We start from the raw sequence: 43,317 nt of genomic DNA on the forward strand, positions 1-43,317 counted from the left end.
CATCGGCAGCGGTCAACGGGCCAAAACCGATTCGGCCTTGCGGGGTGTCCACCTCCAGCAGCGGTTCCAGCCAGTACAGGCCGCGAGAACTGGTGCGTTGCAGATCCACATTTTGGAGGGCCAAGGCCACTTCATCAGCACCCACGGCACGAGCCAGCGAATCAGCGGACAGATAGAGACGCGGCATCATGCGTCCTCCCGGCAAGCGTCGAGCAAGGCATCAAGACGCTCGGCACTCAGCCGCGCATGCACCCGGCCATCCAGCTCCAGAGCGGGCGAGCAAGCGCAAGCGCCGAGGCAATACACCGGACGCAAACTGATGTTGCCGTCGGCGCTGCTGCCGTGATCGTCCAGTTGCAGACGTTCGCGCAACTGCGCGGCCAACTGCTCGGCACCGCGGCTCTTGCAGGATTCGGCTCGGCACAGACGCAGGATATGCCGAGCCGGCGGCGCGGTACGGAAGTCATGGTAAAAGCTGATCACCCCGCGAACCTCGGCCTGACTCAGGTTTAGCGCGTGGGCAATCTCGGGGATGGCGGCATCGGGGATATAACCGATGCCCTCCTGAATCTCATGAAGAATGGGCAACAGTGCGCCGGGGGAGCCCTTGTGGCGCTCCAGCAGACTGTTGACCATCGGCAGGTGCAACATCTCATCAGGCATTCAGCATTCCTCACGGTCACGGACAAACCAGAGGGTTGTCGGTCGTCCGAAAGTGTCGGCTGCGGCACTCACACCACGTCACGGTATCGTGGCAATTTCAGGCCGTTGGCCAGGGCACCCTGAGCGGGCATCTTGTTGTGCCCGGCGCGGTCTTTGCCGCACCTCTACTGGGCATAAAGGGCAGCTTGCCACGCTGCTATTGATTGAACTGCACCAAAGCGACGTGTTCGGTTCTGCCTACGACTATCCATTAAGTCTAGATGAGCACTGCCAGAGGCGTTGTCCCCTCCGTTGGTTGACGTCATGGGCGGGTTGGAAAACAAAGATGTGATCAAGGCGGGAGTGAAATGGATCAGTTGACCAACAGTTTCCAGCGCCTGTGCCGAGCTGATGGCATGTAATACACCTGCCGCTCAGGCAAACCTCAGGAAGCCCATGACATGAAGCCCTCTCATGCATCGCACGTCCGTCGAGAATTCTTCAAAGCAATCGGGTTCTATTTGCGCGTTGTCTGGCCGATCTTCTCCGTAACTGTTTCTGCTGATCGTGCTGTTCGGCCTCATCATCAGCTATCTAGAGGGCTGGGATCTTTTTGACGGCATCTATTTCGGCTTCGTGACCGGTTTGACCATCGGCTATGGAGAACTCGTGCCGAAACTGGCCGTCTCGCGGGTTCTGGCGATTTTGCTGGGGTTCAACGGGGTGTTGATGACGGCGATATTTGCGGCAATCAGCGTTCGGGCGATAGAGGTTGCAGTGCGGGCGACGAGACGGGAAGAGTCGGGTAAGCCGACGGCGTGAAGTCATGCTTGGTTGCGACTGGAAGGGGAGGAAGTCATCGACTCCTGAAAATCCATGCGCGAGGGCGTGGTGTTTACCGCGGTCAACGTGGGAAAAAAACGGGAACAGTTCATGATTTCTCCTCCCCGTAGTGGGTGTCCCCTTTGTTGTGGTCAGACTTTTTCACCAGCAGACTTTCTTTCCCCTGCGTGGACGGTTGGCGTGGTGACGGCAAAACAGTGGCCTTTTTCGCAGTCCTCCCCTAATGTTTTTACAACACGTCTCAGGTCTCGGCTTTTTATGTCCGTTAAAAAAGACGTGATGAATCCGGCCTGCTCAGACCCGTTCACCTCACTTCCGATCCTGTCAGCCACATTTCAAGGATGATCCATGGTCAGTAAGTCCACGCACTCTAACCAGCAAAAACACCTCGCGGTGCTTATCGACGCTGACAACGCTCAGGCCTCGATCGTCGAAGGGTTGTTTGAGGAGATTGCCAAATACGGCATTGCCAGCGTGAAACGAATGTACGGCGACTGGACCGGACCTCAATTGGGCAGTTGGAAAAAGCTCATGCTTGAGCACTCGATTCAGCCCATCCAACAATTCGCCTACACCAAGGGCAAGAACGCCACCGACAGTTCGTTGATCATCGATGCGATGGATTTACTCTACACCCGCCGTTTTGACGGCTTTTGTCTGGTTTCCAGTGACAGCGACTTCACCCGGCTGGCGGCGCGCCTGCGGGAGGAGGGTATGACGGTCTATGGATTTGGTGAACAAAAGACACCCAAGCCTTTTGTCTCTGCTTGTGACAAGTTCATTTACACCGAGATTCTTCGTGCCGAAGAAGTCGTCGAGCCAGCCAGCCAAGGCGAAAAAGCTCCCAAAACAACTGATTCAGTTACGGAGATGGATAAACAGTCGACGCCGCCACAATCGGCCAAACACGCGAAAGTACCTGTGGAGTTCATCGCCAAGATTCTCGACGACATCGCAGAAGAGGATGGTTGGGCGCTGCTGGCCACATTGGGAACAAACATCAGCAAGCTTCGTCCTGCCTTCGACTCACGTCTGTATGGCCATACCAAACTCAGCGGCCTGATTCGTAGCCAATCCAAATGGTTTGAACTGGAAACTCGAGGGAATTTGCCGACGGGCGGGGCCGTGTTGTACGCACGCAATAAAAACAGAACCCTCGATAATAAAGCCCGCTGATGCGGCGACCAACACAGGTCGGCCAAGCGCAGTCCATGGATGAGATGTACCACTCTTTGGGCAAAGCCTGATTACTCACTGAATATCTTTCAAGTAATCCCTAAGCGCAATGAGCGGCGCATCAAGCTGCTCCATCGTCCGCGCATTGCTGAAATTAGCTGACAACCGATACAGCTCGCGCCCTAGCGGCGTATCAGCCCCGCCTATAGCGTCCAGCGCCAAACCTACACAGTGCGCCACTCTAAACTGAATCCCCTCAACATCCCCCCGCCGCACCAGCAACCCAAACACCTCCCGCTCATAGTCACTCATGATCGGATCATCCCGCAGAATCGGACTTTCCCCCTCCCTCTCATAAGCCAGCTTGAGGGCGAAAAGGGCAACGGTTTCCAGTGGCAATTCCATTGTGTGAATCCTTGATTCGTTAGCGAACGGTTTGGGGCTGTAGCACCGAAAAGACAAAATCAAAAGATCGCAGCCTTCAGCAGCTCCTACGCAGTGGCGGGGTGGGGCTCACTTTTCTATAGGCGAAAAAAAAGGCCTTGCAAAGCAAGACCTTTCTTAATTTTGGTGCCCCGAGGGAGACCCTAATTTTCCAACAAACACTGGCGGAATAAGAGTGTTTCGATGGTGGCCATACAAACGGCCATACAGGAAGGCTTGCACTGTGGCGGATCTTAGCAGAAATATTGCCCCGCTCTGATGGCGGGGCGAGAGGATTGTAGTTACGCGGCAGCCCTGCTGTCTCCCTTTGATTTGATCCAGGCTTCCACCTCGGATTTCACAAAGTAGGCGTGTGCCTGGCGGTGTGGTCCGTCTTTGATTGGCTTGGGAAAGTTCGAGTCCTTACTACGGACACGATGAAGTGTGGTGCTGCTGATACCGAGCATATGCATCACATCATTCCGACTGATAAGGATGCGCTCAGTGGAGTCTTGATTTCTGGGCTATTCGGATAACTGTGTGTAAACAGCTGCCCAGTCGATGGTGTCTTCCCACTCCATTGACTGTGTAATTGATCTTTCACTGCACTCAGGACAGATGCAGTGTTTTCGATCATCACCTTCCTCGGTGGGCATCCAGGAAGCTCGCTCATCCTCGAAGAACAGCCCGCCGCATGAAGCGCAGAACCAGTCCGGTGATTGTCCCGCCCTTGCGCTTCTGGAGAAGAGGACGCGGGCCCGGATGATGTCGAAGGTGTATCCGCGACCATTCCGGTTGATGACCTTGGTCATGCCGTTCAGGGCCTCGGTGTAGCCGTTGGTGATGGGGTTGTCGAAGTAGTTGACGATCTGCTGCCGCCAGTTCTTCAGGGCTGACAGCAGGTCTTTGTAATCCACCGCTACGTCGCTTGCCTTCACCTGGGTGACCCATGCCTCAATGGCTGGGATGGCCTCGGCCTTTGGGAGGTTGTACAGGGCGTAGAAGTCCTCCTTGAACTGATACGACTGACCAATCTCAGCGTCGTTATCGACCCACATATCGAGGTTGAAAGCCTGCTTGTCAGTGAGGTTCGCGCCGCTCTTGTTGAGCAGCACCTTACTGCGCTTCCACTCCTTGTTGACCTTGACGCCCTGGGCCTTGCCGCGACGGATGCGGGTCTTGTCCACGGCGTAGTTAGCCATCCGGACAACGTGGAACTTGTCGATAACTACTGGCACGCCAGGCGCCATCATGTTCACCACGTTCAGGTATGGCCGCCACATATCTGTGGCCACGCCCAGCAAGGTCGAGCGATCAGAGAAGCCGTGAAGCCAGCGAGCCAAGGTGTCCTGATCGCGATGGGGAAGGATGTCGATGGGTACGTTTCGGCCTACGTCTGTCAGGACGCAGCGCATGTCTCCGGCGATCTTGGTCTCGTCGATGCCTAGCCAATTTGGCAGGTACGGCTTGAACTGGGTGCTCATGTAGTGGACGTAGTCGTTAGCGATGTTGCGGATCGTCTTCTCGTCGCAGCCAATGTGCTCGGCCAGCCTGGTGAAGGTGTCACGCAGGCATTGAGTCTTGATGTACTCGACGCACCGCTTAGTCATGCGCCGATCAACCTCGATGCCCTCCAGAGGCTGGAGAGAAGTTCCTCCACATTCCCGGCACTTGTATCGCTGAACCTTGGCCTCAAGCTGGACGTGAGCGCCCCTGATAGGGCTATCGCGGTAGGCCACTACCTTGGGGCCATGCCGGTACAACTTGCCGATCAGGCCGCATTTGGTGCATGCCTGAAGAGCAACTTTGTATTCGGCACTGATCTTGTAGGTGCCATCGCTCAGGGTTGAGCTGATCACCGTCCAGTCAGCGAGATCAAGGATGTCCGTCAAAGTGATTCCTTACTACGGCGGCCAAAGGCGATGACTTTAGACAAAACACATGCCTGAGTCACATCTACCAGTAAAGAGATCGTCCCCAGAGGAGAAATCAGCCTCATCAAGCGGCTGAGCGGTGTCAACCAGCCAGAGGTCTTCGTCAATCAGGCGAATGTCTTTGTCGAACTGGACGGCCTTTGCGAAGTCAGCAGGGGCATTCTCTTTCTGCCACCGACGATCATGCTTATTCATGTTGGGGCACATCCAGCAGGCCGAACGAGGTGGCCCAGGCCAGCCCATGCGCTTAACAAGGGCTATGCAGTCGCCGCGTGTCATGCGCCGTTCAATCAGCGGGTAGCGGTTCTGCCACTTACCCATTGGCTGGGTGACACGACGCATCTCATCAATCGTGAAGCCAATCCATACATCGGCCTGGAGAACACCTTGTTCTGATGCCCAGCGCCGCATGACCCGCTGCTTCCACTCATTACTGCAATAGGTCGGGAGCTTACCTATCGACCCACTTTCAGTAGTGAATGCAGGGATCAGCAGGTCGTCATTGCGCATCAGGTCAACCGTTGCGTAGCGGCTTTTGGCAACCCTGTGCAGCTTAACCCCTGCCGCCTCCAAGGCTGGCAACACCCAGCGATCCATGTAATCCCAGGTGGTGCTCATCTCGCGCTCAGTATCGACGATGATCGAAAGGTCTGGGCTTAGCTCTCCTTGGCAAATGAGCGCGGCAATCGCGCTGCTTTGGGTTCCACCACCGCTACTCCAAATCTGGGTTCGCTCAGTCATTTTCGATTACCAGTTACACACGATATTCCGGATTTGGATTATAGCTGACCCTCATGAATTACACACGATTATCCGAATAGCCGATTTCTGGCGGTCATGGGGATACCTCGCCATGCAGTTCAGTCGGGTGGAAACCTTACGAAGCAAGGTGTTTCGTTGGAGCCTGGGACGGGCCGTTTGACTTTCCGGATCGGATATCTGGAAGTGATCTAGTCCACAGTTTCCAGAATAAGGGGGCCTGGTCCTAGGGCGTCTATCGAACGATCGAGAAGAATTTCAAATTCGGGTTTCCGGCAAAAGTCGTTATCTTTCATCCCTACAAATTGCTGAAGAAGCACTTCTGAGAGACCTGCATCGGCCATTGGCAATGATCCGAGCAAAAGGATAATAATGTCGTTAGATGCTTTAAGTCGGCGATCTAGATCTTCAACTTTCCAAGAAAGCTCACTTTTTTCCTGCTTTGACATTTGAAGATCCCTATTTCAGTTGGAAGGCTATTCGTTTTCGTAGCCAGTCGCAGCTATCCTATAAAGCCGATTTTATCGCACAGCTTTTCGAGTCTTGCGTCGTCCTGACCTGATTCAAGTCCGGCGTTGGCGCGGTCCAATAGGGTATCGAGCATCCCATTTGGCGCTTCAAGGTTTTCTCCAAACTGTTGCACCGAAGCTTTGAGCCATTCCTGTATCACGCCACTGAAGCCAACTACTTGTCCTTTGAGGGTGTCGGTTTCTTCCATCGTTCCAGGTATACGGGCAATCATTTCGCAGTAAATATTTGAAAGGCTGATTGCTTGTCGATCGCCCCCGCTCCCCTGGCGGCGCAGGTGGACGAGAAACATGCTGGCTATAGCCGATCCCGTCTCAATTCCTCCTAAGTACCCGCCAGTCAGCGGCACATCCCAAAAGCTGATACCTCCGCTCTTGGGGGCTACATGATCGCGCCCCACAAACGGCAACCTATGAATTTCAAGTTTAGCTCGTGGCTTTTCTCTGAGTTTTGCCATGACTTTTCCTGGCTTCAGGATGCTGCTGACGAGGCTGAGTTTGCGAGCGGTGTTCATATGGTCTCTCCGAATTCCAAGGTTGTTGTGCCGGCCGGATTCAAATTTTTTTCCTCGCTCAGAGTCCATAGGCGCTAATGAGAAAGGTAAAGTGGCCATCACATTCAATGATCTGCCGTCTTGCTTGGCCGTGGTTAATGCAGGACATGCGGCGAGCTGCATCAGGTCGGGTCATTGGCTAGGTATGGTTAATATTGCCGCAGGAAATTATTATCGTCAATGCCTGCGGGAATAATAATTTTCCTGGGCATAAAAAAACCCGCAGATTGCGGGTTTGGCCGAGGTGGTTACCTCGTAAGCCAGTGCATGCCTGACCATATTGCGCCGATCACTGAACCGAAAAAGAAGCTGGACCATACCCACACGACGAGCGTCATTGGAAGTCGACCAAGGAGAAATTCTGTAGCTTTGCGCGTGTCCGTGCCTACCCAAATCAAGCGGCGCGTCATCCTTATAAGCTTCCAAAAAAGAAATACAAACATCAGCAACGCCGCGCCCAGATAGCTGCACAGAAAGACTTCCTTGTAACCCATGTCCGTTCTCCAGGTGTAATTTTATCTTGTGGTTATTCTTGTCAGTCTGGAATTAAATTCTCTTGTCGGTCGTATTTGGCATCAAGCGCCACAACTAAGTAGCTGAGTATTCCAACTTCTTCATCGGTTAACTGTCCATCAAGTTCTGCTGCTGCGATTGAATAGAACAAGCTATAAAGTCGCTCTACTTTTCCTTCACGATCCTTTAGGGAATGAACAACACAATCCCTGGTTCGCTTCACGAAATCTCGTCGACGTCCAAAGCCGTCCTCCTTGCAGGCGTCGAAGAAGTTAGCGAGGGTCCAAAAAGCAACGTTCCCCCCACCACCAACCTTATTAAGTGCTTCGTGCGTTCTTTCAGTCTCCAGCTGCTGTATGCCATCTATAAGCGCATATTTTTCGCGAATCTCCGCAGCTAATCTTGGGCTGAAATCTTCTACAGGGATTCCGAATAAAACTTTCACCTTGAAAGCGAAGTCGAGGTTTAGTGCGGTTCTGCCATTTAGATAGTTGCTGAACGATCCTTGATTCATCCCAAGAGCTTCTCCTGCTTGCTCCTGGGTTATGCGCTCGCTTTTGGGGCGGGCTCGGTTCCATTCCGCGATAGCCTCTTTCAAGGCTGCGCACTCATCTTTTTCCCACTGATCGAGTTCACGTTTTTTCTGGCTCATAGACGCAGATTATTCCCGCAGGGCATGCCCGGCAAATTCCGCAGGCATTGACTTTAATAATTCCGCAGGAAATACTCACATGGTCATTCACACGAGGTGTCACCATGGAACGTATCCCGTTGGCCGATTTTTGCGAGGCTCATGGCCAAACCGCCGCGGCCAAAAAGCTTTGCATTACTCAGGGGGCGTTAAGCAAAGCTCTCCGGATTGGCCGCAAGGTTGATGTAATCACCCATCGCGATGGCTCCTTTTCGGCTGAAGAAATCAAACCATTCCCTTCGCAGTCTCAGGCTAGTCGCGACTCAGAGGTCGTCTGACCATGTCGACGAACTCATTAAGCCAAGAAGGCGCCGAAAGCTCACGGGAAACGGAAACCCTAATCTTGCAGCGGGTTTTGTCCGTGGGTCAGAAAGAGATAGCTCGTGAAACCGGGTTGAGTGAGTCGACTGTCTCGCGCTGGAACGAGGGAGAGTACGCAAGATGGGCCAAGGTGCTTTCGTTCCTAGGGCTGCGCGTGGTTCCCCAGTCAGCCATTGTCGTAACGGCTGCATACCTGCATTCGCTGGAAACCCTGGCTGAGATCGGGCTGAAGGCTGAGAAGAAGCGGCCTGGTCCGCTGGGATGGGACTGACCATGGCTTCCCCAAAACCATTCACTGCCGACGATTACGCCGCAATGGCTTCCGCCCTTTTGCTGGTGCCTGCATCAACACCACTTCGCCAGTCGTTACAACGCCACATGATTCGCTATTACGTGCGCTTGTCCTTAAGGCCAAAAGGGAGCCAGTCTCATGAAGCCTGAGCCGCCAATTCCTGCTGATGTTGACCTTCGTGGAATGGCTTTTATGCCGCTCGACGTCAACAGATTGCGCGACAGTGATCTGGCCATCGAGGCAACTGGCGAAGAATTTCGCGCCGCCGTGATGCTTTGGTGTGCATCTTGGAATCAAATTCCTGCCGGTTCTCTCCCAAACGCTGACGCTGCACTAGCGGCTTACGCTGGTTTTGGTCGAGATGTTAAGGGTTGGAAGAAGGTTCGTGCCGGCGCGCTTCGTGGTTTTGTCGAGTGTTCCGATGGACGTTTATACCATTCGGTTGTCACTGAAAAAGCAATGGAGGCGTGGGCCGAACGTGTTGAGTATCGCGAGATAAAAGAGAACGAAAAGTCCCGCAAACAAAGGGAGAGAGAGGATCGTAAGCGCATGTTCGAAGCTCTTCGAAATACTGGAATCGTCCTTCCCTATAACGTGACAACCTCCGAACTCAGATCGCAATACGACCTCATACAGTCCGATGATGATGGCGTGATAGGTCACGGACTTGTCACTGTGACAGGTCACGAACAGGACACGGCTAAGACAGGGACAGGGACAGGGACAGGGACAGGGACAGGGATTAAAGATCAAAAGACTCTCGTCGACGCCGAGCGTCTACCCGATGCCGCCCAGTCGCAACAAGAATCAGGAAACACCCCCCCACCGTGTCCCGCTCAAGCCATCGTCGATCTGTACCACAAGGGGCTACCCGAACTTCCCGCAGTCGTACTGCTCAACAACACCCGGCGCAAACACCTGCAAGCGCGTTGGCGTGAAAACCCAGTGCACCAGGACCTCCAGTTCTGGGCTGATTATTTTTTCCAAGTCAAAAAATCCCCATTCCTGTTGGGCAACACCGCTGGCCGCAACGGCGGAGCCCCATTCCGCGCCACGTTCGATTGGCTGATCAACGCCAGCAACTTCGTTAAAGTCATTGAGGGTAATTACCATGCGTGACCCCTACAGCCTCGAGGCCGAGCACGCAGTGCTGGGCGCAATGCTGATCAAGCCCGAGTTGATCGAAATCCTGTCAGCAGACCTCAAAACGTCCGATTTCTTCTTCGCTGACAACCGTGCCGTGTTCGACGCGATACTTGCACTTAAGACCCAAAACGCCGGAATCGACTTCCTCACGGTAGCCAACCACATCGGACTTTTGCCAGGCGGCGAAAATGCGCTGGGCTACACAGGCGCCCTGTACCGCGACACACCTAGCGTTGCTAACGCAAGGTCCTATGCCAACACCGTATTGGAGCGCAGCACCATCCGCGCCCTCATGACCGCAGCCCAGGCCATACACGAAATTGCGCAGGGCGATTCCGGCACCGAGGACAAAATCACCCAGTCCCAAGCTGAGATCAACGCCATCGGCGGCAGCTCCACAGGTTCCGAAACCATTACGGCTGGCGAAGCTGTCCGCAAGCACATTGAAGAGATCGAGCGTCGTGAAGCACTGGGCGGCCAGATGGACGGACTCAGCACAGGCATCCCATCGCTTGACGCCAAGATCATGGGTTTGAAGGGCGGCCAGCTAATCATCATCGCTGGCCGCCCGAAGATGGGCAAAACCACCTTGGCGATGAACATCGTCGACAACGTCGCCGTGCACAGCGGCAAGCGCGTGTTGGTGTTTAGCCAAGAAATGTCCCACGGCGAGCTGATGGATAAATCCCTGTCATCCCTGGGCAGCATCCCGTTGAAAGCGCTCAAGGACGGTTCAGCACTCACAACGCATCCAACGCAAATTCTTGAGGCTTCTGCGCTAATCGATGGCGCTGCTATCGAGCTGTACGACCGCAGCGGCGTCACTGTAAACCGCATCCGTTCCGTGGCTCGCCGGCAGAAGCTGAATTGCGGACTCGATCTGATCGTGGTCGACCACATCGGTTTGGTGGACGTCGACGACGCACGGGCAAACTCTGTGCAGCGCATCAGTGAAATCACCCGTCAGCTCAAGCTTCTGGCAAAGGAACTGGACGTCCCCGTCATCGCACTTTCGCAGCTCAACCGCCAGCTCGAGCAACGCCCGAACAAACGCCCAATCCCGTCTGACCTTCGTGACTCCGGATCGATCGAGCAAGACGCCGACATGATCGTTTTCGTGTATCGGGATGAGGTCTACGAACCAAACACCCAATTCCGCGGCATTGCCGAAATCATCATCGGCGCCGCCCGTGGGATTCAGCCTTGCACTGTGCGCGTCCAATACCAGGGCGGATACAGCCGGTTCACTGAGCTTGTAGCCGATACCGATAACGCGCGGCCGGATTTGTTCGACGAGGACTCGGACTACTCGTCCAACTCAGGAATTCCACTCGCCAAAGTCACCAGCATGGCAGATCGATACAAGAACTACGGGGGGCACCGTTCTTGACTGCCCACATAGCTAAAAAGACCGTGGGGCACGGACCGTTCACCACTGATGCTGAAGGTTTAGATGCTCGGCCTGCCAAGCGATTGCCCTGAAACACCGAACTACGCAGAACTACGCAATAAGGGGAAAATCATGAAACTGATCAGTGCGCGGCAGGCATGGCGGGAAGCGTTGCACGAGAGCCGTGACTCGGTTCTGGCTGCTGCTCAGGAACGTTCGAGGCTGGGGAAGAAGGGCAGGGTGGTCGGGGAGACCATGCCGTCCATGCGTGACAGCAACGGCCGCTGCGCTCACATGTTGGCTGCTGGTCTGGTGCAATCGGCGATAGGGACGCTGCCGAAGCCGCTGCAGCACTTCGGGAACGCGCTGTACTCACCAATCGCCAACGGCCAGGACATCAACGTGGCGCATGCTCTGGTGTGGCTGACGGTCGAGCTAGGCGAGTGCACGCCCAAGCGCAAGGAAGTGGCCTATTGGATGGCCCTTGCCGCGATCAAGAGCCACCAAGCGGCGGTGAATGGTCGAGAGGCTTGGGGGCCTGGCCGGGTGAGTGAATTCGTTTTGGGCTGGTACGGCGCCAAGGTCGACACCAGCCATTGGGCGCGTGATTGGGCTGTGATCTGGTCCAGCATCGCCAACGTGGTCGACACGCTGGACGCCAAGGCACTCAAGCCTGTTGCAGCGGTCGTCGTGCGCATGTCTGAGCGTGTCGATATCGGTTCGTGTCGCTGGGATCGCCACAACCGCGAGCACGTTGCCGAGGATCGATCGACAGCCTACGCCACGCGCCGCGAGCAATCGGTGATGGCGCTGCGTGAGAGGCTGAACACCATGGATACCGAGCAGCTGCGCCGCTGGCTGAGTCGCGTTCGGTCGTATGCAGCAGCGTACCGGGCAGAGTGGGGCAGCGATGTGGTTGAGAATCCAGGCCGTCACCTGATCTACCTGGACCGCATCGCAGAGTATTGGAATCAGCGCCAGCGGGTTGGTGAAGTGACAAGGCAGGTGGCGTAAGCTTTTGCAGAATCAACCGGAGGAATTGAAGTGACTGATAGCGAATTGCTTGAACTGGCGGCAAAAGCGGCAAACCTAACCATTCTCGGAAGCGCCCCTGGTCGTCCGGGATTGGACGTTTACGACGAGTCTCGGGGTGACGCACGTCGCTGGTGGTCGCCTCTCACCGATGACGGTGATGCGCTGCGGCTTATGGTTCACCTGGGCATGCGAGTCTACGTGTACCCCGATGCGGGCGATGATGTGACCGTTGTTGCGAACGACGAGCTTCGGATGAAGAACGCGCCCCACATCAGCGAACCGCATAGCAGCGACAAGCTTGCAGCTACTCGCCGGGCCATTGTTCGTGCCGCTGCCGAGATCGGTAAAAACACCACCGCTTGACCATTTGGCGAGCATTCAGGTACATTTTCCCCAAGTTGCAAAGTTACGCCCAGATCCCAGAAACCCGCCAAGTGCGGGTTTTTTGTTGCCTGAATTCTTTCCCGAGCCTCGCCATTCGTGCGGGGCTTTTTCGTATCTGGAGCTTACCCAATGGACCCTACCGACCTGGGCCCCGGCACTTTCGCGTGGCTGGGCGGTACCGGCACAGTTTTGCTCGGCGGCCTGCTCTGGCTTCGTAAGTTCCTGTCGAGGGACGCCACTGAACGCGCCATGGATAGCGCCGATATCGGCACGTTCAAGCGACTGAATGAGCTGCTCGACTCCGAACGCGCTGCCCGCAAGGAATCGGACGCACGCGCCGATCAATTCGCCAAAGAGCGGAACGAACTCGCTGCAGCTGTTGGCCGGATGGAAGGGCGCATTGAGTCGCTGACCAACCAGGTCGCACAGCTCACCGAGAAAGTCATGTCGCAGAGCGGTGAGATTGCTCGCCTGCGCCAACAGCTTGGAGGTGGCAACTGATGGACAGATGCGCAATGGAATTCATCGCTCGCCGCTGGTGGCGTCGGGCCGAGATCTGGCTTATCGCGATCATCCTGGTGCTGGGTGGCGGTGTGATCGGCTTCCAGATCAGTCAATGGGCGCTGGCCTCGGCTTACAACCAGCAAGTGGCCGACGTCCGTGCCGGTTACGACGAAGCCCTCAAGCAGCGCGACTGGCGCCTGAACAGCTTGGCGGACAAGACGCAGGACGCCGCAAGCAAGGTTGAGGCCGCTGCCAGCACTGCAACGCAGGCCGCTGACACCGCGAGCAAGGCCGCCGACAAGGTCAACGAAGCCGTAGAGCGGGCGAACCCATGAAGATCACGCCTTCCCACCTGGTCGCAATCATGCGCTGCCAGGATGCGACTGCACGCCTGTGGGCTGACCCGCTCAACGCTGCGTGCGAGCGCTTCCAAATCGACACACGCTTGCGCCTGGCTGCATTCCTCGCCCAGATCGGACACGAAAGCGGCCGGTTGGCTCGTGTGGTCGAGAACCTGAGCTATAGCGCCGCCGCACTGCAACGCACCTGGCCCGATCTGTTCGACGCCGAACTGGCAGCCGAATACGCGCACAAGCCCGAGCGCATCGCGAACGTCGCCTACAACGCCCGCATGGGCAACACCGCCGCCGGCGATGGCTGGAAGTATCGCGGTCGGGGCCTGATCCAGATCACCGGCAAGAACAACTACGCCGCCTGCGGTGAAGGCCTCGGGCTGGACTTGGTGACCACTCCAAGCCTGCTGGAGACCACGAAGGGCGCCGCGCTGTCGGCCGCCTGGTACTGGGACAGCCGGAACCTGAACGCTCTTGCCGATATCAGCGACATCCAGAACATCGGCAGCTTGATCAACACCGGACGGCGCGGACGTGTGCCGCACGGTGCTGCTGAGCGGCTGGCGCTGTACCAGGTCGCGCTGAAAGCGCTGGCTTGATCCTTTCCCAAACCCGAGGCAATCCACGTGAACGATAAAACGATTGAGCAAGAAATTCAGGCGAAGGGCCTGACAGCTCCCCGCATCACCCCCGGCGACGTCGAACGCAAGATCCGCAGCGAGTTTTACTTCACCGCCGGCGAAGGCGTTCTGGGCCAGAGCGAAATGGGCACCAAGCCTGCCGGTAACGCCGACAGCCTCAATCGCCTGACCTTCTGTGTCCTGGTGCTTGGCAACGGTTTCACTGTGACCGGCGAGAGCGCTTGTGTGAGTCGTGAAAACTTCAATGCGGAGATCGGTCGCAAGGTGGCTCGCACCAATGCTGTTGCGAAGATCTGGCCATTGATGGGCTACGAGCTGACCGAGCGCCTGCACCAACAAACTCAGCCGTCGCAAGCCCCGTCCGAATAAGGCCACCACCATGAATCGCTACCTGCTCATTGCCCTCGCCGCGAGTGCGGTAGCGATTCTGTTTGGCTGGCAGCACATCGAGCGCCAGGCCGATCAACTGGCCACGGCCACCGAGAAGGTCACCACTCTGACCAATGCCGCAGAGTCCCGGCGTAACACCCAGCGCCTGCTGGCCACCCTCGACACCGAACACACAAAGGCCCTGACCGATGCTCAAGCCGCTAACAACAAGCTTCGTGCTGATGTCGCTACTGGCGCTCGCCGGCTGTCAGTCGACGCCAACTGTCCCGCAGTGCGAGACGCCACCACCGCCACCGGCGTGGGTCATGCAAAAACGCGAGTCGAACTTGACCCAGCGGCTGGTGAACGAATTGTCGCCATCACCGACGACGGCGACCAAGGACTGATAGCGCTGCGCGCAGCCCAGGACTACATCAACCGCGTCTGCCTGAAAGGAAACTGAGCCATGTCCAAGTTCAAAGTCCGCACCTACGAAGAGAATCTGGTTGTCACCGCTGACCGGGTGGTGTTCGACCCAGATGGCGTGCGTCTCATGTTCTACACCGGCGACAAGATCACCGGCGCGTTCTCGCGCTACCTGTGGGTGCAAGAGGAACCGGCCGCCGAGACCAAGCCTGATCCTGCAGTTGAACCAGCCCCAGAACCAACCCCTGAGCCTGCGCCAGACACGCAGCCCGAGTAAGTGAGGCAGTTATGTCGAATCAATTCGTGCTCAGCAACAAGATCAATGTTGATCGGTTTTGGAGTTACGTACGCATTGGTGCCGACAATCAATGCTGGGAATGGCAGGGCGCTGTCGATGACCAAGGGTACGGACGGTTTCACATCGGGCGAAGCCGAAGCGCGACCATGCTTTCACATCGTGTCGCCGTTGGAATCAGTTCGGGGTTGGAGCCTGAAGCGGTGTGTCATTCCTGTGACAACCCCTCCTGCTGCAATCCATCGCATCTGATTGCAGGCTCAAGGTTGCTGAACAACCAAGACATGACCGCTAAAGGCCGACACTGGAGCGTGGCTTGCCCAGAGAAGTCGGTGAAAGGAGAGGCGCATGGGTCGGCAAAGCTATCTGAGAGTTCGGTTGCTGAGATACGCCGTCTTTATGCGCAAGGTGGGGTTTCACAACGAGAGGTAGCTAGGACCTACTCGGTATCCCAGCGGACGATAGCCAAAGTGATCAACCGCATTGGGTGGCCTCATGTCAAAGATGACGGCTAAGCAAACCCAGTTTGTTTCGGAATATCTTCAGGATCTGAACGCTACTCAGGCGGCCATTCGGGCGGGGTACAGCAAGCGCGGGGCCAAGGATCAGGCATGGCAGCTCATGCAGCGGCCGGAGATCGAAGCCGCGATCAAAGCGGCCATGGAGGCGCGCAATCAGCGGGCTCAGGTCGATTCTGATTACGTGCTGCAAAGGCTCACAGCCATCGATCAGATGGACTTGGCCGAGATCCACGGCGAAGACGGCAAGCTGTTGCCCATCCGGCAATGGCCAATCATCTGGCGCCAGATGGTGAAAGAGGTCGACATGAAGTCGGGCAAGGTCAAGTTCCACGACAAGCTCAGGGCGTTGGAGCTGATCGGCAAACACGTCAACGTCAATGCGTTCCGTGACCATGTGGAGCACAGCGGAAGCATCAATCTCACGAATATGACGGATGACGAACTTGATGCTCACATTGCCCGACTTGCCAACGGACAGGGCGGATAAGCTCGCCCTGGCTGGACTGCTTGCGGAGCGTGCGAGAAGGCTGAAACAGCGGCAGTTCAAGCTTCAGTTTGAATCCCTGTACGAGTGGCAACACAAATTCATCGCAGCCACCGCCGAGTATTCGGCCTGCATGCTGATGGCGGCCAACCGAGTCGGCAAGACACGCACGGGCTTGACGATCGATGCGGCGCACTTGCTTGGCGACTACCCGGACGACTGGGAAGGACACCGGTTTGATTTCCCGCCGCTGTGCTGGTTGCTCGGGTATTCCATGGAGAAAACCCGCGACCTGCTGCAGAAGCCGCTGTTCGGCACTTATGAAGATGGTGCATGGACTGGCGGGCTGATCCCAGCTGACAGGATCCTTGGTCACCTTTCAGCATCCGGCACACCGGGTGCGATGCGGGAAATCCGTGTCAGGCATAGATCTGGCAACGTGGCCACGGTGCAGTTCTGGTCTTACAGCCAGGGCCAGCACGCAATCATGGGTGACAGCGTCGACTGGTACCACATCGACGAAGAACCACAGGACAAAGAGATTTATCCGCAGGTTCTGACGCGTACCGCGACCGGTGACAAAGGTCGTGGGGGTCGCGGCATCCTGACGTTTACCCCGGAGAACGGGCGCACTGAGCTGGTGGTTAAGTTCATGGATGACCCGGCTGAGGGTCAGTACATGCAGCGCGCCACTTGGGATGACGCGCCTCACTTGAGTGACCGTATCCGCCGCGAGTTGCTTGCGGCCTATCCATCTTGGCAACGAGCAATGAGGACACAAGGGATGCCATTGCTCGGTACCGGTTTGATATTCGATTTCGGCGACGACGAAATCAAGTGCGCGCCTTTCCCATGCCCGCCGCACTTCTTTGTCATCAACGGCATGGACTTCGGCTGGGATCACCCGCAGGCACACGTCCAACTGTGGATCGACATCGAGGCGGACGTGATCTATGTCGCTCAAGCCTGGAAGAAAAAGAACGTAACGCCCGTCACCGCATGGGGATCCGTCAAGGCATGGGCTAAAGGCGTGCCAACCGCCTGGCCATCTGACGGCCTGCAGTCCGAGAAGTCCTCGGGCGAGCAGCAGAAGTCGGCCTATGTAGATGCCGGCTGGCAGATGTTGGATATCCACGCCACCTGGCCCGCTGGTGGCGTTGGCGTTGAGATCGGGATTGTTGAGCTCTACGAGCGCATGACAACCGGCCGCTTCAAGGTCTTCTCGCACCTGTCGGACTTCTTCGACGAGAAGATGAGTTACCACCGCGACGAGAACGGAAAGATCGTCAAGCTAAACGACGACATCCTTTCTGCTGCCCGTTACGCCTACATGATGCGCCGCTTCGCTATGCAGCGTTGGCAGTTGGAGTCGAAGGACGCGGGCCAATACCAATCGGATTACGACCCCTATTCGGAGTGATGAACATGTGCGGCAAGAGCGTTAAGAAACTGATGAACAAGGTCATCGACCTGGACCCGCTGCGCGGCGGTGACGTGATCCTTGAAGGCATGGGCCTGCCCAACCTGACTGGCGAGAACACTGGCTTTCTGGGCAAGGCTGACCGTGAGAAAGAGGCCGCCAAGGCAGCAGCAGGGTCTGGCACCACCGCCAACCCGGCCGCACCCACCACGAGCAGCGACTCGGTTCAGGCTGCTGTCGACGCAGAGCGCCGCCGGCGACTGGCTCAGTCCGGACAGAACGGCACCATCCTGACTGGGTCGTCGGGCCTGTTGGGTGGCGCCAACACCAGCAATAAAACGCTGTTGGGGGTGTAAGTTGGCCGACTCCCTGCGCGAGCGCCTTGAACAGCGGTATACCCGCCTGAAGCAAGAGCGCGACAGTAACTGGCTGCCCGAGTGGAAAGAGCTGGGCGACTTCATCAGTCCGCGTTCAGGGCGTTGGAACACCACCGACACCAATGACGGCAAGCGCCGCGACCAGAAGATTATCAACCCCCGGGCGTCGTTTGCATCGCGCACGCTGGGCGCCGGCATGCACACCGGCATGACAAACCCAGCCTCACCCTGGGTGAAGTTCGGCACGCCGGATCCAGACATGATGGAGTTCGCACCGGTCAAGGCTTGGCTTTACGCGGTCGAGAAGGCCATGCGCGAAGTCATGGCCAGGTCGAACCTGTACAGCGTCCTGCCGAACCGTTACGCCGAGGAAGGCGTGTTCGGGACGGCGCCGATGGTTGTGCTGCCTGACGACGATGACCTGTTGCGCGCCTATCCGCTGGCGGTCGGCAGTTACATGCTGGCCAACAACAGCCGCAACCAGGTGGACACGCTCTTTCGCGACTTCCGCATGACTGCCCGCCAGATGGAGCAGCAGTTCGGTCGGGAGAAGATGAGTTCCACCGCTCGAAACTTCCTGGATAAGAGCCCTGAAACTTGGGTCGATATCTGTCACGCGATCGAGCCGAACGACAAGCGCGAGAAGGGTAAGCAGGACAACGAGAACATGCCGTTCCGCTCCGTTTACTGGGAGAAGGCGAGCGACAAGGACACCATCCTGCGCAACTCCGGGTTCAAGACGTTCCCGGTCATGGCGCCTCGCTGGGACGTGCTGGGTGAAGACGTCTACGGCACGGGCCCGGGCTCTATGTGCATTGGCTCCACCAAGGCCGTTCAGCTGATGGAGCGTCGCAAGGCCGAGTTGCTGGAGAAAGGTGTGCGTCCGCCAATGGGTGCACCGGCCAGCCTCAAGAATCAGCGCGCATCGATCCTGCCTGGCAGCATCACTTACCTGAACGATATGCAGGTCGGTGCCAAGTTCGCTCCGCTGTATGAAGTCAATCCTGCCTGGCTGGGACAGCTCCGTGGCGAGATCGAAGCCGACAGCGAAATCATCGACACCGCGTTCTTCGTCGACCTGTTCCTGATGGTCAGCCAGATGGACTCAGTCCGGACGGCCTACGAGATCGCCACTCGCAAGGAAGAAAAGCTGCTGATGCTGGGCCCAACCTTGGAGCGTCAGACCGACGACCTGCTGGACCCACTGGTTGATATGTACTTCAACCAGATGCTCGAGCAATCGATTCCACGCTGGTCCGGCATGTTGCCAGGCGCGCCACTGATCCCGCCGCCACCGAAGGAACTGGCCGGCTTGGATCTTCGTGTCGAGTTCACCAGCATTCTGGCCCAGGCACAGAAGGCGATCGGCGTTTCCAGCATCGAACGCGCCATTGGCTTCGCCGGACAGGTGGCGACCACCACGCAGAGTCTTGCAGCGCTTGACCTGCTCGACTCTGACGAAGCCCTGCGCCAGTACTTCGAACTGATCGGCACGCCGCCAACGCTGGTCCGTGCAGAGGATGCCGTTGCAGCAATCCGCGAGCAGCGCGCCCAGGCACAGCAAGCCCAGCAGATGCAGCAGGAGTTGGGCAGCGTGATTCAAGGCGCGCAGATGCTAAGCCAGACCGACACCGGCGGCGACAACGCTCTCACTTCACTTGCCGGGGCTCTGTAATGACCGACTTCGACGCACTGGACGACCTGCAGGCAGAGGCCGACAAGGCCAAGAAGGATGCCAGAAAGCAGGAGATAGCCGACTTCCGCTGGATCATGGACGACCCACGCGGCCGTCGCTTTATGTGGCGCCTGATGGGCCAATGCAAAGTGTTCGAACCCTCATTCAACCCCCACGGTGGTGTGATGAACTTCAACGAAGGCCAACGAAATGTTGGCCTTTTTCTATTGGGCGAAACAAACGACCTGTGTCCATCGATGTTCCCGGTCATGGCCGCCGAAAACGCCCCCAAGCCTGTAGAGGATGAATCCAATTGAATCGCCTGATGATGAAACTGATGGGCCACGTCCTGATGAACGAAGCCCCGGCCGACGGCGCCCCATCGGGCGTTGCCGCACAAGCACCAGTAACGCCAGCGGCTGCAACAGCAGCGGCACCGGCACCCGATAACACCCTGTTGACCCCACCCGCAGCGCCAGCAACCACCGACCCTAAACCCGAAGGTGGCGACCCAGCGAAGCCAGGTGACCCCGCAAAACCAGAAGACGGCAAGCCCAAGGACGAGGGCAAGAAAGATGAGCCACAGGGCGCGCCTGAGGCCTACACCGACTTCACCCTGCCGGAAGGTATGGAAATGGATTCCGAGGTACTTGGCGAATTCAAGGACTTTGCCAAGGAACTGAACATTTCGCAGGAAAAGGCCCAGCAGTTGATCGACTTCCAAACGAAGTTGGCCACCAAGCAGGCCGAGGAATACCAAGCCGCCGTCGTGAAACAGGGAGAGCAGTGGGCGGCTGCCGTGAAGAACGACCCCGAACTGGGTGGCGAGAACTACGACAAGAGCGTAGCGAGCGCCGTGAAGGTAATTCAGGCATTCGGCGACGACGGCCTGAAGGAACTGCTCAACACCTCCGGCCTGGGTAATCACCCGGCGCTGTTCAAGTTCTGCCACCGCGTCAGTCAGGCGATCTCGGAAGACAAGTTTGTTCTCCCGGGCAGCCAAACCGACGCCCCCAAAGAAATGACAATTGTCGACGCCTTCAGCTGAGACATCCATCTAGCACGCAGGAGAAACAACGATGGGCATCCTTACATCCACCATGCCGACCCTGATCGATAAGTTCAGCAGGGAAGACAGCAACAAAAAGATCATGAAGATCGTCGAGCTGATGGCTAAGCGAAACGACATCTTGATGGACGCCGAATATCAGGAGTGCAACGACGGCTCCAAGCACAAAACCACCATGCGTTCGGGTATCCCTGAGCCAACGTGGCGCATGTTTAACCAGGGCATTCAGCCTTCCAAGTCGACCACCGTGCCTGTGCTGGACACCACCGGCATGATGGAGGACTACGGCCTGGTCGATAAGGCACTGGCCGACTTGAGCGGCAACGCCGACGCCTTCCGCACCTCGGAAAACATGGCCAAGCTGCAAGGCTTCAACAGCAAGGCCGCCCGCTACATGATCTACGGTAACACCCAGGCTGAGCCGCAGGCCTTCTTGGGCTTGGCTCCGCGCTACAACGACAAGTCGGCCGAGTCCGGCGCCAACATTGTCGACGCAGGCGGTACCGGTTCGACCAACACCTCGATCTGGTTTGTGACCTGGGGTGAAATGACCACCCACCTGCTGTATCCGAAAGGCAGCGTGGCGGGTTTCCACCACAAGTTCCTCGGCCAGCAAACTGCCCGCGCTGAAAACGGCGGCGACTTCGAGGCCTACCGGGACCACTTCAAGTGGGACATCGGTATGTCCGTCCGTGACTGGCGTGCAAACGCTCGTATCGCGAACATCGACGTAACCACGTTGACCGCCGATGGCGCGACCGGCTCCAAGCTGATCGACCTGATGATTGATGCTTTGTACCGCATCGACAACCCGGAGCAGGGCGAAGGCCGGACCATCATCTACGCCAACCGCACCATCCAGTCGTGGCTGCACAAGCAGGCCATGAACTCGAAGAACGTGAACCTCACTCTGGGTGAATACGCAGGGAAGAAGATTCCAGAGTTCTTGGGCATCCCAATCAAGCGTAACGACGCGATCCTCAACACCGAAGCCCGCGTAGTCTAACGACTGCGTGGTTTTCCCCTATTACGGAGAGACCATCATGCTTTTCGACGCAAAGCTGCTCATGTCGAACGCCCAGGTAATCACTGCCACGGCGGCTTCGACCGACATCATCGACCTCGGCGTCAACAAGGACGTTGGCCGGGCCGGTGACATCCCACTGGTGATGCAGGTAGTCGAGGCGTTCAACACCCTCACCAGCCTCACTTTCGACCTGCAGACCGATGACAACTCGGCGTTCAGTTCCCCTCGATCGCTGTATCAGGTCGTCGTGCCGTTGGCCGATCTGAAGCTGGGCTACCAGACGCCAGTCATCACCCTGCCGCAGAAGGTCGAACGCTTCCTGCGCCTCAACTACACCGTGACCGGCATCGCCCCAACACTGGGCAAGGTAACTGCTGGCGTGGTTGCTGGAGTACAGACCAATGTCTAAGCAATATGTGGTGCTTGAGCGGTCGTTCATTAACGGTCGTTTGTATGAGCCCGGTGAAAGCGTCGTTCTGGAGATCGACAGCCCGGGCTCCAACCTCAAATTGGCGAGCAACAAGAACGTGGCTGCGCCAGCAACCGGTGATGGCGACGACACCAACCCGGACGATGTGTACGTCGCTGCTCGCGGCGCCGCTGGCAAGTTCGTCGTTAAGAACGCTGGCGGCGTGGCTGGTACCTTCACCGGCAACAAGGCAGAAGCGGAAGCGGAAGCCGCTCGCCTGAACGCTGGCGGCCTGCCTCAAGACGACACCAATCCGGACGGTGTGACCGCCCCCGGCGGGACGATCCTGCCTGACGCCTGATTCACCCGCACCACTTTAAGGGCCCTTCGGGGCCCTTTCTCATTTCTGAGGTTCCCGAATGGCTAGCGATATCGAGATCTGCAACGTCGCGCTTTCGCGTGTTGCACACTCTCAGTCCATTGTTTCGTTCACCGAAAAGAGCAAGGCCGCCGAGCTGTGCGCCGTGTTCTATGCGCAGCTGCGCGACCTGGTGCTGGCTGAGTTCCCTTGGCCGTTCGCGGAATCTACCGTGGTGCTTGCCGATATCGGCGGCGCCGCCCCTGGTTGGGCTTACCGGTACCGGTACCCGGCCGACTGCCTGAAGGTTCGGGAAATCATCCAGCCAGGTCAGCGCTGGTCGCTCGGCGTGGATTTGCAGATCCCTTTCAAAGTCGGCTACGACGTCGGTGGTCGCGTGATTCATACCGATCAGCCAGAGGCCGGGGTACGTTTCACGTACCGCGTTGCCGACTCCACGTTCTTTGATCCACTGTTTGCTGATGCCCTGTCTTGGCGCCTGGCCATGGATTTGGCTCTGCCTCTTAGTTCCAAGACTGATCTGCAGCAGTTCGCTACGCAGCAATACGGGCTGGCGCTGACCAAGGCCCAAGGCTCAGCCTTCGAAGAGTCCCAGGACGATCCAGAGCCGGAATCTGAATTCGTGTCGGTGCGCTCATGAGTAGCGTTCTGCAACCGACGTTCGCTGCCGGCGAGCTGTCACCATCCACCAGCGCGCGTACGGATATCGCACGCTATTACACCGGCCTGAAGCTGTGCCGAAACTTCATGGTCATGCCTTACGGTGGCGTGCGTAACCGACCGGGCACCAAGTTTGTTTGCGAGGTCGCCGATTCCGCAAAGATGAACCGGTTGATCCCGTTCCAGTTCAACGACGAGCAAACCTACATCCTGCAGTTTGGTGATCTGAACATGCGGGTCATCAAGGACGGTGGTCAGGTGATCGCCGGCGGTGTGCCGTATCAGCTGGCCATGCCTTACACCCAGTTCGATCTGCCGCAGCTGAACTTCACACAATCGGCCGACCTGATGACGTTTGCCCATCCGACCTACAAGCCGCGAGAGCTGGGTCGTCTGGCCCATGACAACTGGACCACGTCCGAAATCAGCCTGGCGCCGCGCATTGCAGCGCCTGCATCCGCAACTGCTACACCAACTGCTGGTACCGGCGTGCAACAGTCTTGGCGCTACCAGATCACCGCTGTGCTCGACGATGGCAACAGTCTGGACGAATCCCTGCCGGTCACGTCGAACGCCGTCACAGTCTTCGCTGACACAGCCTCGGCAACCATCGTGTGGCCGGCGGTGCCCGGCGCCACGTATTACATCGTTTACAAGGACAACGCTGGCGCCGGCATCTATGGCTTCATCGGTCGCGCCACGGCCCTGACCTTCACCGACCGCAACATCACTGCCGTGAAGACCGACACGCCCCCGAACGGCGCCGATCCGTTCGTGGGTGCGGGCAATTACCCCGGAGCAGTCGGTTATTACCAACAACGTCTGGTCTTCGCTGGCAGCAACTTGAGCCCGCAAACGGTGTGGATGAGCAAGACCGGCCTGTTCAAGAACTTCGGTTTCTCGATCCCCAACAAGGACGACGACGCGATCACCTTCACCATTGCCAGCAAGGAAGTGAACCGCATGCGGCACCTGCTGGGCCTGCGCAAACTGCTGGGGCTGACCTCTGGCGGTGAGTGGACGTTCTCCGGCGGTGACAGCGGTTTGACCGCCAAGACCATTCAGGCCGCGCAAGAGGGTTACAACGGCTCGGCCATCGTACCGCCGGTGGTTGTGGGTAACAGCGCGGTTTACGTGCAGGCTCGCGGCAACCGGGTGTCGTCGTTTGGGTACTCGCTTGATGCTGACGGCTTTGCATCCGATGACCTGACGATCTTCAGTGCGCACCTATTCCGTGGCTTCGAACTGACGGACGTTGCCTATCAGAAAATCCCGGACTCGATCGTCTGGTATGTGCGCCACGACGGGAAGTTGCTGGGCCTGACCTACCTGCCCGAGCAGCAGCTCGTTGGTTGGCACTGGCACGACACTGACGGATTTGTCGAATCCATTGCCTGCATTCCGGAGGGCCAGGAAGACGCGCTTTATATGGTCGTCCGTCGCACCGTCGGCGGTGTTCAGAAGCGCTACGTTGAACGCATGGCCAGCCGTGAGGTGCTGTCGATCAAAAACGCCTTCTTCGTGGATTGCGGCCTGACTTATGACGGCGACAACCACGACGGTGCCAAAAACATGATGCTCTCTGGTGGGACCACTTGGCAGTATCCGGAGGTGGTGACGCTCACGGCACAGGGTCACACGCCATTTACCGTGGGCAGCGTTGGCGTGAATTACTCGCTGTCGCGCCGGGTCGTGGATGAGAACGAGGATTCGTTTCTTGAGTCTGTCCGCGTCGAGGTGGTCGGCTACACGAGCCCCACGGTCGTTACCGTAAAGCTATTGATCGTATGTCCCGAGTCACTGCGCAACTTCAACGGTTCCGCTTGGGCCCGTCAGGCACAGACCATATCGGGATTGGCGCATCTTGAAGGGAAAACAGTTTCAATCCTGGCCGACGGCAGTGTTCATCCCCAGCGGGTTGTCACAAACGGAACAGTCGTTCTTCAGGAATATGCTGGCGTTGCACACGTCGGGTTGCCATACAACTCGGATATGGAAACGCTCGACCTTGAGCTCAAGAACGCCAACGAAACCGTCCTCGACAAGAAAATTGCCGTCACGTCACTAACCGTGGTCGTGGAAGAGTCACGCGGAATCTTTGCCGGCAAGGATAAACGCTCGCTCTACGAGCAGAAAACCAGCCGCGACACCTACGAGCAGCCGCTTGACCCGCTGACAGGCCAGACGGAAATCATCATTTCCAACGACTGGCAGGGCAAAGGCCGGGTGTTTATCCGCCAATCCGACCCGCTGCCGCTGACCGTGCTCGCCGTCATTCCAGAGGTGACCATCGGTGGCCGCTGAAGTGTTGCCGGTAACGGCTGAAGACGTGGCGACCATTCTGCCCATCGTGCGCCAGGCCGATATCGACGAGATCACCGAAGCCCTGGGCATACCCATGCAGGACGCTTTGCACGAAGCGATTACGGGCAGCCTCAACGCCAAGAAGATTGTTGTAGACGGTCTGATCGTGGCCGTCTTTGGTGACGCGGTGTACAGCATCCTCGGCTCGGTGGGCGTGCCTTGGCTGATCTCCACTACTCATGTGGAAAAGCACTCAAGGGCCTTCCTCAAGGTCTGCAAGCCCGAGGTTCAAGGGATGCTGACCCGCCACCATCACCTGATGAATTACGTCGACGCGCGCAACACCTCGGCCATCCGCTGGCTGAAGTGGCTGGGCTTCACCTTCGGCCCGGCCATTCCCTATGGCGCGCGGCGCTTCCCGTTTCACCCCTTCACACTGAATAGAGAGGCTTGATTATGTGCTGGATGGCATTGATACCAGTCGCCATTGCCATGGTTGGCGGAATGATGGGCGCGCAGAACGCCAAGCAGGAAGGCGCGTTCAACTCGGCCATGCTTACCGGTAACGCGGCGCTGAAGGACCAAGCCGCGCAAGAGACGATCAACGCCGGTGACACGTCGGCAGATTGGCAGCGCGTGCAGACCGGGCAGGCCGTCGGCACTCAGCGCAGCGTGCAAGCCGCCAACGGTATCGACGTGAGCAGCGGCAGCGCGGCACAGCTGCAGGACGACACGGCCATGCTCGGTGAGCTGGACGCCCTGACGATCCAGAACAACGCGGCGCGCGAGGCGTATGGCTACCGAGTCCAGGCTAAGCAGGATCGGCAGAACGCCGCCCAGGTCACCACCAACGCGGGCAACAAGGCCACCGGATCCATTCTCGGCGGCTTCGGTAGCGCGTTCGGTTCGTTCGCAGGGGGTCGCTGATGCCTCGGGTACCGACATACGACATGCCGCAGGTTGGACAGCAGCCCGGGCGAGCGATCGAGCTCCGTGGTGTTGCGCCCGACAGCTCGGCCATCGCCGAGGGATTGCAGAGCTTCCAGCGTGGCGCCCAGATTCTGGCAGCCAAAGAGCGCGAGAAGGCCGACACCGCTCTGCTGCTTGACGCTGACACCCAGCTAACCCAGTGGCAGCAGAAGGCGATGTATGACGAGAATGGTGGGGTGTTTACACGTAAAGGGAAGAACGCACTCGACGTCACCAACCAGACGCTTGAGCAGTTCGAGCAGGCCCAGGCAGAGATCGCGAAGACTCTAACCAATGATCAGCAGCAGGCACGGTACGCCCAGATCGTGGCCAGCCGCCGCAACTCGCTGTCGAATGACCTGAACCGTTACGAATACAGCGAGCGCCAGAATTATTACGGCGAGGTCGAAAAGGGTCAGCTTGAGACGTCGATGCAGGGCGCCGCGCTCGACTATCAGGACCCATCCAAGGTGCAGGGATATCGGCAAAAGATCGACGCGGTTCTGGCCAGCCGTGCCGAGCGTCTTGGGCTTTCGCCTGAAGCGGCGCAGTCCGAACGTCTGAGTACCAACAGCGGGATGTCGACGGCGGTGATCCAGCGGATGCTGGTCGACTCACCGCAGAAGGCCAAAGGCTATTTCGATTCGTTCAAGGACACGATGACGGCCGAAGACCAGATCAGGGCGAGCAATGGTATCGACCAGGGCTTTCGCCGGCTGGAAGCCGAGGCCCGTCAGCGTCAAGTTGAAGCGCGCCAGATGCAGGCCATCAGCAGAATGGAGCTTAGCAGTCGCGTGCAGGACGCCAGCGCCGCGTATTCGCAGGGCCTCGACTATGCCAACCCGCCAAGTCAGGCTGAATTCAAAGCGGCCTACGGTGATAAGGCAGACGCTCAATACGAGTCGTTCTCCAAGGTTCAGGCCATCGCCCCGGCAATCCGCGAGTTCGCGACGGCTTCACCGGAAGAGCGCCAAGAGATACTGAGCAAGTTCCAGCCGGCAAAAGATGGCGTAGCGGGCGAGGGCTTCAAGGAAGACTCCCAGCTGTATCAGCACCTAACCAGCGTGGGCGTGGGCTTGCTCAAGCAGCAACAAGCCGACCCGGCCGCCTACGTGGCCAAGTACAGCCCTGTCGTTCAGCAGGCGTTCGCTGTCGCGCAGGAAGAGAACACGCCGGAAGCCTATCGGGCATATGCGACCGCCACCGTCGCCGAACAGCAGCGCTTGGGTGTTGCTCAACCGAAGCTGTTGCCGGACGCGGCCGCCAACCAGTTCGCCGCACAATTCAACCAGCAGGTCGAAGGTGGCGAGAACGCTGCCACGTTGATCGAGCAGCAGGCGCAGTTGTGGGGCAAGGACTTCCCGACCGTCCTGCAGCAGGTCGGCAACAAGTTGCCAGCCGAAGCCCAGGTCATCGCCACCGGCCTGCCAAAGGACATCGCCGAGCGGATGGCATCCGTTGCCACGCTCAAAGACAAGGACCTCACCGCTGGCTTACAGAAAGGCCAGCAGGACGAAATCGGACAAGCCGTCCAACAGGCCATGGAGCCGTTCGCCCAGTCATTGCAGGGCCAAGCGGGCGGCATCAGCACGTTCAGCACCATGTACAAGGCAGCAGCTCGAACTGCCACGTCTTACGTGCTCCAAGGTGAAAGCCCAAAGGACGCCGCGCAAAAGGTTGTCGACGGCATGCTCAACGACAAATACGAGTTCTTCGGCACCTACCGCGTGCCAAAAATCTTGGACACCAACGCCGTCAGTCGTGGCGCTGAAGAAGCACTGAAGCGGATCACTCCCGAAGAGCTGATGCCGTTGCCTGGTACCAGCGGCGTACTGGAGTCCGAGAACGCCCGCCAGCTGCACGAAGCGTTGCAGTCCGGTGGCCAGTGGGTGCCGACCAATGATGAAAGCGGCCTGGCGCTAACCCTGAACGGGTACCGGGTTCGCGGAAAGGACGGTAAGCCACTGGTGAAAAGCTGGGCTGAACTGCAACAGGAAGGCATCACAGCCCCGACCAAATCCCGTGGGCCAGCAATGGGGATCTACAATTGACCATCTTTGCAGGTGATGCACCGGTTCTCGATCGGCGCACGATGCTCGACATCCCAGCCGAGTCTGGCGAGGTGTTCGACGCCGCGTTCGACAGCGCGTTTTCCACCAACCCCACCACATCGCTGGTCCGTTCCGAGCAGCTCGCCGAGCAGGCAGAAGGCCGGGCCGTGGTCATGGGCCCTGAGTCCTACCTAGCGCCGAACGCTGGCCGTCTTGAGCCAGACTCGCCAATGGTCGATGCGCAAGCCGCGCGCGATCGCGTTGCCGGCATGGGTCTGGATATCAAAATCCCTGAGCAGGGCATACGGCAAGGCGCCCTCGACGTCCTGGTTGATCGGCACCGCGAGCAGGCTGCGCGCCAGCAGGTTCTGGCCCGGGCAAACGGCGGCGCGATGGGAACGCAGATCGCCGCAGGCCTTGCCGCTTCGCTGCTGGACCCGCTCAACATTGCTTCTGCATTCGTTCCGGTGGTGGGCGAAGCGCGCTACGCCGCAATGCTGGGTCGTGCTGCGTCTCCGCTGGGGCGTGCAGGCGTTCGTGTCGGGGTCGGCTCCGTAGAGGGCGCAGTCGGTGCTGCAATCCTTGAGCCTCTGCCATTGCTCGCCGCCAACCAGGACCAGACCGAATACGGGCTTTCCGATTCGCTGGCCAACATCGCATTGGGTGGGCTTCTCGGTGGTGGTCTGCACTCAATTGGTGGCGCGGCCTCGGATGCGCTGCGCCGGCGGATCGCGACGGAAACACCAGCGGCCGACGTGGCGCCGAACATTGTCGATCGACAATCAGCGTCAGCAACTCCGACACAATCCCTGCGCGCCGCCGACTTCGACCGCCTGTTTGATCAGGATCCGGACATGGCGCTGCGCGCTTCGCTGGCCCGCAGCCTTGAGGAAGATGGCGCGACCCTGTACCGCAGCGCCCAGCGCCAAGCGGTGGACGAGATCCGTCCGACGTTGACTGGCGAGCGCGTGGGCAATGTGGCCGATTTGCACAACGAACGGCTTTCACTGACCCAGCGTGCGATGAAGCTGGACGACACATTCAGAGACGTTGCAACGCAGTTTCAGGGGCAGGGCTTGAGTCGTAAGCAAGCCGAGCGCGCTGCGCGGGACAGCATTGCCGCACAGCGCGAGCAGATCGGCGCGCGCCAGGCTGAAATCAACACCACGCTGGAGCGCAACCGGGCCGGTGAGTTTGATCGCCGCGATCTCGGCTTGATTGATCGAGGCGAGGTCCCGGAGCGCCTGCGCCCGCAGATCGAAGCTCGCGCCAAGCAGATCATGGCGGGATATGAGCAACGGCCACTGGGCCCTGCCGTGCGCACTGCCAGGGAAACCGCACAGTCTGCAGACTGGACCGTGCGCGACAGTGCATTGCGCAGCGCCGTGGCGCAGGCAGTCAGCGGCCGCGACATCGATGTCAACGCGCTGTTCGACCTGGAAGCCCCCGGAAAATCGGGTGCAGCGCTGGAATACGCCAAACGCCCGACCGGCCGCAGCGTTGATCCTCAAGGCCAGGCCGAAAGCCTGCGCGCCGATGGTGATGCAAAGGCGCAAGGCCAGGACGATCTGGCGTCGGCACAGCAGGCATTCGACGAGGACGAAGCACTGGTCAAGGAAATGCTTGAGCAGTTGCCAGAGAACGAGCGTGCGGCCGTGGTCAATGCCGGCCGCGATGAAACAGATTTGGCCATCGCCCAGGCTGAACGGGCCGAACGTTATACGAAGGCATACCGCGCCGCCGCCGTGTGCGACATAAGGAACGGACAATGACCCCTTGCATCGACGCTGTACGGGCCGCCGCCGGCGACCTTGAAGACCAGGAAATTGCGGAGATTTTCGAACTGTTGCGCGGACGCGCGAAAGAGATCATGGCCAGGGAAGGCGCCTTGGGCATGGAGCAGGCGACGTTGCGTGCTGCCGATGAACTGGGCAAGCAAGCCCAGCAGGCGGCATTGATCGAACGCCGTAACGCGCTGATCAACCTGCGTCGTCGTGGAGAGATTGTTGCGTTCGTGCGTGGCAGCTTTGCCGACCGTCCAGACCTCGGCATTGAATCGCTGCTGGTCGGTACCAACCTTGCGCGTCAAGGATCGCGGCTCTCTGTGGCCGCCGAACAGAAGTCGCTGGGAGACGCCTACATCGGCGGGCTGATCCACGATCTGGAACGCAAGGACCTGACCGCCGTGCTGGCCAAGGGCAGTGCAGACGTCGATATCGCCGACGCTCTGTGGAAGATCGGCAACGACCTGGACACCTCGAAGCTGAACGACCAGGTGGTCGATATCGCCCGCATTATTCAGAAGTATCAGGAAACGGCGCGCATCGATGCGAACCGCGCCGGCGCCAACATCGGCAACCTGCCCGGGTACATCGCCCGCCAGAGCCACGATAGCGAGAAGATCGGTTCCGCCGGCTATGAAAAGTGGGTTGCCGACATCCTGCCGCGCCTCGATCCCAAGACATTCGACGGCGTGGTCAATGAGGCCAGCTTCCTGCGTGGCGTGTTTGATGGTTTGGTTACGGGCGACCACCTGAAAGCTGCCGGCGACACCAAGCCAAACGGTTTCCGTGGTCCGGCCAACATCGCCAAAAAAATCAGCCAGGAACGCGTTCTGCACTTTAAGGATGGCGTGGCCTGGCACGAATACAACCAGCAGTACGGGACCGGCAACCTGCGCGAGGCTGTATTGCGAGGCCTCGACTTGTCTGGGCAAAACACCGCGCTGATGCGCCGGCTCGGTACCAACCCGGAAGCGAACCTGAACATGGCGATGGATATCATTGCCGATGACGTCCGCAAGTCGGAAGATCCAGCCGCGCTGGCGAACTTCAACACAGCCCGTCAGACGATGCTGGCCAACCGTTTTGCCGAGGTCAGCGGCGCGACCAGAATTCCCGGCAACGCCTGGGCCGCACGGGTTGCCGCAAACGTCCGCGCATGGCAGTCGCTGTCCAAGCTGGGCGGAGCGCTGCTTTCCAGCTTCACAGACTTGCCGGTGGCCGCCAGTGAAATGCGGTACCAGGGCAAGAACTTCCTCGGCTCGTTGGGCGAAATGACCGCGGGGCTCGCGAAGGGCCGTGGCAGTCTGGAGCAGCGAGAAATCCTGTCGAGCTTTGGCGTTTATGCCGATTCGATGCGCGGGGAGATCATGCGCCGCTTCTCTGCCGATGACTCAATGGGCGGCAAGATGAGCCGGGGAATGTCGCTGTTCTTCAAGCTGAACGGCCTGTCCTGGTGGACTGACGCCAACAAGGCCAGCGCAGGGCTGATGATGGCTCACAACTTGGCACAGAACAAAGGCCGGGCGTGGGGCACGATGGACGCAAGTTTTCGCCGTACGCTGAGTCTGTACGACCTCGATGCTGGCAAGTGGGACCTGTTGCGCAGCATGGACACTCGCATGGCCGACGGCCGGGATTACCTGACGCCCGAGGGTATTGCCGACATTCCCGCCGAGAAGATCGGCGCCTATCTGACCGGCCAAGGCCGCAAGGTTTCTGACTCGGCAATCCGTGAAACCCGTGATGGCCTGGACCGCAGCCTGCGTGCCTATGTGAACGACCGGGTCAGCTATGCAGTACTTGAGCCCGACGCGCGCACCCGCTCAATCATGAATCAAGGCACCAGACCGGGAACGGTGATGGGCGACATGAACCGGTTCCTGACCCAGTTCAAGAGCTTCCCCGCCGCTTATATGCAGAAGACGCTAGGGCGGGAGCTGTACGGCCGTGGCTACGCGCCGACCCCGCTGGGTGAAGGCTACCGTGGCGGCAGGGATCTGGGTGGCGTGATGCTTAAGGGATTGCTAGGTAATGGTAACGGCGAGATCGCAGGAATAGCTCAGCTATTGCTGTGGACTACTGCCTTTGGCTATCTGTCGATGTCCTCCAAGGACCTGGTTAAAGGCCGTGAGCCTCGATCGACTGATGACCCGAAAACATGGATAGCCGCGATGGTGCAGGGCGGTGGCTTCGGCATCTTCGGCGACTTCATGTTCGGTGAGGTCAGTCGCTTCGGCAACAAACCGCTCGAAACGCTTGCTGGTCCCACCCTCGGTACCGCTGCCAGCGCGGTCGACCTCTGGAGCAAGGTTCGATCCGGCGATGACGCTGCAGCCTCAGCAATGCGCCTGGCGCAGAACAACACGCCGTTCCTGAACCTCTTCTACACCCGCATCGCCATGGACCACCTCTTCCTTTATTCGGTACAGGAGGCCATGAACCCCGGGTCGCTACGCCGCACAGAGCAACGCATCCAGAAAGAGAATGGCCAGCAGTTTCTGATTCGACCATCGCAGAGTTATTCCGACCCGCTGGGCATAGCCCGTTAGCCGACCGATTCCCATCGAAGCCCGCCTCGTGCGGGCTTTTTTTCGTCCGAAGAAAAGGAGTCACACCAGTGACCGTACCAACACTTAATAGCATCGCCGAGTTTGTGACCAATGGAGTCACGACCAACTTCCCGTTCTTTTTCAAGTTTCTGGCGAATGAGGATCTGGTTGTCACGTATGTGAATTCACTGGGGGCGGTGACAGTTCTGACTCTCGGAACCCACTACACGGTCAACGGTGCCGGCGATGAAGACGGCGGCAGCATTGTCACCACAACAGCAATGGCTGGACCTGGGCAACTAGTCGTGTCGCGGGAAATGGACGCCTATCAACAAACGTCGCTACGCAACCAGGGCAAGTTCCTTGCTGAAACACATGAGGACGTATTCGACCGGCTGACGATGTTGATCCAGCAGGGGTTTTCAATCTTCAAGCGAGCGCTCGTTCGGCCTTTTGGCAAGCCTTATTACGACGCCGAAAACCGGAACATCTCGAACCTTGCCGATCCTGTCGAAATGCAGGACGCAACAACTAAAAACTGGGTGAGCAACCACTTCGCTGGCTTGATCGACCAGGTTACGGGTCTGATTAACACCGCGACCGGAATTCTCTACGACGCCGGCACGCTGTTCGATCACCTGCGCTTCGGGGTAAATCGCACTGTCGATACCATTGCGGCGCTGAGGCTACTGTCAGGCAGCAGAAATCAAAGGGCATTTGTTCTCGGATATTACGCCAAGGGTGACGGGGGTGGCGGTCACTATTATATGGATGCAGCCGACATCACTTCTGCCGACAATAAGGGATCGATCATCGTTGCGGCCGACGGAGGCCGCTGGAAGCTGGTGCACAGCGGCACGTTTCGTGGCGAACAGTTCGGCATGCGTGGCAGCGGCAACGCAGCGTACGCCACATCCAACACCGACGGCCTCCTGGCAGCAATCAGAGCTCTACGCACGAACCTCAAGGTCGTCGATAAGGGCGACGCCGCACACACGATGGTCAACTGCTACACCAGCGGAAAGATAACGCTCGGTAATGGGGTTTTTTGCATCAATAGTGGGGCGCTCAACTTTACGGAGGATCACGGCCTAATTATTGAGGGTAACGGTTCGCGAGGCGCCAGCGGCTCGAACCAGGGCAACACCGTGCTGCTATACAAAGGGACAAATAGCCCTTATATCCTGCGAGTTGAAGGAAATGGCGCGCGGGGCTTTCAGATGCGCGGCCTTGATCTGTGCTATGACAACGGCGGATTTGTTGGAGGCGTTGTCGATCTGCTAACGACTGTCGGCTATAAATTCGAAGATGTTTTCTTCGGAAGCCTACTTCTTACTGGCGGCGGCACAGTGACTTCAGCCGCTTGGCTCATTAGAGTAAATGAGTATGAAGCTGGCCAATTCAATAAGTGCGTTTTCCACGGCGCTGCCATTGGCGTTTATTTTGATGACATCGCTGGGGGCAGTACTTGGCTTGGCGCTGGATTGCTGTTCGATAACTGCTGGTTCTACGACTTCACAGATGCGCATATGCGCGGAAACGGCGCCAAGGTGGCTCGATCTGTTGCCCTTAAAAACGTTGGGTTCAATCCTATCAACGTCAGCCCTACAAGATGCTTGAACCTGACCAACATGGACGGCTTCACAATGGAGACTTGTTTGCTTGAGTCTTCTTCAGGCGTTGCGCCAAGCGTTGAATGGCTTCGAGTTCTTGGCTCGCAAGGATCGATTCGCGACACCACCATAGGCGATCACATTAAAGCGGGTACGTTGTCGGGGCACTTATGCCTTACAAGCAACAACATTGGGTCGCCGGATGGTTTGACCTTCCTGCAGGGCAGCATTAGCACCGATGCCAACCGCTTCGACAATTGCGCAATCGCGGTAAACCTTGTGAGTTTGGTGGATACGCTTCACATCGATTGTCGGAATGATCGGTTTGGGGTTGGCGTCGGGATTTCTTACCGGTCTGCCGACCCTAGCACCTTAATTTCGGGGAAAATCAGTTACGCCAAATCCCGCGATTTTTCGGTCAACCGTTTCTCAAACGTCAACCCGCAGGTTGAGTTTGTCGGGGAGGGCACTGAGGTGGTGAGCGGCGGTAGGTCTTTGACCAGAGCTGATACGGGTAAAACCTTTTTTCTCAATTCCGGTGCCGTGGTAACTCTGCCAAACCCACCACTCCCAGGCGTGACGTTCAACTTCATCAAGACAGGGAGCGGAACAGCAAGGGTTGATGCCGCGGTGGCAAACCAGCTTTACACCGGAGATGGCGCAGCCAAGACGTCCCTCGTCGCCACAAATACAACCGATTTCGGCGTGAGCTTTTCGGTGCGGTCCTTCAATGCAACGTCGTGGACGTGCTGCGCTCGGAGCGCCGGATGGACATCTACTTGAAATTTATCACCAGTCAAACCGGGACATGGTCGTTCACTTAAAGGCCTCGCAACGTGGGGCGAATTTGCAAGCGCAGACCGCGTAATCGAACCGTCCCAGCAAAGCTGGAAACGCACACCACAAGCGAACGCCGTGTATGCAAGCCGGGTTATCCGGCGTTCACCTTTGATTTGAATTCGATACGCAAAGCCTCTGTCATCCCTGCCGCGAGCGCATCCAGGTAGTCGGCATACCACTGCATCATGTGACGCCGCTGCGACAAGTACTTCGCCTTGTTGTAAAGCCCGCTTATCCCCCCTTCCTTGTGGGCCAGCTGCATTTCGATGTGGTCCTTGGTCCATTCATGTTCCCGTAGGAGCGTGCTCGCCGTGTGCCGAGTGCCGTGCCCTACAAGCTTCCCTTTATAGCCAACACCTGCGAACACCTTGTTGATGGTGTTCTCGCTGATGACTGCCGTCTTCTGTCCGATACCTGGGAACAGGTAGCGTCCACGCCCGGTCAACTCGTGCAACTCTCGCAGGGCGGCTATTGCTTGGTCTGGCAGCGGGATCAGGATGTCTCGATCCATTTTCATCTTCGCCGCCGATACGCTCCAGACGCCTTCGTCCAGATCGATGTCGGTCCATTCTGCCCATCGCACCATGCCCGGGCGGGATGCCGTCCAGATCGTGAGCCAAGCCGCGGTGCGTGCGATCAACCTGCTGGTGGTGGTTTGCATGGCCCGCAGGAAGTCGGGCAGCTCAGGCTCTAGCAGGTGAGGGTATTGCTTTGTCTTCGGTGCTTCGGCGGCGATCGCGAGCAGTTCAGATGCCGGGTTGTATTCCATCATCCCTTTCGCAATGGCCTGGCTGAAAATCTCTTTGAGCCATCCTCGCGTTTTCTTGGCAACGTTGAACGCGCTGCGCGCTTCGATGCTGGCCAGCAGGTAGGCACAGTGCCGTCGAGTGATGTCGTGCACCTGCATATCACCCAGCGCGGGGAGAATGTCCTTTTGCAAGTAGGTGTGGATCTTGTCGAGCGTCGATTCCGCGCGGCCGCCCTTTTCTTTTTTCTCAAGCCAGGCAGCGGCCACTGAGCGGAAGAGGGTTTCAGTAGCGGCTTCCTGCGCTTTCTTCACTGCCTGTTTCTGGTTGGCAGGCTCGACGCCGCGTTCAATCAGCTCGATAGCCTCGGCCGCTTTCTCCCTGGCACGCTTTGCCGATATCTCGGGATAGCCACCAAGGCCAAGCCAGGACCACTTGCCGTCGGCGATGCGCTTGTACCGGAATTCCCAGCGCTTGCGGCCATTGGCGGCCACGACAAAATAGATGCGATCGATACCGTAGGTTTCCCGGTATTCCTTCGCTTCAGGTTCGAGTGAGGATAAGACGGTGTCCGCGAGGGGGCGGCGCTTGATGTCGGAGCGCTTCAATTCTTGTATGGCCCAGTTCGAGATTTTGGCGAACATACATGACGCCATACACGGCAACAAGGAACATGGTGGAAAATGATGGATTAAGCTGAAACAAAAAAGCCGGCGCAGTGGCCGGCTTTACTGTGTATCTGGTCCATGTTGGATCAACATGAAACCTTTGGTTGGTGCCCCGAGGGAGACTCGAACTCCCACTTCTTGCGAAAACGGATTTTGAATCCGCCGCGTCTACCAATTCCGCCATCAGGGCTCAATGGCGGCGAAGTATAGAGATGAGATAACCGTCGGTCAATCAGGTACATGGAGAATTTTTGATATTTCCGCTAGACTTCCCGGCCCTGCTAGACGAACCCCATCATGCGCGTTGCTGACTTTACCTTCGAACTCCCTGATTCGCTGATTGCTCGCCATCCTTTGGCTGAGCGTCGCAACAGTCGCCTGTTGACCCTTGATGGGGTCAGCGGCGCCCTGGCACACCGTCAATTCACTGATTTGCTTGAGCATTTGCGCCCGGGCGATTTGATGGTGTTCAACAATACCCGGGTGATTCCGGCGCGGCTGTTTGGCCAGAAGGCTTCCGGCGGCAAGCTGGAAATCCTGGTGGAGCGGGTGCTCGACAGTCATCGCGTGCTGGCCCATGTGCGGTCGAGCAAGTCGCCGAAGCCGGGTTCCAAGATCCTGATTGATGGCGGTGGCGAAGCCGAAATGCTGGCGCGTCACGATGCGTTGTTTGAGCTGGGGTTCGCCGAAGAGGTGTTGCCGCTGCTCGACCGCGTCGGGCACATGCCGTTGCCTCCTTATATAGACCGCCCGGATGAGGGCGCGGACCGCGAGCGTTATCAGACGGTCTACGCCGAGCGTTTGGGCGCGGTAGCGGCGCCGACGGCGGGGCTGCATTTCGATCAGCCGCTGATGGAGGCGATTGCCGCCAAGGGTGTCGAGACGGCGTTCGTGACCTTGCACGTTGGCGCTGGCACCTTCCAGCCGGTGCGCGTCGAGAAGATCGAAGACCACCACATGCACAGTGAGTGGCTGGAAGTCGGTCAGGACGTGGTCGATGCGGTTGCCGCCTGCCGCGCTCGCGGTGGTCGCGTGGTGGCCGTGGGGACCACCAGCGTGCGTTCTCTGGAAAGTGCCGCGCGCGATGGCGTGCTCAAGCCGTTCAGTGGCGACACCGACATCTTTATCTACCCGGGCCGGCCGTTTCATGTGGTCGATGCCCTGGTCACCAATTTCCATTTGCCCGAATCCACGCTGTTGATGCTGGTTTCGGCGTTCGCCGGTTATCCCGAAGCCATGGCCGCTTACAAAGCCGCCGTGGAGCATGAATACCGCTTTTTCAGCTACGGTGATGCGATGTTTATCACCCGTAACCCCGCGCCTACTGCCCCTAAAGAATCAGGCCCTGAGGAAACAGAATGAGTCGCACCAGTCGTATGTCTTTCGAGCTACTTGCCACCGACGGCAAGGCTCGTCGCGGTCGTTTGACCTTCCCGCGCGGTACCGTCGAGACCCCGGCGTTCATGCCGGTCGGTACTTACGGCACCGTGAAGGGCATGCTGCCGCGGGACATCACCGCGACCGGCGCGGAAATCATTCTGGGCAACACCTTCCACTTGTGGCTGCGTCCTGGCACTGAAGTGATCAAGAAGCACGGCGATCTGCACGATTTCATGCAGTGGAAAGGCCCGATTCTGACTGACTCCGGCGGTTTCCAGGTGTTCAGCCTGGGCGCCATGCGCAAGATCAAGGAGGAGGGCGTGACCTTCGCCTCTCCTGTCGACGGCGCCAAAGTGTTCATGGGCCCGGAAGAGTCGATGCAGGTCCAGCGCGATCTGGGCTCGGACATCGTGATGATCTTTGACGAATGCACCCCGTACCCGGCTGACGAAGACGTCGCGCGGGTATCGATGGAGCTGTCGTTGCGTTGGGCCAAGCGTTCGAAAGAAGCCCATGGCGACAACACGGCGGCACTGTTCGGCATCGTTCAGGGCGGTATGCACCAGGATTTGCGCATGCGCTCCCTGGAAGGTCTCGACAATATCGGCTTCGATGGTCTGGCCATTGGCGGTCTGTCGGTGGGCGAGCCGAAACACGAGATGATCAAGGTGCTCGACTACCTGCCTGGTCAGATGCCGGCTGACAAACCTCGTTACCTTATGGGCGTTGGCAAACCGGAAGATCTGGTTGAGGGTGTGCGCCGCGGTGTGGACATGTTCGATTGCGTGATGCCAACCCGTAATGCCCGCAATGGGCATCTGTTCATTGATACAGGCGTGCTGAAGATCCGTAACGCGTTCCATCGCCATGATGATTCGCCGCTGGATCCGACCTGCGATTGCTACACCTGCCAGAACTTCTCCCGTGCTTATCTGCACCATCTGGACAAGTGCGGCGAAATGCTGGGTAGCATGTTGAATACCATCCACAATTTGCGCCATTACCAGGTGCTTATGGCTGGTTTGCGCGAGGCTATTCAACAGGGTACATTGGCCGCCTTTGTCGATGCCTTCTACGCCAAACGCGGGCTTCCTGTTCCGCCTTTGGACTGAGTTTTCTGACCCCAAGATTCAACATTTGCAACTGGAGTGCTAAATGAGCTTTTTTATCTCTAATGCCATGGCTGACGCTGCTGCACCTGCTGCAGGCCCGATGGGTGGCGGCTTTGAGTGGATTTTCCTGGTCGGTTTCCTGGTTATCTTCTACCTGATGATCTGGCGTCCACAGGCCAAGCGCGCCAAAGAGCAGAAGAACCTGCTGAGCAGCCTGCAGAAAGGCGACGAAGTTGTGACCACCGGTGGTATCGCCGGCAAGATCACTAAAGTGGCAGACGACTTCGTTGTTCTGGAAGTTTCCGACACCATCGAAATGAAGTTCCAGAAAGGCGCCATCGCCGCCACGCTGCCAAAAGGCACGCTGAAAGCGATCTAAGTTTCAACTTCTACTCAATCGACGGGGCGCGCAAGGCGCCCCGCGTCATAAGCGGGCGGCGTGATGCTGAACAAATACCCTCTGTGGAAATACATTCTGATCCTGGCGGTGCTAGCGGTCGGTCTGATTTATTCCGCTCCCAATCTATATCCTGATGACCCGGCCATTCAGGTCAGCGGTGCAAGCACTTCGCTGCAGGTCACTCAGGCTGATCTGGATCGTGTGGGCGCAGCGCTCAAGGAATCCGGGATCAACGTCAAGGCTGCCACCCTGGCAGCAAACGGCAAGGGCGGTTTGATTCGTCTGACCAAGGCTGAAGATCAGCTACCTGCCAAAGACGTCGTGCGCAAGGCATTGGGTGATGACTACGTCGTTGCACTGAACCTGGCACAAACCACCCCACAATGGCTGCGCAGCCTGGCCGCGCACCCGATGAAGCTGGGTCTGGACTTGTCCGGTGGTGTGCACTTCCTGCTGGAAGTGGACATGGACAAAGCGCTCGATGCGCGCCTGAAAGTCTACGAAGGCGATGTGAAAAGCCTGTTGCGTAAAGAGAAACTGCGCTATCGCAGCCTGCCGCAACTCAACGGTGCCATTCAGCTGGGCTTCACTGATGAAGCAGCCCGCGAACAAGCCCGTACGCTGATCCGCAAGAGCTTCAACGATTTCGACATTGTTCCGGCCGACCTCAATGGCCAACCGGTGCTGCGTCTGGCGATGACCCCGGCCAAGCTGGCGGAAATCCGGGAATACTCCATCAAGCAGAACTTGACCACGGTACGTAACCGCGTCAACGAGCTGGGTGTTGCCGAGCCAATCGTTCAGCGTCAGGGCGCCAACCGCATCGTGGTTGAGCTGCCGGGCGTGCAGGACACCGCCGAAGCCAAGCGTATCCTCGGCAAGACGGCCAACCTTGAGTTCCGTCTGGCCGCTGAGCCAGGCGCTTCGAAAGCCACTTCCGAAACCTTCGAGTTCCGTGAAGGCAATCGTCCGTCAGCACAGATCGAGCGTGGCTTGATCATCACTGGCGACCAGGTGACTGACGCCAAGGCTGGCTTCGGCGAGCAGGGCACGCCAGAAGTGAACATCCGTCTGGATGGCCACGGTGGCGAGCTGATGAGTCGTGCGACTCGCAGCAACGTCGGTCGCAGCATGGCAGTGATCTTTATCGAGCAACGTCCGGTTACCACTTACGTCAAGCAAGTGGTCAATGGCGTCGAGAAAGACGTGCCGGTCCAGACGTTCAAGGAAGAGAAAAAGATCATCAGCCTGGCGACGATTCAGTCGCCGCTGGGTGCTCAGTTCCGCATCACTGGCCTGAACGGCCAGGGCGAGTCGTCCGAACTGGCGCTGCTGCTGCGTGCCGGTGGTCTGGCTGCACCGATGTACTTCGCTGAAGAACGTACCATTGGCCCAAGCCTGGGTGCCGACAACATCATCAAAGGTGTCGATGCATCGCTGTGGGGCATGTTGTTTGTCTCGCTGTTCATCATCGCCATCTACCGCTTCTTCGGCATCATCGCCACCGTCGCTCTGTCGGTGAACATGGTGCTGCTGCTGGCCCTGATGTCGCTGCTGGGTGCAACGCTGACCCTGCCGGGTATCGCCGGTATCGTGTTGACCATGGGTATGGCCGTCGACGCCAACGTTCTGATCTTCTCGCGGATACGTGAAGAGATTGCGGCGGGCATGACCGTGCAGCGGGCAATCAACGAAGGCTTCGGCCGGGCATTCACCGCGATTCTCGACGCCAACCTGACCACTCTGTTGGTCGGCGGGATTCTCTTTGCGATGGGCACCGGTCCAGTCAAAGGTTTCGCAGTGACCATGTCCCTCGGGATCTTTACCTCGATGTTCACGGCCATCATGGTGACCCGCGCGATGGTCAACCTGATCTTCGGCGGTCGTGACTTCAAGAAGTTGTGGATTTAAGGGGCTGCCATGTTACGTACAATCAACTTCATGGGCGTTCGCAACTTTGCGTTCGGCGTCACATTGTTCCTTACCGTGCTGGCATTGTTCAGCGTCGCCACCAAGGGCATGAACTGGGGCCTGGACTTCACCGGCGGTACGCTCATCGAGCTGACCTACGAGCGTCCGGCCGACGTCACTAAAGTGCGTGAGCAGCTGGCTACAGCGGGTTATCAAGAGGCGATCGTACAGAGCTTCGGTGCGACTACTGATTTGCTGGTGCGTATGCCAGGTGAGGACCCGCAGCTGGGTCACCAGGTGGCCGAGGCCTTGCAGAAGGTCGGTGGCGACAACCCGGCGGTGGTCAAGCGCGTCGAATTCGTCGGCCCTCAGGTCGGTGAAGAGCTGCGCGACCAAGGCGGCCTCGGCATGCTGATGGCGTTGGGCGGCATCCTGATCTACCTGGCTTTCCGCTTTCAGTGGAAGTTCGCGGTCGGTGCCATCGTTTCGTTGATTCACGACGTGATCGTGACCATCGGTATCCTGTCGTTCTTCCAGATCACCTTCGACCTAACGGTGCTGGCGGCGGTGCTGGCGATCATCGGTTACTCGCTCAACGACACCATCGTGGTATTCGATCGGGTTCGTGAGAACTTCCGTGTTCTGCGCAAGGCGTCCTTGATCGAGAACATCAACATCTCGACTACCCAGACCCTGCTGCGGACCATGGCGACGTCGATCTCCACCTTGCTGGCGATCGCGGCCCTGTTGTTCTTCGGTGGCGACAACCTGTTCGGCTTCTCCATCGCGCTGTTTATCGGTGTGTTGGCGGGTACTTACTCGTCGATCTACATCGCCAACGTCGTGCTGATCTGGCTGAACCTGAGTACCGAGGATCTGATTCCTGCAGTGGCTACCGATAAGGAAGTCGACGACCGCCCATAACGGCTATCGTTTTCCAGCTGTCGGCCGAAAAGGCGCGAGTATTGAACTCGCGCCTTTTTTTATGCTCCAAGGCTGGGAGAAGCGCGGGCTTGTCCCGCATGTGATGGTCAGGAGGTTCATGTGAACAAGTCGTTGCTGGTTGGTGCGGTATTGGGTGCTGTCGGTGTAACTGCCGGGGGTGCTGTGGCCACCTACAAGCTGGTTAATAGCGGCCCTGAATATGCGCAAGTTCTAGCCGTTGAACCGGTCAAGACACAAATCAAAACGCCACGTGAAGTGTGCAAGGACGTTGCAGTAACCCGGCAAGCGCCGGTGAAAGATCAACACCAGATCGCCGGTTCCGTATTGGGTGCCGTGGCGGGTGGTTTGCTCGGTAATCAGATCGGTGGTGGCACCGGCAAGAAGATTGCCACCGTAGCAGGTGCAGTTGGCGGTGGTTACGCGGGCAACAAGGTTCAGGAAGGCATGCAGGAGCGCGACACCTACACCACGACTCAGACGCGGTGTAATACCGTGAATGACATCAGTGACAAGGTCGTAGGTTACGACGTCCGTTATTCACTGGATGGCAAGGAAGGCAAAGTGCGGATGGATCGCGATCCGGGCAACCAGATTCCGGTCGACAAGGAAGGCAAGCTGATCCTGGGGCAGAACGAGCCGGCTCAGTAAATAGCTGAAATTCAGATTCAAAAGAAGCACCCTGCGGGGTAATGCCGATCAGTTAAGCCTTCTCGCTTGACCTTTGGCCGCAAGAAATCAAAATCCGATGCCTGTACTGGCATCGGATTTTTTTATGCGTCTCGCTCGGGCACTGGAACTGACCCACA

General features: G+C 58.1%; 48 protein-coding genes, 1 tRNA gene and 1 pseudogene. 38 read left to right on the forward strand and 12 right to left on the reverse strand.

Going from position 1 to position 43,317, the window contains the following annotated elements:
- The coding region (locus WLY71_RS13930) for a thioredoxin domain-containing protein (protein WP_489685669.1) at positions 1-190 on the reverse strand (190 nt) is incomplete at its 3' end.
- Complete coding sequence (locus WLY71_RS13935; protein WP_347803998.1) at positions 187-663, reverse strand: formate dehydrogenase subunit gamma; 477 nt, start codon at positions 661-663, stop codon at positions 187-189. The genes WLY71_RS13935 and WLY71_RS13930, both read right to left, overlap by 4 nt.
- Positions 664-1,103: 440 nt before the next feature.
- On the opposite strand from WLY71_RS13935, the pseudogene WLY71_RS13940 reads away from it, so the two are divergent.
- A pseudogene (locus WLY71_RS13940) lies at positions 1,104-1,464 on the forward strand (potassium channel family protein).
- 369 nt (positions 1,465-1,833) lie between these two features.
- Positions 1,834-2,661: an NYN domain-containing protein gene (locus tag WLY71_RS13945; protein WP_347803999.1), complete on the forward strand. Its 828-nt coding sequence runs from the start codon at positions 1,834-1,836 to the stop codon at positions 2,659-2,661.
- Positions 2,662-2,736: 75 nt separating this feature from the next.
- Here WLY71_RS13945 and WLY71_RS13950 read toward each other — a convergent pair whose 3' ends face one another.
- The 8 genes from WLY71_RS13950 to WLY71_RS13985 all read right to left on the reverse strand — a co-directional run bounded on the left by WLY71_RS13950 (position 2,737) and on the right by WLY71_RS13985 (position 8,023).
- Positions 2,737-3,066, reverse strand: coding sequence for a hypothetical protein (locus WLY71_RS13950; RefSeq protein WP_347804000.1), 330 nt, complete (start codon positions 3,064-3,066; stop codon positions 2,737-2,739).
- A gap of 320 nt (positions 3,067-3,386) precedes the next feature.
- Complete coding sequence (locus WLY71_RS13955; protein ID WP_347804041.1) at positions 3,387-3,581, reverse strand: helix-turn-helix transcriptional regulator; 195 nt, start codon at positions 3,579-3,581, stop codon at positions 3,387-3,389.
- Between the two features lie 27 nt (positions 3,582-3,608).
- Complete coding sequence (locus WLY71_RS13960; protein WP_347804001.1) at positions 3,609-4,976, reverse strand: ISL3 family transposase; 1,368 nt, start codon at positions 4,974-4,976, stop codon at positions 3,609-3,611.
- Positions 4,977-5,012: 36 nt separating this feature from the next.
- On the reverse strand, positions 5,013-5,759 hold the full coding sequence (locus tag WLY71_RS13965; RefSeq protein ID WP_347804002.1) for a hypothetical protein: 747 nt from the start codon (positions 5,757-5,759) through the stop codon (positions 5,013-5,015).
- Positions 5,760-5,968: 209 nt separating this feature from the next.
- Positions 5,969-6,226, reverse strand: a complete 258-nt coding sequence (locus tag WLY71_RS13970; RefSeq protein ID WP_347804003.1) for a hypothetical protein — start codon at positions 6,224-6,226, stop codon at positions 5,969-5,971.
- Positions 6,227-6,279: 53 nt separating this feature from the next.
- Complete coding sequence (locus tag WLY71_RS13975; protein WP_347804004.1) at positions 6,280-6,981, reverse strand: hypothetical protein; 702 nt, start codon at positions 6,979-6,981, stop codon at positions 6,280-6,282.
- Between the two features lie 125 nt (positions 6,982-7,106).
- The gene (locus WLY71_RS13980; protein ID WP_347804005.1) at positions 7,107-7,352 is read right to left on the reverse strand and encodes a hypothetical protein; all 246 of its coding nucleotides are present in this window, start codon (positions 7,350-7,352) and stop codon (positions 7,107-7,109) included.
- A 41-nt stretch (positions 7,353-7,393) separates the two neighbouring features.
- The gene (locus tag WLY71_RS13985) at positions 7,394-8,023 is read right to left on the reverse strand and encodes a helix-turn-helix transcriptional regulator (RefSeq protein WP_347804006.1); all 630 of its coding nucleotides are present in this window, start codon (positions 8,021-8,023) and stop codon (positions 7,394-7,396) included.
- A 104-nt stretch (positions 8,024-8,127) separates the two neighbouring features.
- Here WLY71_RS13985 and WLY71_RS13990 point away from each other — a divergent pair, with 104 nt between their 5' ends.
- The 30 genes from WLY71_RS13990 (at position 8,128) to WLY71_RS14130 (ending at position 35,292) form a co-directional block, all read left to right on the forward strand.
- On the forward strand, positions 8,128-8,340 hold the full coding sequence (locus tag WLY71_RS13990) for a Cro/CI family transcriptional regulator (protein ID WP_347804007.1): 213 nt from the start codon (positions 8,128-8,130) through the stop codon (positions 8,338-8,340).
- A gap of 2 nt (positions 8,341-8,342) precedes the next feature.
- On the forward strand, positions 8,343-8,654 hold the full coding sequence (locus WLY71_RS13995; protein ID WP_347804008.1) for a transposase family protein: 312 nt from the start codon (positions 8,343-8,345) through the stop codon (positions 8,652-8,654).
- A 159-nt stretch (positions 8,655-8,813) separates the two neighbouring features.
- Positions 8,814-9,794: a DUF1376 domain-containing protein gene (locus WLY71_RS14000; RefSeq protein WP_347804009.1), complete on the forward strand. Its 981-nt coding sequence runs from the start codon at positions 8,814-8,816 to the stop codon at positions 9,792-9,794.
- A complete protein-coding gene (locus tag WLY71_RS14005; protein WP_347804010.1) occupies positions 9,787-11,211 on the forward strand; it encodes a replicative DNA helicase in 1,425 nt (474 codons plus the stop codon). The genes WLY71_RS14000 and WLY71_RS14005 overlap by 8 nt, the downstream gene beginning before the upstream one ends.
- Positions 11,212-11,343: 132 nt before the next feature.
- Positions 11,344-12,225 (forward strand): hypothetical protein, encoded by an 882-nt coding sequence (locus WLY71_RS14010; protein WP_347804011.1) that lies wholly within the window; start codon positions 11,344-11,346, stop codon positions 12,223-12,225.
- A gap of 30 nt (positions 12,226-12,255) precedes the next feature.
- Positions 12,256-12,609 carry a hypothetical protein gene (locus WLY71_RS14015; protein ID WP_347804012.1) on the forward strand — a complete coding sequence of 118 codons (354 nt, stop codon included), beginning with the start codon at positions 12,256-12,258 and terminating at the stop codon, positions 12,607-12,609.
- 150 nt (positions 12,610-12,759) lie between these two features.
- Positions 12,760-13,131 carry a DUF3450 domain-containing protein gene (locus WLY71_RS14020; RefSeq protein ID WP_347804013.1) on the forward strand — a complete coding sequence of 124 codons (372 nt, stop codon included), beginning with the start codon at positions 12,760-12,762 and terminating at the stop codon, positions 13,129-13,131.
- A complete protein-coding gene (locus tag WLY71_RS14025) occupies positions 13,131-13,469 on the forward strand; it encodes a hypothetical protein (RefSeq protein ID WP_347804014.1) in 339 nt (112 codons plus the stop codon). Before WLY71_RS14020 ends, WLY71_RS14025 begins: the two co-directional genes overlap by 1 nt.
- On the forward strand, positions 13,466-14,086 hold the full coding sequence (locus WLY71_RS14030) for a glycoside hydrolase family 19 protein (protein ID WP_347804015.1): 621 nt from the start codon (positions 13,466-13,468) through the stop codon (positions 14,084-14,086). The genes WLY71_RS14025 and WLY71_RS14030 overlap by 4 nt, the downstream gene beginning before the upstream one ends.
- Before the next feature lie 27 nt (positions 14,087-14,113).
- Positions 14,114-14,497, forward strand: coding sequence for a Gp49 family protein (locus WLY71_RS14035; protein ID WP_347804016.1), 384 nt, complete (start codon positions 14,114-14,116; stop codon positions 14,495-14,497).
- A gap of 10 nt (positions 14,498-14,507) precedes the next feature.
- Complete coding sequence (locus WLY71_RS14040) at positions 14,508-14,960, forward strand: lysis system i-spanin subunit Rz (RefSeq protein WP_347804017.1); 453 nt, start codon at positions 14,508-14,510, stop codon at positions 14,958-14,960.
- 3 nt (positions 14,961-14,963) lie between these two features.
- Positions 14,964-15,200 carry a hypothetical protein gene (locus WLY71_RS14045; protein ID WP_347804018.1) on the forward strand — a complete coding sequence of 79 codons (237 nt, stop codon included), beginning with the start codon at positions 14,964-14,966 and terminating at the stop codon, positions 15,198-15,200.
- A gap of 167 nt (positions 15,201-15,367) precedes the next feature.
- A complete protein-coding gene (locus tag WLY71_RS31340) occupies positions 15,368-15,733 on the forward strand; it encodes a hypothetical protein (RefSeq protein ID WP_425589925.1) in 366 nt (121 codons plus the stop codon).
- The gene (locus WLY71_RS14050; protein ID WP_347804019.1) at positions 15,714-16,226 is read left to right on the forward strand and encodes a terminase small subunit; all 513 of its coding nucleotides are present in this window, start codon (positions 15,714-15,716) and stop codon (positions 16,224-16,226) included. Before WLY71_RS31340 ends, WLY71_RS14050 begins: the two co-directional genes overlap by 20 nt.
- Entirely contained in the window at positions 16,174-17,643 is a 1,470-nt protein-coding gene (locus tag WLY71_RS14055; RefSeq protein WP_347804020.1) for a phage terminase large subunit family protein, read from the forward strand. Before WLY71_RS14050 ends, WLY71_RS14055 begins: the two co-directional genes overlap by 53 nt.
- 5 nt (positions 17,644-17,648) lie before the next feature.
- Positions 17,649-17,999 carry a hypothetical protein gene (locus tag WLY71_RS14060; protein ID WP_347804021.1) on the forward strand — a complete coding sequence of 117 codons (351 nt, stop codon included), beginning with the start codon at positions 17,649-17,651 and terminating at the stop codon, positions 17,997-17,999.
- Position 18,000: 1 nt separating this feature from the next.
- Positions 18,001-19,695, forward strand: a complete 1,695-nt coding sequence (locus tag WLY71_RS14065) for a portal protein (protein WP_347804022.1) — start codon at positions 18,001-18,003, stop codon at positions 19,693-19,695.
- A complete protein-coding gene (locus tag WLY71_RS14070; protein WP_347804023.1) occupies positions 19,695-20,012 on the forward strand; it encodes a Bbp19 family protein in 318 nt (105 codons plus the stop codon). The genes WLY71_RS14065 and WLY71_RS14070 overlap by 1 nt, the downstream gene beginning before the upstream one ends.
- Positions 20,009-20,743 carry a hypothetical protein gene (locus tag WLY71_RS14075; RefSeq protein WP_347804024.1) on the forward strand — a complete coding sequence of 245 codons (735 nt, stop codon included), beginning with the start codon at positions 20,009-20,011 and terminating at the stop codon, positions 20,741-20,743. Before WLY71_RS14070 ends, WLY71_RS14075 begins: the two co-directional genes overlap by 4 nt.
- A 31-nt stretch (positions 20,744-20,774) precedes the next feature.
- Positions 20,775-21,770 (forward strand): major capsid protein, encoded by a 996-nt coding sequence (locus WLY71_RS14080; protein ID WP_347804025.1) that lies wholly within the window; start codon positions 20,775-20,777, stop codon positions 21,768-21,770.
- A gap of 37 nt (positions 21,771-21,807) precedes the next feature.
- Positions 21,808-22,200, forward strand: a complete 393-nt coding sequence (locus tag WLY71_RS14085; protein WP_347804026.1) for a Bbp16 family capsid cement protein — start codon at positions 21,808-21,810, stop codon at positions 22,198-22,200.
- A complete protein-coding gene (locus WLY71_RS14090) occupies positions 22,193-22,561 on the forward strand; it encodes a hypothetical protein (RefSeq protein ID WP_347804027.1) in 369 nt (122 codons plus the stop codon). The genes WLY71_RS14085 and WLY71_RS14090 overlap by 8 nt, the downstream gene beginning before the upstream one ends.
- A gap of 58 nt (positions 22,562-22,619) precedes the next feature.
- Positions 22,620-23,219, forward strand: a complete 600-nt coding sequence (locus WLY71_RS14095) for a phage connector family protein (RefSeq protein ID WP_347804028.1) — start codon at positions 22,620-22,622, stop codon at positions 23,217-23,219.
- Positions 23,216-25,543 (forward strand): phage tail protein, encoded by a 2,328-nt coding sequence (locus WLY71_RS14100; protein WP_347804029.1) that lies wholly within the window; start codon positions 23,216-23,218, stop codon positions 25,541-25,543. The genes WLY71_RS14095 and WLY71_RS14100 overlap by 4 nt, the downstream gene beginning before the upstream one ends.
- Entirely contained in the window at positions 25,533-25,997 is a 465-nt protein-coding gene (locus WLY71_RS14105; protein WP_347804030.1) for a phage protein Gp13 family protein, read from the forward strand. The genes WLY71_RS14100 and WLY71_RS14105 overlap by 11 nt, the downstream gene beginning before the upstream one ends.
- A gap of 11 nt (positions 25,998-26,008) precedes the next feature.
- A complete protein-coding gene (locus WLY71_RS14110; protein WP_347804031.1) occupies positions 26,009-26,470 on the forward strand; it encodes a hypothetical protein in 462 nt (153 codons plus the stop codon).
- Between the two features lie 23 nt (positions 26,471-26,493).
- Positions 26,494-28,563, forward strand: a complete 2,070-nt coding sequence (locus WLY71_RS14115; RefSeq protein ID WP_347804032.1) for a hypothetical protein — start codon at positions 26,494-26,496, stop codon at positions 28,561-28,563.
- The gene (locus WLY71_RS14120; RefSeq protein ID WP_347804033.1) at positions 28,560-30,335 is read left to right on the forward strand and encodes a hypothetical protein; all 1,776 of its coding nucleotides are present in this window, start codon (positions 28,560-28,562) and stop codon (positions 30,333-30,335) included. Before WLY71_RS14115 ends, WLY71_RS14120 begins: the two co-directional genes overlap by 4 nt.
- Positions 30,332-32,896 (forward strand): hypothetical protein, encoded by a 2,565-nt coding sequence (locus tag WLY71_RS14125; protein WP_347804034.1) that lies wholly within the window; start codon positions 30,332-30,334, stop codon positions 32,894-32,896. Before WLY71_RS14120 ends, WLY71_RS14125 begins: the two co-directional genes overlap by 4 nt.
- 68 nt (positions 32,897-32,964) lie before the next feature.
- Positions 32,965-35,292: a phage tail fiber domain-containing protein gene (locus WLY71_RS14130; RefSeq protein WP_347804035.1), complete on the forward strand. Its 2,328-nt coding sequence runs from the start codon at positions 32,965-32,967 to the stop codon at positions 35,290-35,292.
- A gap of 148 nt (positions 35,293-35,440) precedes the next feature.
- Here the strand turns inward: WLY71_RS14130 and WLY71_RS14135 are convergent, their stop codons facing one another.
- Complete coding sequence (locus tag WLY71_RS14135; protein ID WP_425589926.1) at positions 35,441-36,703, reverse strand: tyrosine-type recombinase/integrase; 1,263 nt, start codon at positions 36,701-36,703, stop codon at positions 35,441-35,443.
- A gap of 165 nt (positions 36,704-36,868) precedes the next feature.
- Positions 36,869-36,953, reverse strand: a tRNA-Leu gene (locus tag WLY71_RS14140).
- A gap of 107 nt (positions 36,954-37,060) precedes the next feature.
- Here WLY71_RS14140 and queA point away from each other — a divergent pair.
- The 6 genes from queA to WLY71_RS14170 all read left to right on the forward strand — a co-directional run bounded on the left by queA (position 37,061) and on the right by WLY71_RS14170 (position 43,159).
- On the forward strand, positions 37,061-38,125 hold the full coding sequence (gene queA, locus WLY71_RS14145; protein ID WP_347804037.1) for a tRNA preQ1(34) S-adenosylmethionine ribosyltransferase-isomerase QueA: 1,065 nt from the start codon (positions 37,061-37,063) through the stop codon (positions 38,123-38,125).
- Positions 38,126-38,139: 14 nt separating this feature from the next.
- A complete protein-coding gene (tgt, locus tag WLY71_RS14150; protein WP_161990833.1) occupies positions 38,140-39,255 on the forward strand; it encodes a tRNA guanosine(34) transglycosylase Tgt in 1,116 nt (371 codons plus the stop codon).
- 43 nt (positions 39,256-39,298) lie between these two features.
- On the forward strand, positions 39,299-39,634 hold the full coding sequence (gene yajC / locus WLY71_RS14155) for a preprotein translocase subunit YajC (protein ID WP_008147715.1): 336 nt from the start codon (positions 39,299-39,301) through the stop codon (positions 39,632-39,634).
- 63 nt (positions 39,635-39,697) lie between these two features.
- A complete protein-coding gene (gene secD / locus WLY71_RS14160) occupies positions 39,698-41,566 on the forward strand; it encodes a protein translocase subunit SecD (protein WP_347804038.1) in 1,869 nt (622 codons plus the stop codon).
- A gap of 9 nt (positions 41,567-41,575) precedes the next feature.
- Positions 41,576-42,490, forward strand: a complete 915-nt coding sequence (gene secF / locus WLY71_RS14165) for a protein translocase subunit SecF (RefSeq protein ID WP_347804039.1) — start codon at positions 41,576-41,578, stop codon at positions 42,488-42,490.
- A 120-nt stretch (positions 42,491-42,610) separates the two neighbouring features.
- Entirely contained in the window at positions 42,611-43,159 is a 549-nt protein-coding gene (locus tag WLY71_RS14170; protein WP_347804040.1) for a glycine zipper 2TM domain-containing protein, read from the forward strand.
- Positions 43,160-43,317: the final 158 nt, after the last annotated feature.

This window comes from Pseudomonas rossensis (genome assembly GCF_039888995.1).
Taxonomy (GTDB): Bacteria; Pseudomonadota; Gammaproteobacteria; order Pseudomonadales; family Pseudomonadaceae; genus Aquipseudomonas; species Aquipseudomonas rossensis.

What these genes read in the sequence shown, in the direction of transcription:
- WLY71_RS14090 (WP_347804027.1), top strand. Translation starts at nt 22,193, where the DNA reads ATGTCTAAGCAATATGTGGTGCTTGAGCGGTCGTTCATTAACGGTCGT.
- WLY71_RS13950 (WP_347804000.1), bottom strand. Translation starts at nt 3,066, where the DNA reads ATGGAATTGCCACTGGAAACCGTTGCCCTTTTCGCCCTCAAGCTGGCT.
- WLY71_RS14005 (WP_347804010.1), top strand. Translation starts at nt 9,787, where the DNA reads ATGCGTGACCCCTACAGCCTCGAGGCCGAGCACGCAGTGCTGGGCGCA.
- yajC (WP_008147715.1), top strand. Translation starts at nt 39,299, where the DNA reads ATGAGCTTTTTTATCTCTAATGCCATGGCTGACGCTGCTGCACCTGCT.
- WLY71_RS14010 (WP_347804011.1), top strand. Translation starts at nt 11,344, where the DNA reads ATGAAACTGATCAGTGCGCGGCAGGCATGGCGGGAAGCGTTGCACGAG.
- WLY71_RS13945 (WP_347803999.1), top strand. Translation starts at nt 1,834, where the DNA reads ATGGTCAGTAAGTCCACGCACTCTAACCAGCAAAAACACCTCGCGGTG.
- WLY71_RS13995 (WP_347804008.1), top strand. Translation starts at nt 8,343, where the DNA reads ATGTCGACGAACTCATTAAGCCAAGAAGGCGCCGAAAGCTCACGGGAA.
- WLY71_RS31340 (WP_425589925.1), top strand. Translation starts at nt 15,368, where the DNA reads ATGCTTTCACATCGTGTCGCCGTTGGAATCAGTTCGGGGTTGGAGCCT.
- WLY71_RS13935 (WP_347803998.1), bottom strand. Translation starts at nt 663, where the DNA reads ATGCCTGATGAGATGTTGCACCTGCCGATGGTCAACAGTCTGCTGGAG.
- secD (WP_347804038.1), top strand. Translation starts at nt 39,698, where the DNA reads ATGCTGAACAAATACCCTCTGTGGAAATACATTCTGATCCTGGCGGTG.
- WLY71_RS13970 (WP_347804003.1), bottom strand. Translation starts at nt 6,226, where the DNA reads ATGTCAAAGCAGGAAAAAAGTGAGCTTTCTTGGAAAGTTGAAGATCTA.
- WLY71_RS14060 (WP_347804021.1), top strand. Translation starts at nt 17,649, where the DNA reads ATGTGCGGCAAGAGCGTTAAGAAACTGATGAACAAGGTCATCGACCTG.
- WLY71_RS14020 (WP_347804013.1), top strand. Translation starts at nt 12,760, where the DNA reads ATGGACCCTACCGACCTGGGCCCCGGCACTTTCGCGTGGCTGGGCGGT.
- WLY71_RS14085 (WP_347804026.1), top strand. Translation starts at nt 21,808, where the DNA reads ATGCTTTTCGACGCAAAGCTGCTCATGTCGAACGCCCAGGTAATCACT.
- WLY71_RS14095 (WP_347804028.1), top strand. Translation starts at nt 22,620, where the DNA reads ATGGCTAGCGATATCGAGATCTGCAACGTCGCGCTTTCGCGTGTTGCA.
- WLY71_RS13965 (WP_347804002.1), bottom strand. Translation starts at nt 5,759, where the DNA reads ATGACTGAGCGAACCCAGATTTGGAGTAGCGGTGGTGGAACCCAAAGC.
- WLY71_RS14080 (WP_347804025.1), top strand. Translation starts at nt 20,775, where the DNA reads ATGGGCATCCTTACATCCACCATGCCGACCCTGATCGATAAGTTCAGC.
- WLY71_RS13985 (WP_347804006.1), bottom strand. Translation starts at nt 8,023, where the DNA reads ATGAGCCAGAAAAAACGTGAACTCGATCAGTGGGAAAAAGATGAGTGC.
- tgt (WP_161990833.1), top strand. Translation starts at nt 38,140, where the DNA reads ATGTCTTTCGAGCTACTTGCCACCGACGGCAAGGCTCGTCGCGGTCGT.
- WLY71_RS14100 (WP_347804029.1), top strand. Translation starts at nt 23,216, where the DNA reads ATGAGTAGCGTTCTGCAACCGACGTTCGCTGCCGGCGAGCTGTCACCA.
- WLY71_RS14110 (WP_347804031.1), top strand. Translation starts at nt 26,009, where the DNA reads ATGGCATTGATACCAGTCGCCATTGCCATGGTTGGCGGAATGATGGGC.
- WLY71_RS14125 (WP_347804034.1), top strand. Translation starts at nt 30,332, where the DNA reads ATGACCCCTTGCATCGACGCTGTACGGGCCGCCGCCGGCGACCTTGAA.
- WLY71_RS14115 (WP_347804032.1), top strand. Translation starts at nt 26,494, where the DNA reads ATGCCGCAGGTTGGACAGCAGCCCGGGCGAGCGATCGAGCTCCGTGGT.
- WLY71_RS13990 (WP_347804007.1), top strand. Translation starts at nt 8,128, where the DNA reads ATGGAACGTATCCCGTTGGCCGATTTTTGCGAGGCTCATGGCCAAACC.
- WLY71_RS14070 (WP_347804023.1), top strand. Translation starts at nt 19,695, where the DNA reads ATGACCGACTTCGACGCACTGGACGACCTGCAGGCAGAGGCCGACAAG.
- WLY71_RS13980 (WP_347804005.1), bottom strand. Translation starts at nt 7,352, where the DNA reads ATGGGTTACAAGGAAGTCTTTCTGTGCAGCTATCTGGGCGCGGCGTTG.
- WLY71_RS14025 (WP_347804014.1), top strand. Translation starts at nt 13,131, where the DNA reads ATGGACAGATGCGCAATGGAATTCATCGCTCGCCGCTGGTGGCGTCGG.
- WLY71_RS13975 (WP_347804004.1), bottom strand. Translation starts at nt 6,981, where the DNA reads ATGCAGCTCGCCGCATGTCCTGCATTAACCACGGCCAAGCAAGACGGC.
- secF (WP_347804039.1), top strand. Translation starts at nt 41,576, where the DNA reads ATGTTACGTACAATCAACTTCATGGGCGTTCGCAACTTTGCGTTCGGC.
- WLY71_RS14050 (WP_347804019.1), top strand. Translation starts at nt 15,714, where the DNA reads ATGTCAAAGATGACGGCTAAGCAAACCCAGTTTGTTTCGGAATATCTT.
- WLY71_RS14055 (WP_347804020.1), top strand. Translation starts at nt 16,174, where the DNA reads ATGACGAACTTGATGCTCACATTGCCCGACTTGCCAACGGACAGGGCG.
- WLY71_RS14045 (WP_347804018.1), top strand. Translation starts at nt 14,964, where the DNA reads ATGTCCAAGTTCAAAGTCCGCACCTACGAAGAGAATCTGGTTGTCACC.
- WLY71_RS14040 (WP_347804017.1), top strand. Translation starts at nt 14,508, where the DNA reads ATGAATCGCTACCTGCTCATTGCCCTCGCCGCGAGTGCGGTAGCGATT.
- WLY71_RS14000 (WP_347804009.1), top strand. Translation starts at nt 8,814, where the DNA reads ATGAAGCCTGAGCCGCCAATTCCTGCTGATGTTGACCTTCGTGGAATG.
- queA (WP_347804037.1), top strand. Translation starts at nt 37,061, where the DNA reads ATGCGCGTTGCTGACTTTACCTTCGAACTCCCTGATTCGCTGATTGCT.
- WLY71_RS14030 (WP_347804015.1), top strand. Translation starts at nt 13,466, where the DNA reads ATGAAGATCACGCCTTCCCACCTGGTCGCAATCATGCGCTGCCAGGAT.